We start from the raw sequence: 56364 nt of genomic DNA, 5'->3' as shown, positions 1-56364 counted from the left end.
ATGTCCGCGATCACCACCTTCATCCCTTCGGCGGTGAAGCGATGGGCGAGCGCGAGGCCGATACCGCTCGCGCCCCCGGTGACGACCGCCACGCGGTCGCGGAGTTCCTTCATCCCACTGTCCCTTCATCCGACCCGGGAGCGGCCCGCGACCAGGGCCTTCGCCACGACCGTGCGCAGGACGTCGTTGGTGCCCTCACCGATGCTCATCAGCGGTGCGTCGCGGTACAGGCGCTCGATCTCGTACTCGGTGGAGTAGCCGTAGGCCCCGTGCACCTTCATCGAGTCGATGGCGTTGTCCAGTGCCATCTCCGAGGCGAAGATCTTCGCCATCCCGGTCTGGGCGTCCGCCCGTCCGTCGCGTACGGCGGTGGCGGCCCAGTAGGTCATGAGGCGCGCGGCCTGGAGGTTGGTGGCCATGGTGGCGAGCTTGAGCTGGATGGCCTGGAAGTCGGCGATGGGACGGTCGAAGGCGACGCGCTGCTTGGCGTAGGCGAGGGCCTCCTCGTAGGCGCGCTGACCGACTCCGACGCCCCGGGCGGCGATGTTGACCCGGCCCCATTCCAGGGCGGAGAGGGTCTGCTGCATACCCCGGCCCTCGATGCCGCCGAGCAGGTTGGCCGCCGGTATCCGGGCATCGTCGAGGAGGACCTCGCTGGTCTCCGGGCCCTTGTAGCCGAGCTTGGGGATGTCCTTGAGGACCTCGAAGCCCGGGGTGTCCTTCTCGACCAGGAGGACGCTCATGCCGGCGTGCTTCGGTGAGGCGGACGGGTCGGTCTTGACGATCACGGGGAGCGGGTCGGCGTAACGGGCGTTGGTGATCCACAGCTTGGTGCCGTTGACGACGTAGTGGTCGCCGTCGCGCCGGGCGGTGGTGGCGATGCTCTGCATGTCGGTGCCGGCACCGGGCTCGGTGAGGCCGAGTCCCGTACGGCGCTCGCCGGTTGCCAGCCCCGGCAGGAACCGCCGCTTCTGCTCCTCCGTGCCGTGCACGGCGATCATGCGGCAGGACAGGGAGTGGCTGCCGAGGACACCGGCGATGCCCATCCAGCCGCGGGCCAGCTCCTCGAAGACCAGCGCGAAGGAGACCGGGTCGAGGTCGAGGCCGCCGTACTCCTCGGGGACGGTGATGCCGAAGAGGCCGAGTTCCTTGAGGCCGTCGACGATCTCGGTCGGGTAGCGGCCGGACTGCTCCCACTCGCGGGCGACCGGGATGATCTCCTTCTCGACGAAGGAGCGCAGTACGGCCTTGAAGTCCTTCTGATCCTGGGTGAGTTCGAAGTCCATGAGTCTGTGCTGTCCTCAGTCGGTGGGGAGTTCGCCGAAGGCGCCCTCGGCGGCCAGCGCCTCGACCTCGTCGGCGTCGTAGCCCGCGAGCTTGCGGGTGACGTGGGCGAGGTCCTCGTTGCGCAGGGGTGCGCGGCGGTAAGTCGGGCGTACGGGGCCGACCTTCACGGGCGAGGCCATCTGGCGCACGGTGCCGAAGCGGGGGTGCTCGGTCTCCACGATCAGGTCGCGGGCGAGGGTCTGCGGGTCCTGGAGTGCCTGGCTGACGCTGTTGATCGGCGAGCAGGGGATGCCGTCGGCGGTGAGCGCGTCGAGCCAGTCGACGGTGTCGCGGGTGGTGAACTCGGCCTCCAGGAGCGGGATCAGCTCGTCCCGGTACTGGTGGCGGTGGGCGAAGGAGTCGAAGCGCGGGTCGGTGGCCCAGTCGGGGTGGCCGAGGCGCCGCGCGAGCCTCACCCAGAACTTCTCCTTGGGACACGCCACGACCATCCAGCCGTCGCGTGTCTCGAACGCCTGGAACGGCACCAGGGAGGGGTGGGCCGAGTGGCGGGTGCGGGCGGGTTCGTAGCCCTCGTTGAGGTGCCAGGCCGCCGGGTAGTTGAGCAGCGTGACGGCGATGTCGTACAGGCTGACGTCGCAGTCCATGCCGATGCCGTCGTGCCGCGCGGCGTGCAGTCCGGCGAGCAGGGCGAGCGCGGCCACGTAGCCGCCGGTGAAGTCGACCAGCGAGACGCCGCTCTTGGCAGGCGGGCCGCCCGGTTCGCCGGTGAGGTCCATCCAGCCGGCGATGCCCTGGATGAGGTAGTCGTAGCCCGGCTGTTGGCTGCGCGGGCCGGTCATGCCGTAGCCGGTGAGCGAGCAGCACACGATGGCCGGGTTGAGGTGCTTGAGGTCGTCGTAGGTGATGCCGATCCGGGCCGGTACGTCGCCGCGCAGGTTGGAGTAGACGGCGTCGGACTCGCGGACCAGGCGCTCGAACACCTCGCGTCCGCGCGGGTTGGTGAGATCGAGGGAGATGCTGCGCTTGTTGCGGTTGAACGCCTCGAAGAACAGGGAGTCCTCGCCCTCGGCGTACGGCGGGACATAGCGGCCGACGTCGCCGCCGGAGCGGGGTTCCTCGATCTTGATGACCTCGGCGCCGAGGTCGGCGAGGTGCAGGCTGCCCCAGGGGCCGGCGCCGTACTGCTCGACGGCGAGGATGCGCACGTCCGCCAGCGGCCTCACCGCTCCTCCCCCGGTACCGTCAACGGCACTTCGCCCACCGGGAAGACGTCCTGGAGCTGCTCGGCGCCGCGCCTGTGCACCAGGAAGGTGCGCAGGAAGGAGCAGACTTCCTTGCCGTGCTGGTTGAGGGTCCGCGTCTTGACGGTGACGACGCCGGCGGTGGGGCGGCTGGCGCTCTCCCGCTTGCTCACGACGATCGACTCGCTCCACAGCGTGTCGCCCGCGTACACCGGGTGGGTCATGCGGATGTCGTCCCAGCCCAGGTTGGCGACGGCGTTCTGGGTGAGGTCGGTGACGCTCTGGCCGACCGCGATGGCCACGGTGAGGGTGGAGACCACCAGCGGGCGCTTGAACTCGGAACGGGCCGCGTACTGTTCGTTGAAGTGCAGCTGGTTCGTGTTCATGGTGAGCAGGGTGAACCAGGTGTTGTCGGCCTCGCTGACCGTCCGGCCGAGGGGGTGCTGGTACAGGTCGCCGACTTCGAAGTCCTCGAAGAAGCGTCCCTGCCAGCCGGGTTGCACACTCATCTCGTCCCTCCCCGCTCAGACGGTCGCGACCGGGCGGACCAGCAGCGGGGTCTCCAGCTGTTTGGTGAACATGAAGGCCGTCCGCTGTCCCTCCTCGTCGGCGGCGAGCGCCCGCAGTTTCGACAGCTCGGCTTCGAGCCGTGCCGGGTCGCTGGTGTGGAAGAGGAGCTGCTTGTTGGCGGTGGCGCGCGGTGAGGCCTTGTCGAGGAAGGTGCGCCTGCGTTCCTCCGCGTACTTGTCGAGTACGGCGTCGTCGGCGGTCTTCCTGATCACCGCGGCGAGGGCGTCGTAGAGCACGAAGGTGTCGAAGAGCCCGGAGGTCAGGCCGAGGCCGCCGATCGGGTTGGTGGCGTGCGCGGCGTCGCCGGCGAGGAGAACTCGCCCCGCACGCATGGTCGTTGCCGCCCGCTGGTGCATGCGGTAGGGGCGGTGGGCGTCGAGCTCGTATCCCTCGTCGCCCGGCAGGAGCTTGGAGTACCACTCGGGAATGCGCTCGCCGATCCGGTCCTCGGGGGTGTCGGGATGCTCGGCGTAAGTGAGCCTCCACAGGCCGGTGTTGTCGATCTTCGCGATGATGGCGCCGTAGGTCGGATCGATCTGGAGCGTGGAGCGGGCGTAGCCGTGCTTGTCGAAGTCGTAGCGGACGTTCGTCGCGACGAAGACCTCGGGCCAGGTGATGCCCTCGAATCCCAGGCCCAGACACTTGCGGACGGTGCTGCCCGCCCCGTCGGCCCCGATCAGCCAGGAGGCGCGCAGCTGTTCGCCCCCGACATCGACCGTCACTCCGTCTTCGTCCTGCGCGATGCCCGTGACCGACGCGTCGAACCGCACGGTGGCGTTGTCGAACCTGGCGAGTTCGTCCAACGCGATCTCGGCGAGCCGGTGTTGGCCCATGTGGAGGTTGTAGGGATGGGGGACGAGGCCTTCGAGGACGCCGACGCTCATGTCGATGCGCTCGCCGGTCGCGTAGACGTAATAGGTGTACTCCTGCTTGGTGAACCCGGCCTGCTTGGCCGCGTCCAGGAGGCCCAGCCGCTCGATTCCCTCGAGGACCGACCAGTGGTAGACCATCGCGCGCGGCGACTGGACGACGGCGGGTTCCGCCTCGATGACGGTGACCCTCAGGCCGGCCCGGGCCAGGCCCAGCGCGTTGAGGACGCCGACCGGTCCGGCCCCGACGACGATGACGTCGCTGTGGTGCATGGGGTGTCTCACTTTCGCGTGGTGGCTGCCGCGAGGGCGTCCAGGTAGGTGAGGTCGTGCAGTGAGGCGAGCCCGAGCGTCGAGTGCTCCAGCGCCTCCACCTGCTCGGGCGGGAGGCCGTACCCGGCGTTGATGCGGAACTTGTCCAGGACCTCTTCGGGGCTCATGGGGTTCTCGGCGCCCCCGCGCTGCCGGCGGAGTTCGTGTTCGAGGACACGGCCGTCGACGGTCTCGACGCGTACGCCGCCGCCGAACGTGTCCGGGTCGTAGCGGCGAAGTTCGTAGCCGATCCGCGGGGCCAGCGCCGCCACTTCGGGATCGGCGACGGCCTCCGCGGTGAACGACCCGACGTCGAGGCGGCCGGTGACGAGCCGGGTGGCGAGGCAGTAGGGGAGGCTGAACTTCGCGTCGTACGGCGTCCGGGGGTGGACCTTGTCGGCGGCCGGCTCGCTGACCAGCGCGACGCCGGTCTCGTCGGTGAAGCCGGTGATCGACTTGATGTCGTCGGCTTTCAGCGGCGTGGTGGCCAGGAGGTGCGCCAGCGCGTCGACCGGGGCGTGGGTGTAGTGGCAGGCCGGGTAGGGCTTGTAGGCGATCTCGTCGGTGACCCAGCGGGTGCCGAGGTCGGCCGTCTGGCCGTCGAGGTCGTACGACTCCCCGTGCAGGTAGGTGGCGAAGAAGCCCCGGGCGCCCTCCAGGACGGTCGCGGGCCCGGTCGCCCCGTGCGCGGCGAGGGCCACGGCCGAGAGCCCGGCGCGGGCGGCCCACCCGGGGTGCAGCCGCTTGGTCTCGGAGCCGTCGGCGAGGAACTCCAGAAGCCCCGACGCCATGCTTCCGGCGATACCGAGCGCGTGGGCGGTTCGTACGGCGTCCTGGCCCCTGGCGCGTGCGGCCGCCGCGGTGGCGCCGAAGACGCCGCACACGCCGGTGGGATGGAAGCCGCGGGCGTGGAAGCGTCCGCTCGCCGCGGTGCCGAGCCGGACGGAGACCTCGTTGCCGGCGACGATCGCCGCCAGGAGGTCCGCGCCGGTCGCGTCCGCCGCGCGGGCGGCGGTGATGGCGGCCGGTACGACGCCCGCGCTGACGTGCACGACCGAGGTGGGGTGGGTGTCGTCGAAGTCGAGGGCGTGGCACAAGGTGCCGTTCACGAAGGCCGCGTCCGCGGGGGAAAGGCCGTCGGCGCCGATCGCGGTGGCCGGACCGTGTCCGCCGTACTCCCGTACGGAACCCAGCGCGTACGCCGCCTCCCCGAACGCGTGCGCCGCGATGCCGCAGCCGAGGACGTCCAGCGTGTGCAGGAGGGCGTGTTCGGCGGTGGGCGTGGGGATCCGCTCGATCCTGAGCTGTGCGACGAACTCGCTCAGTCGCTCCGAAGAGGTGGCCACGATGCCACTCCGTTCGATAGGCGCTCACTTGTTCTGTGACCGTACATCGCTGCATATGACGAGTCAACGGTCCACCCAGGGGAGGTGAACCGCCGACATGCGGGTGCGGTCAGGCCAGGCCCTCCCGGGCGTCTCCCCGGGACAGGCCGGCCGAGATGGCGCGGGCCGTCTCCTGGAGGGCGGGCAGGCAGCGGTCCCGCAGGTCCTCCAGGGTCGTGCGGGCGGAGTTCGAGGAGACGCTGAGCGCGGCCACGACCTCCCCGGACTGGTCGTGCACCGGAACGGCGATACCGCGCAGGCCGATCTCCAGGGCCTGGTCGTTCAACGCCCAGCCCCGGACGCGGGCCGTCATGACGACCGCCTTCAGCTGCTCCGGATCTGTCGTGGTGTGCTGGGTGTACGTCTGGAGCGGTGCGGTGAGGTACTTGTCGAGCTCGTCGTCGTCGAGCGTGCCGAGCAGCACCAGGCCCGACGCGGTGGCGTGGGCGGGCAGGCGGGAGCCGATGCCGCCGCCGATGGTCATGACCCGCCGGGTGTGGACCCGGGCGATGTAGACGATGTCCGGGAGGTCGAGCGTGGCCATGGAGCAGGACTCGTCGACCTGGTCGACCAGGTCGCGCATCAGGGGCTTCGCGATCTCGTCGACGCCGAGGGAGGCGAAGTAGTTCCAGCCCAGTTCGAGGATGCGGGGGGTGAGCGAGAAGTGCCGGCCGTCCGAGCGCATGAAGCCGAGCGACTTGAACGTCAGCAGGATGCGGCGCGCCGAGGCCCGGGTGCTGTCGGTGAGCTGCGCGACCTCGCTGACCGTGAGCCGTGGATGCTCCGCGTCGAAGGCCCGCAGGACGGCGATGGCCCGCTCCAGCTGTTCCAGGCGAGGCTCGTCCAACTCGGTGTTCATGGCTGCAGAGTAGACGACCGGACGGGCCCACAGCGCCCAGGTGTGCGCCACGGGCCCGGCCACGGCCGTCCGCGGCAGGCCGGACCCTGCCGCGGACGCGGATCACCCTCGGCCGTCGGCGGGGGCTAGGACGATGTCGAAACGGACCTGCGTCCAAGGGCCGTCCACGTCCCGCCCGTCGGGCGTCGGCGTGCCGGCCGGGCGCTGCTCGAAGTCCTTGACCAGGGACTCCTTGACGCCGAAGACGGTGTCGGAGTCGAGCAGTTCGTCGCCCCGGACGAAGATGTGCGTCACCAGGGTCCGGCACTCGGGCGCCTCGACCATGAAGTGCAGGTGCGAGGCCCGCATCGGCGAGCGGCCGGTCGCCGCCAGCATCCTGCCCACGGGACCGTCGTGCGGAATGGGGTACGGCGTCGGGGTGATGGCCCAGAAGCGGTAGCTCCCGTCGGCCTCGGTGAACAGGTGGGCGCGGGCGGCGGTCCGGTCGTCGTCGTACTGGACGTCGTAGAAGCCGTCCTCGTCCGCCTCCCACACCTCGATCTTCGCCCCGGCGATCGGGGTGCCGTCGGCGTCGCGGACGGTGCCCTCGACCCAGCACGGCTCCCCCGCCGCCCCGAAGGACATGTCCCCGCCCGGCTCGATGCGCGGGGACCCCTCGACGAAGAAGGGGCCGAAGACGGTGGCCTCGGTGGCGTCGCCGTAGGCCTCGTTGTTGATGGCGATGGTCTGCATCGAGGCGCCGAGGGTGTCGGAGAGCAGGATGAACTCCTGGCGCTTGTCGTCGGTGAGATGGCCGACGGCGGTCAGGAACTCGATGCCCTTGGTCCACTCCTCCTCGGTGAGGCGGACGTCGCGCAGAAAGGCGTGGAGATGCTTGACGATGCCCTGCATCAGCTCCTTCAGGCGGGGGTTCTCGCAGGAGTCGAAGGAGCGTTGCACCCGTGCGATCAGGTCTTCCTCGCGGGCGGTCTGCTCCGCGGACACGTCGTTGGTCATGCGGGGTCACTTCCTTCCCAGGCCGCGCGGAGCAGCGCGGTCAGGTTCTGCTCGGTGACGGGGACGGGGTTGTCGGCGGGGATCGCGGCGAGGACGGGGGCCACCGCCCGGGCGATGCCGTCCTCGGGCATGCCGTAGTCGCGCAGGGCGCGGGGGGCGTGGAGTGCCGCGCGCAGGGCGGCGAGTCCCGCCACCGCGGTCGGCGCGCCGAATGCCTCGGCCATGCGCCGCTCGGTCTCCGGCACGGCCGGGGCGTTGAAGGCCAGGACGTGCGGCAGGACCACGGCGTGGGTCTGGGCGTGCGGGAGGTTGAACATGCCGCCCAGCACATGGCAGATCTTGTGGTGCATGCCCGAGCCGGCGGAGGCGAAGGCGACGGCCGCCAAGTAGGCGCCGTACAAAGTCCGTTCACGGCCTTCGAGGTCTCTCGGATCGGCGGCCACGGCAGGCAGGCCCTGCGCCAGGCCCCGGATGCCCTCCCCCGCCAGCGCCCGGTCGATCGGGTCGGCGCGCGGACCCCACATGGAGTCGACGCAGTGGGCCAGCGCGTTGAGGCCGCTGGCCACAGACATCTCGACCGGCAGGCCGAGCAGCAGGGAGGCGTCGTAGACGATCGAGCGGGGCAGGACCCGCGCGTCGACGCCGGTGGTCTTCACCTCGCCCTCGGTCAGGCCCCAGACGTTCGTCGCCTCCGAACCGGCGTACGTGGTGGGGACGGCGACGATCGGCAGGCCGGTGGTCAGCGCGACCGCCTTGGCGAGGCCTGTCGTGGAGCCGCCGCCGACGCACACCAGCGCGTCCACGGCGCCCTCGGTCGCGGCCTTGCGGGCGCGGTCGGCCACGTCGACGGGGACGTGCATGACGACCTCGTCGTGGCGGAGCGCGACGGGCAGGTCCGCGCCGACGCGGTCGGCGAGGGCGGCTTCGGCGGGCGCGGCGATCAGCATCACCTTCGTCGCCTTCAGCGCGGCCACTTCGGCGGCCACCGCGGCCGGCGCGTCACCGGGGGCGAAGACGACCCGCTGGGGCAGCGTCTCGTGGAGGAACCGCACCGGTCAGGCCTTTCCGAGGAGCTGGGCGAGGGCGCCGCGCAGGGCCGCCCCGGGGTCGTCGGCGAGGCTCATGGAACGCCAGGCGACGTGCTTGTCGGGGCGTACGAGGATCGCGCCGGCCTCCTCGACCTCGCGGAGCTTGGCCCAGTCGTAGTAGAGGTCCGTGACCTCGCGGCCGGGGCCGATGACGACCGTTTCCAGCGCGATCCCGAGGTCCCGCGCGACCTTCTCCGCGGCACCGGCCCAGTCCTCGCCGGCGATGCCGGTGAGGAGGGTCCAGCGGGTGTACGGCGCCAGGTCCATCAGGGCGAGCTTGGTGACGTTGTCGCCGACCCAGGCGTGCGGGAGGTGCGCGCCGGGGCTGGTGGACATCGTGTAGTAGAGGTCCTCGTCCCTGCTGGGGGCGGGGCGGGTGCCGTCGGAGACGACGGCGGCGGACTCGTAGAACTGGCCGAGTTCGACGCCGTGCGCGTTGAACTCGTAGTTCTTGGTCTCCATCGCGGCCACCAGGGCGGCCCGCTTGGCCGCGCCCTCGGGGGTGTTGGCCTTGCGCTCCTCGATCAGGTCCCGCATCTCGTCCTCGCTCTTGGCGTCGAGGACGCCGAGGGCCTGGAAGATGTCGACGAACTCGCGGCTGGACTTGTTGGCCCGGGTGACGATCCGCTTCGCGACCGGCGCGCGTTCCGTCGAGTACGTCTCCAGCAGCGACGGGTCCGCCTGCCCGCGCAGTACGGCGGCGAGTTTCCAGGCCAGGTTGTAGGAGTCCTGGACACTGGTGTTGGAGCCCAGACCGTTGCTCGGCGGGTGCCGGTGGACGGCGTCACCGGCGCAGAAGACGCGTCCCTTCTGGAGGTGGGTCGCGTACATCTCGTTGTTGCCCCAGAGGCTGGTGCCGGTGATCTCGACGTCGAGGTCCGGGATGCCCAGCAGCTGGCGCACGATGCGGACGGCCTCGGCCTCGTCGACGACAGGGGGTTCGCCCGCGATGTCGTAGCCCCACACGATCAGCCACTCGTTCCATGGGCGGACCATCCGGACCAGGCCCGCGCCGATGCCGCCGACGTTCGCACCCGGCTGGATCACCCAGTACAGGACCGAGGGCCGATGGCCGACGTAGGAGGCGATGTCGGCCTTGAAGGTGATGTTCATCGAGCCCGCGATGTCCATCGCGCCCTCGTAGGGCAGACCGATGTCCTCGGCGACCCGGGAGCGGGCCCCGTCGGCGCCGATCAGGTACTTGGCCCGGATGTCGTACTCCTGGCCGGTGAGCCGGTCGCGGACCCGGACCGTGACGCCGGTGTCGTCCTGGGTGTGCGAGAGGTACTCGGTGGAGAAGCGGGTCTGGGTGCCGCGCTGGGTGGCGTTCTTGACGAGGATCGGTTCGAGGTACGTCTGCGGGATGTCGACGGTGAGGCAGGGCGAGGCCAGTTGGTAGTCCGCCTCGCGGTCGGGGCGGGTGCCCCAGGTGTGGATACGGCCGATCTCCTCGCCCGCGATGGAGGTGCAGAAGACGGTGTCGCCGACGAGGCCGTGCTCGGTGGCGTCGGCCAGGACCTGGTCCTCGATCCCCATGTCGCGGAAGATCTCCATCGCCCGCTGGTTGGTGATGTGCGCCCGAGGGGTGTTCGCGGTCCACCGGTACTTGGTGATCACGATGTTGTCGACGCCCAGGGTCGACAGGAACAGGGCCGCCGAGGCGCCGGCCGGGCCGGAGCCGACGATCAGGACATCGGTCTCCACCTGTGACGATGCCGGGAGTTCGGTCTCTTGCTGACCGTCGTTGAAGTCGGGCATGGAGCCGCTCACCTTCTTCTCGCGGGGTTCTGAAGGCAGCGTGCGCCCCGTCCCGGTCGTATACGGCGGGTTGGGGTGGCGGACGGCCGAAATCCGTATGCCGCAGGCCCTCAGCCGCCCTGCGCGGCCGTACGGCGCAACTCGCCCGCGGTGACGCCGAAGCGGGCGTGGAAGGTCTGCGAGAAGTGGGCGACCGAGCTGAAACCGCAGGTGGTCGCCACCGTCGCGGTACGGGCCGCACCGGCGCCGGGGCCGGTCAGCAGGCCGTAGGCGAGTTCGAGGCGCCGTCCAAGCACGTAACGCGGGAAGGTCGTGCCCGCGTCCGCGAAGACGCGGGTGAGCTGACGGACGCTGATGCCGATCGCGTCGGCGACCTCGGAGGCCGACAGGCGCGGATCGTGCAGCCGGTCCTCGACATGGGCGCAGGCCAGCGCGCGGTGGACGACCGGTGGCCGGGTGGTGCCGTCGCCCACGAGTGCGGACGCGAGATCGACGATGGCCTGCTCGTCGGGCCGGGTGGGGGTCTCCACGCCGACGGCACGTCCGACGAGGCGGGCGATCGCGCGACCGTACGGGTTCCTCTCGTCCCGGCGGACGATGAGCGGCTGCCCGGCCCGCACACCGTCCGGCAGCGCACGCCGGTCCACCCGCACCGCCAGCTCGTCCAGCCCGTGCCCGAACCCGCGGACGAAACTGCCGTCCGCGTCGCAGACCAGGACGTCGCCGGGCCGGACGATCTGCCACCTGCCCGCCTGCTCGAACTGCGCCTCTCCGCGCAGGGAGACATAGATCGCGAGGGATCCCGTGGGCCGCCGCTCGATGAGATCGGCGGGGCGCTCGACGACATGGGCCGTCGTACGGACCCGGGCCAGATGGACCCGCCCGAGGTCGAGGTTGTCCTCGCGCGCCCGGAAGTCCTCGCCGCCCGGCGTACGGCACTTCAGGGCGATCAGGGCGTCGGCGTTGTGCTCCTCCCAGGCCCGCAGCCGCTCCGCCGACGGCACATGTGCCGTCGAGAAGGCTTGCGCCGGGCGGGGTGCTGCGGGTGCGGGGTGCATGACTCTCAGGGTAGGACCGGCTCGTCAGGCGTAGAAGGCGATGAAGCGGGCTTCGATGCTGCGCCGCGGCACGGCGTCCGGGCCGGCGTCGGGGTTGTGGACCGCGGTGTGCATCACGTCGCCGGTGCGGTCCGGGTCGGAGTCATGGCCCTTGAAGACCACGACCTCGTCCGGGCGCAGGTCGGGGAAGTAGTACCACCGGTGGTCGGGGTTGACCCGGGACAGCCGGGACTCGAAGAAGCAGGAGGGGAAGACCTCGGGCCCCATCACGGTGTCCATCACGAACAGGTCGGAGTCCGGGACGCTCCTCGGGTCGGCGAAGGCCAGCGTGCTGTCCTGCGGTGGCGGTGAGATCGCCCGCCAGGTCTGGTAGACGACGGCCCGGGAGTACGGCGGGATCGGGCCGTCGTCCCGCTCCGACAGCTTCACGAACTCCGCGTGCGACTTCGGTGTGAAGTCGAGGTGGGCGAAGGTCGCGGGAGGAAACCCGTCCATGGTCGGCTTCCACTCGGCGCTGCGGACGACGAGGCCGCTGCGGTGCGGGCGGACGTCGACCGCGCCGGTCAGCTCGCGCAGGAAGGCGCACATCTCCGGGAAGTAGTGCTCCTCCAGCTCCGCCTTCGTCCCGTGCTCCGCGACCGCGCTGCGGTGGTCGTAGAGCCGGAACCCGTTGACTTCGAGGTCGAGGGTGTCGTTGATCGAGCGCGCCTCACGCACGTCGACCGCGACGGGGGCGAACCTCACGTTCATCCGCTCCTGGTCGACGATGTCGAAGCGCGGGCGGCCGTCGACGTCCAGGGCGTAGTTGATGTCGGTAGTGATCATTGCGGTTGACCCTCCTCGATTGTTCGGTCAACGCCCATCTGTTCGGTGAACGTATGACTTGGATGTGCGGGTGTCAACGCAAGGAACACGGAAGGAACAAGGAACAGGGACCGGCCCGTCAGGGCCGGAGCATCCGGCGGATGACGTCGACGGTCCGGCGCAGGTGCGGCTCCGTCCGGTCGGTCCGGTGCGCCACGGCGAGCTCGACCGTGGCGGCCGGGCGGACCAGCGGCCGGTAGGTCACGCCCGCCAGGGCCAGTGCGGTCACCGGCTCGGGCACGACCGCGACCCCGAGGCCCCCGGCCACCAGCGTGACCAGCGTGGAGGTCTCGCCGACCTCGTGCCGGACGTGCGGGTCGAGGCCGGCGTCCCGCAGCAGCCCGAGCACCACGCCGTACATCACCGAGCGCCGGTCGGCGGAGTGGACGATGAGTTCGCTCCGCCCCAGGTCGGCCGCGCGGATCTGCCCCCGCCGGGCCAGCGGATGGTCGGCGGGCAGCGCGACCACCAGCCGGTCGCGGCGCAGCGGGGTGACCGTGAGCGCGGGGTCGTCGACCGGCGGACGCAGCAGGGCGATGTCGATCCCACCCGTCCGCAGGGCCTCGACCTGGTCGGGCGCGAGCATCTCGCCCCGGAAGGCGAAGTCCACGCCCGGCAGTTCGGTCGCGAGGTGCCGGGACAGAGCCGGGAGCAGGCTGTACGTCGCCGAGCCGACACAGCCGATCGCGAGGTGGCCGACGGCTCCGGCCGCGACCCTGCGGGCCTCGTGGGCGGCCTCGTCGACGTCGGCGAGGATCGCGCGGGAGCGGGCGAGGTAGGCGCGGCCCGCTTCGGTCAGGTCGACGCGGCGCGTGGTGCGGTGCAGCAGCTCGACGCCGAGTTCGGCCTCCAGCTGGCGGATCGCCTGGGACAGCGGCGGCTGGGCCATGTGCAGCCGGTCGGCGGCGCGGCCGAAGTGGCGCTCCTCGGCGACGGCGACGAAGTAGGTGAGGTGGCGCAGGTTCACCACTAAGACTCTCAGCATCTCAATTGGGCCGGATATCGGTCCTTCACCGTATCAAGGCCGACGCCTAGCGTGGTCGGCATGACAGCTTTCGTCTATGCCGCCGCCCGCACGCCGTTCGGGCGTTTCAACGGCGCTCTCGCGGACGTCCGTCCCGACGACCTCGCGGCGACCGCGATCGACGGCGTGCTCGCCAAGGCCCCCGGTCTCGACCCCGCCACGATCGGCGAGATCGTGTGGGGCTGCGCCAACCAGGCGGGCGAGGACAACCGCAACGTCGGCCGGATGGCCGCCCTGCTGGCCGGGGTCCCGGTCTCCGTGCCCGCCACCACCGTCAACCGGCTGTGCGGTTCCTCGCTGGACGCCGCGATCATCGGCTCGCGCACCATCGAGGTGGGCGACGCCGACGTCGTACTCGTCGGAGGCGTGGAGTCGATGACCCGGGCGCCCTGGGTGCTCCCCAAACCCGACCGCGCCTTCCCGGCCGGCAACGTCACCGCGGTCTCCACCACCCTGGGCTGGCGCCTGGTCAACTCCCGGATGCCCGAGGAGTGGACGGTCTCGCTGGGCGAGTGCAACGAGCAGCTGCGGGAGCGGTTCGGCATCTCGCGCGAGCGCCAGGACGAGTTCGCGGTCTGCTCCCACCGGCTGGCCGCCGCGGCCTGGGACGAGGGGTTCTACGACGATCTCGTCGTCCCCGTGGAGGGCGCCGACCTCACCCGCGACGAGGGCATCCGTGCGGACTCCTCGCCGGAGAGACTGGCCGCGCTGAAGCCGTCGTTCCGCAAGGACGGCACGATCACCGCGGGCAACGCCTCGCCGCTCAACGACGGTGCCTCGGCCGTGCTGCTGGGCTCGGAGTCGGCGGCGGACGCCATCGGGCGGGCGCCGCTGGCCAGGATCGCCGGTCGCGGTGCGCACGCGCTGGAGCCGCAGGCCTTCGGGTTCGCGCCGGTCGAGGCGGCCGAGCGGGCTCTCGCCCGGGCCGGGGTCAAGTGGGACCAGGTCGGTGCGGTGGAGCTGAACGAGGCGTTCGCGGTGCAGTCCCTGGCCTGCGTGGACGCCTGGGGCATCGACCCGGACATCGTGAACGTCAAGGGGGGCGCCATCGCGATCGGGCATCCGCTCGGCGCCTCCGGGGGCCGCCTGCTCGGCACGCTCGCGAAGGTGCTGGCGGAGCGCGGCGAGCGGTACGGCGTGGCGGCGATCTGCATCGGCGTCGGACAGGCGCTGGCCGTGGTGCTGGAGAACGTGGAGGTGGGCCGATGAGCCGGGCCGAGGTGCTGGAGAGCGTCGACGAGGCGGTGGCCGGGATCGAGGACGGCAGCACCGTACTGGTGGGCGGCTTCGGGATGGCCGGGATGCCCTTCGACCTGGTCGACGGGCTCATCCGGCAGGGCGCGACGGACCTGACGATCGTCAGCAACAACGCGGGCAACGGCGAGGTCGGGTTGGCCGCGCTGCTCAAGGCGGGGCGGGTGCGGAAGGTGATCTGCTCCTTTCCCCGGCAGAGCGACTCGTACGTCTTCGACGAGCTCTACCGCGCCGGGAAGGTCGAGCTGGAGGTGGTCCCGCAGGGCAACCTGGCCGAGCGGCTGCGCGCGGCCGGCGCGGGCATCGGCGCGTTCTTCTGCCCGACGGCGGTGGGCACCCCGCTCGCCGAGGGCAAGGAGGTCCGCACCATCGACGGGCGCGACTACGTGCTGGAGTACCCGATCAAGGGCGATGTCGCCCTCGTCGGCGCCCATCGCGCCGACGGCATGGGCAACCTCGTCTACCGCAGGACCGCCCGCAACTTCGGCCCGGTCATGGCCACCGCCGCCGCCCTCACGGTCGTCCAGGTCACCGAGGTGGTGCCGGTCGGCGCCCTCGACCCCGAGTCCGTCGTGACGCCCGGCATCTACGTCGACCGGATCGTGCCGGTCCGGCAGCGCCGGTACCTGACCCAAGGAGCCCGCTGATGGCACTCACCCCCGACGAGCTCGCCGCCGTCGTCGCCCGCGACATCCCGGCCGGCTCCTACGTCAACCTGGGCATCGGACACCCGACCAAGGTCGCCGACCACCTCCCGGCGGACTCCGGTGTCGTCCTGCACACCGAGAACGGCATGCTCAACATGGGCCGGGCCGCCGTCGGTGACGAGATCGACCCGGACCTGACCAACGCGGGCAAGGTGCCGGTGACCGAGCTGCCGGGCGCGTCGTACTTCCACCACGCCGACTCGTTCGCGATGATGCGCGGCGGTCACCTCGACGTGTGTGTGCTCGGCGCCTACCAGGTCGCCTTCAACGGGGACCTGGCCAACTGGCACACCGGCCGCCCCGACGACATCCCGGCCGTCGGGGGCGCCATGGACCTGGCCATCGGCGCCAAGGACGTCTACGTGATGATGACCCTCTTCGCCAAGAACGGCGCCCCCAAGCTGGTGCCGGCCTGCACCTACCCGCTCACCGGGCGGGCCTGCGTGAGCCGGGTCTACACCGACCACGGGATCTTCGACCTCGCCGGCGGCGAGGTGAAGATCCTGGAGGCCTACGGCACCACCGTCGCGGACCTGTCGGCGGGGCTCGGGCTCGACCGCGTCACCTGAGGCGGTCGGCTCCGCCGGGCCAGACGCCGTAACGGCCCGGCGAGAGCACGCCGTCCGGGTCCACCGCGTCCTTCAGCTTCGCCATGAACCGGTGGTAGGCGCCGTCGTTGAAGGACAGCAGCCCGGCCACGTCGTCCATCAGGTCGAGGTGGGCGCGGTAGGGGACGTACCCCATGCGGCCGAGTTCCCGGACGACCCGGTGCGCGGCGGCCACCGCGGCCTTCACGGCGTCCGCGTCGTTCTTGTCGAAGCCGATGGCCGTGACGACGGCCGCCGCGCGGGCGCTCACCGCCAGGACGCCGATCTGCGGGAGGAAGCCCGCGGCCACGAGGATCTCCTGGATGGCCGCGACGGCCTCGGTCACGGCCGTGCCCTGCATCGGCACCACCGGGGAGACCTCCATGTGGCCGACGAAGTCCGGCATGAGGTCCAGCAGTTCCAGGTGCGGGATGCCGATCTGGGTCTTCTCGGCGTGGTTGGTGATGGTGCCGTACTCGTCCGGGCCGTAGACCCGCCCCTCCTGGACGTACGCGCCGGGGATGCGGCTCCAGGTCTTGACGATCCTCGCGCGCTTGGCCTCCAGGACCTCGCGGTCGTCCCACAGGGCCGTGCGCACCGTCCAGCGGCCGAGCCCGGTCTCCCTGCCGTAGGCCTCCAGCTCCTCCTCGGTCCAGGCCGTGCCCGGTGGTATCGGCAGGCCCTTGATCTGCGAACCGTTCAGCGGGGCGGCGTAGAAGGAGGGCACTCCGCGCACCAGGCCGGCCAGCATCAGGTCACGCACGGCCTCCACGGCGGCGCCGAGGTCGGCGTCGTGCGCGACGCACAGGGAGAGGGACTGGTACGCGTCGGGGGTGGGCTGGAGCCAGACGCCCATCTTGGTGACGATGCCCAGGTTGGACTGGGTGAACAGGGGGTCGAGCGTGGGGCCGACGCCCCGCTTGTAGACGTGCCAGGTCCTGCTGCCGGGCACGGCACCGGTGCCGGTGCGCAGCAGCTCGCCGTCCGGGAGGACCACCTCCATGCCGGTCGGGGCGGCGAAGTCCTGGCCGTTGGCCATGTACGTCATGCCGTTGTCGAGGGAGTTGCCGACCACGCTGCCCCAGCCGATGTCCGGGACGGACAGGCGCAGTTGGTGACCGCCGGCCTCAAGCGCCGCGTGCAGGTCCAGCCAGCGCACACCGGGCTCGACGACGGCGTAGGCGAGTTCCTCGTCGATCTCCAGCACGCGGTTCATCCGCCGCATGCTGATCTGGAGCGAACCGCCCACGCGCGGGGAGGCGCCGCCGTAGCCGTTGTTGCGGCCCTGGGAGCTCGTCCACAACGGCACCCGGAACTCGCCCGCGAGCCTGACGACGGCCTGTACCTGTTCGGTGTTCTCGGGCAGGACGACCGCGGCGCCGTAGTAGGTGGAGTCACCCGGGATCCAGTAGGGGTCCCGGTACTCGCCGAGCTGCTCGTCGTCCAGCAACAGGCCTTCGGCTCCGAGGAGTTCCCCGAGGCGCGACAGGAGTTCCTTCGGCAGGGGGGCGACGGCGGATTCGGGTGCAGTCATCGTTGACCTCATTCCGGTGCGGTTGCCCTGCACGCTGGCATCCGCGGGTCAACGGCCGCCGCCGGTGGCGGAATCGGTCATCCCGGCGGCGTGATTGTTCAAGAACCGGCCGGCGCTCCCGAGCCGTTCAGCACATCGCGCGGCGACACGCCGAAGCGCTGGCGGAAGACGCGGGTGAAGTAGGAGTGGGAGCCGAATCCGCACTCCCGGACCACCTGGCCCACGGAGCGGTGTCCCGGCTCGGACAGCAGCGCGAGCGCGCGGTCGAGGCGTACGTCGGTCACCCAGCCGGCGACGCCGCCGTGGGCGCTGAAGATGCGGGACACCTGCCGCTCGCTGACGCCGAGACCGGCCGCGATCCGGGCCGCCGACAGCATCGGATCGCCGAGGTGCTGCCGGACGAACTCCTGGGCGGCCGCCAGCTGCGCGGACGGATCTCCGGCCCGGGGTCCGACGACCACGGCCCGCAGGGAGGCGAGCACGTCCCGCTCCAGGGCGTGCGGGTCGCCCACGTCGTCGCCCCGCACGGCGGCACCGATCAGCCGGACGAGGGCCGTCCCCTGCGCGGACCCGCCCGTGGCCGGGGACATCTCGAACACCCGGTACGGCTGCGGGATCTCGGCGTGCACGAGATCCTGGTACACCGTCTTGGGCACGGTGAGGTGGAGCTGGTCGACGCCGTGCGCGAAGCCCCGCATCGACGGCACGTCCGTGTCGGCGAGGATCGCCTGCCCCGGCTTGAGGGTGACCGCGCCGTCGCGGTAGTACGCGCAGGTCTCCCCCGCCAGGACCACGGTCAGCACCACCGTGCCGGTGGGATGGCGCTCGATCTCGCGGGCCGTGCGCTCGGCGATGTGCGGACCGGCGGTGATGTGGGCCAGCCGGAGACCGCGGGTGCGCACATTGCGCTCGGTCGCCTCCAGCGGCTCGTCCCCGAGGGTCCGGCAGGTCATCCGTACGAAGGCGCGGGCGTTGTACTGCTCCCACAGCTCCATGCGGCGGGAGACCGGGAGACCGGCCGTCGAGAAGGTCACCGGCGAGCCGGCCGCCTGAAGCACCATCGCCACTCCATCGTGGGACAATGAATCTTTAGATTTCAATCATACGGTCTTTCCGGTCATGCGGTCTTTCCGAGCCAGTCGAGGATGACCTGGAGGACCTCGCGGTTGTTGAGCTCGAACATCATTCCGTGGCCGTTCCCCAGGACCCCGAAGTCCTCAAGGCGCAGCGAGTCGGCCTGGCAGCCGGCCTGCCTGAGGAAGGCCTGCAGATGGTCGTCGAAGCCCCGGAAGTGCGAGTTCGGTGAGGTGACCACGCCGATGGGGACCTCGGCCAGGTGGGCGAGCCTGCGGGCCGGCTCCGCCTGGAGCGTGCGCGGCGGCCCCGCGGGCATGTCGACGGTCTCCAGGCTCAGCTCGGACGCGTCCGACGCCGGCGGATCGAAGGTCAGCGGCGCGCAGGCCAGACCCCAGGACAGCGGCCCGCCCGCCGGGTGCACCACGAACGGCGGGCCGACCGTCTCGATGGCGACCAGCGCCTTGACCAGGGCGGGGCGCGCGTCCGCGAGCAGATAACCGGCCGGGCCGCCGGCGGAGTGGCAGAACACGATCGCCGGTCCGATCCGGTCGAGCAGCGCGGCGAGCCGCCGCTGTTCCAGGGCGTGCATCTCCTCCCAGTCGGCGAGCATCGGCCCGAAACTCGCCGTGACCTGCTGCACGCCGGGGTCCTCGGGCGTACGGCCGATCGGCCACTGGTGATGCGTGTCCGCGAACTGCTCCGGCGCGAAGATCGACAGGAACAGCTCCGCCGACAGCGCCGGGATCGCCGGGCCGAGCACCGCCGGGTCGTGCGGCGAACGGCCGTGGCCCGGCCGGTCGACCACGTGGACGACGTAACCCTCCCGGGCCAGTTGCTGTGCCCAGCCCTCGCGTCCGTCGGGGGTGCCGAGGTAGTCGGTGGCCTGGCCGCCCCCGCCGTGGATGAGCACGACGGGGTAGGGCTGGGTGGGGTTCTCGGGGGTCAGGCGCTCGACGTACATCGAGCCGTAGATCGCGGTGCCGAACTCGGTCGCCGAGAGTTCCCCGGTGATCCAGAAACCGTCACGCTGCATGGTCGGTCCTCACTTGTCGCTGGACACGAGGGAAGCGCCGCCGAGCAGCGACGGCGTCCGGTAGGGCTGGCTGACGCGGAGCGCCTCGCGGGCGAGCCCGGGATCGGCCGCGGCCGTCCGGAGCGCCGCCAGGGTGCGGTCGAGTTCGGTCCGGTCGGTGGAGTTGAAGACGAGGGTCTTGAAGGCGCTGGCCCGCGGCGAGCCGTAGGTGAGGAAGGCGTCGCGCCGCTGGGTGGCGTACGCGTCGAGCACTCCGTCGTCGGCCGTCCCCGCCAGCACCGCGGCGAGCGCCTCGGACAGCACGTAGGAGTCGAAGAGCCCGCCGGTCAGGCCCAGGCCGCCGATCGGGTTGGTGACATGGGCGGCGTCGCCGGTCAGCAGCAGGCGGCCCGCGCGGAAGCTGCGCGCGGCGCGCTGGTGCATCGTGTACGGCGAGAACTGCGTCAGCTCGTACGACGCCCCCGCCGGGAGCAGCTCGGCGTAGAAGGCCGCGATGCGCGAGGCGACGGTCTCCGGGGGCAGGGCGCTGTCCTCGTGGTAGGTGACGCGCCACAGGTCGGAGTCGTCGATGCGGGCGATGATGCCGCCCATCACGGGGTGGACGACCATGGTGGAGTCGGCGTAGCCGAGGCTCGCGAAGTCGTAGCGGACGTTGGTCGCGATGAACCGCTCGGGCCAGGTCGTGCCCTCGAAGCCGAGGCCGGCGGCGGTGCGCAGCGCGCTGGAGGCGCCGTCGGTCGCGATGACGTAGTCGGCGCGGTAGTCGCGCAAGCGGCCCTGGACGAACGCCGAGACCGAGATCCCGTGCTCGTCCTGGCTGAAGTCGGCGGCCACGGCACCGAACACGACCCGAGCGTCCGGGTGCCCGCCCAGGTGGTCGAGGGCGATGTCCGCCAGGCGGTCCTGGCCCAGGTGGATGTTGTGGCTGTAGGGCTCGTGCCCGTCGAGCACCCCGAGGTCGAAGCGGACGGCGTCCCGGTTCTCGTGGTCCAGGAACGCCAGCTCGGTCCCCCGCACCCCGGTCCGCTCGACGTCGTCGAGGATGCCGAGTTCGGCGAGTCCGGGCAGCACTCCGTTGTGGTAGACCATGGCGCGCGGTGAGCGGACGATGCCCTGCTCGCGCTCCAGCACTGTGACGGCCACCCCGCGGCGGGCCAGTCCGAGTGCCGTGACGAGTCCCACGGGGCCGGCTCCTACGACGATCACGTGCGGCTGCTGCACGGCCGCCACCTCCTTGTGTTGTGCGCCGCTCCTGAGCGGTCCAGGGGCAGCGCGCGGCTCGGGGAAAAACTGCCTGCCGGACCGGGCGCGTCCGCCCCACTGGCGGAATCGGTCAACTGGCTGGCGGAAAGCGACGCCCTACGGGGCGGTGCGCCCGGTCGAGCAGTCGGCGGGCCCGCTCCACGACCGGCCTGTCGATCATGCGCCCGTCCAGCACGGCCACGGAGCCCTCCCCGGCCGCCGCCACGATCTCCTTCGCACGGCGCAGCTCCTCGTCGGAGGGCGCGAACTCGGCGTGCACGACGGCCACTTGACGGGGGTGGACGCACAGCTTGCCGGAGAAGCCGAGCGTGGCGGCGTGCCGGGTGTCGGCGCGCAGCGCCCGTTCGTCGTCGAGTGCGGTGGTCACCCCGTCGAGCGGCGGGGCGGTACCGGCCGCCGCGGACGCCAGGACGAGCAGCGAGCGGGCCGTGGCCAGGGCCGCCCGGTCGTCGGGGTCGACGCCGAGCCCGGCACCGAGGTCGACGCTGCCGAAGGCCGCGCGGACCACACCGGGTGCCGCGCAGATGGAGCGCGCCTCCAGGACCCCGGCCGCGGTCTCGATCAGCGGTACGACGGCCGAGCCGGCCGGCAGATCCGCCAGCAGCCGGCCGACCTGGTCCGGGTCGGCCGCCTTGGGCAGCATCACCGGGCACGGGCGCCCGCTCAGCGCGGCGACGTCGGCGTCGTACCACTCGGTGCCCGGCGCGTTGACGCGTACGACACCGCGTCCGCCGTCGGCGAGCCAGGCGCGGACGTGCTCACGGGCCGCGTCCTTGAGTTCCGGTCCGACGGCGTCCTCCAGGTCCAGGACGATCCCGTCGGCGCCGCTGCCGGCCGCCTTGGCGAACCGGTCGGGTCGATGCCCCGGCACGAACAGCAGCGTGCGTGCCGGGGCGAGGTCGTCGCCCATGTCAGGCCGGGGGCGCGACGGTGGCGAGCAGCCCGGCCATGTACGGGGTGTCCATGTACTCGCGCTGCGTCCTGATGCGGCCGTCGACCACCTCGTACACGTTCGCGTAGCGGTTGTCGTACGGGGTGCCGTCGTGGAAGGAGCCGTGGCCCGTCGCCTCGACGAAGACCCAGTCGCCCTCGGCGATGATGTGGGTGATCTCCAGCGTCGGACCGCCCTCGGCGAACAGGGCGATCATGCCGGGCACCATCTTCAGGGCGCCTTCCCGGTCCAGCGGGACGCCGCCGCCGGGCAGGTCACGGCCCTGGACGGTGTAGCTGAGATCCGGTGCCAGCAGCTCGGCCCAGCGGTCCCAGTCCTGGCGGTTGACCGCGTCCAGGAACTCGCGCACGGTGGCCTTCGGGTCGGTGCTCATGTCTCGTCTCCTTCATGGTCGGCTCGGACGATCTTGCGGCCGGCCGTGTCGCCGGTGAACAGGGCCGCGAAGGCGTTGGGCAGGCGTTCGAAGCCGTGCTCCACATCCTCGCGATACGTCAGTGCGCCGGCCGTCACCCAGTCGGTGAGCCGGCGCAACGCGTCGGGGAACTCGGGCGCGTGGTCGTGGACGAACAGGCCGCGCATGGTCAGCCGGTGGGTGACGAACCGGTTGGTGTTGCGGATGCCGGGGACGTCCGCGGGCGGGAGTCCGTAGTCGGCGATCTGGCCGCACACCACGATGCGGCCATGGGGGCGCATCCGGGGCAGCAGGTCGCTGATCATCTGGTTGACGACGTTGTCGAAGAGCACGTCGACGCCGTCCGGCGCCACTTCACGGACGGCCGCGGCGAGATCCTTCTGCGTGCGGTAGTTGAGCGCGGCGGCCAGACCGAGGTCGTCCCGCAGACGGCGGCACTTCTCGTCGCTGCCCGCGGTGCCGATCACCCGGCAGCCGCGGATCGCGGCGAGCTGCGCGGCGATCGAACCGACGCCGCCCGCGGCCGAGGTGACCAGCACGGTCTCCCCCGGCTGCGGGTCGCCGAGCTCCAGCCCGAAGTACGCGCTCAGGCCCGGCACCCCCAGCACGCCCAGGGCCGTGGACGGCGACAGCGGGCCGGCGGGCACCTTGCGGGCCTGGCCCGCGTCGACCACGCCGTACTCCTGCCACTTCAGCATCGCGGTCACCCACTCGCCCGGCGCGAAGTCCGGGTGGCGGGACTCGATCACCACGCCGACGTCGAAGTAGCCGACCAGCCCGCCGATGGGGATGGGTTCGAACTCGTCGTCGGTGACTCCGGGCGGGGTCTCGGCGAGTGCGGGGCGCAGTCCGGGGTCGACCCCGAAGTACACGTTGCGGACCAGGAGTTGGCCGTCGCCCGGGCTCGGCACGGGGCCTGCCTCGATCCGGAAGTCGTCCGGCTCGGGCACGCCCGTCGGCCGAGCGGCGAGGACGAAACGTCTGTTGCGCACTCGTACCGTCCTTGTTCGTTGACCGACCATCGGTTCGCTGAATGTACACACGGGCATTACCCGCGTCCAGCATTCAGACAGGTATTGTTCGCTGAACGCCCGGATGTACGCTGAACGCCTACGAGGACGAGGGAAGGACGCCATGGCCCGTCAGACCCCGGTCCACCCGGCCTCGGACGCGCCCGCTCGGGGCAACCGCTGGATCGCTCTCACCACGGGGACGCTCGCGATGACCGCGGGGTGCACGTTCCAGTACGGCGCCGTCTACCTGATCCCCGCCCTCCGCGCCGAGGGCATGACCCTGACCGAAGCCGGCACGCTGACCGCCGCGCCCACCGCCGGTCTGCTGCTCACCCTGGTCGCGTGGGGCGCGGCGGCCGACCGCTGGAGCGAGCGCTGGATCATCGCGACCGGCCTCGGCCTGGCCGGGACCCTGCTGGCCCTCGCCACCCAGGCGCACGGCACGGTCCCGCTGGGCCTGTGCCTGCTGCTGGCCGGCGCCGCGGGCGCGGCGGTGCACTCCGCCAGCGGGCGGCTGGTCCTGGGCTGGTTCGCCCCCGGCCGGCGCGGCATCGCCATGGGGCTGCGGCAGACCGCCCAGCCGGTCGGCGTCGCGGTGGGCGCGCTGGCCCTGCCGCCGCTGGCCGACGCGGGCCGCTCCCGGGCGCTGCTCTTCCTCTCCGTGTGCTGTCTGGCCGGCGCCGCGCTGGTCGCAGTCGCGGCACGCGACCCTCGGCGTACGGCGGCCGGCGCGGCACGCCGGCCGGGGTCGCCGTACCGGACCCCGACGTTGTGGCGGGTGCACGCCTCCAGTGCGCTGCTGATCGTTCCGCAGTTCACGGTCTCCGCCTTCTCGGTGGTCTTCCTGGTCGACGTCCACGGCTGGCAGGCCGCCGCCGCGGGGCGGGCCGTGGCCGCCGGGCAGCTCGGCGGGGCGGTCCTGCGGCTGGTGGCGGGCTGGTGGTCGGACCGGGCGGGCAGCCGGATGCGGCCGATGCGCGCGCTGACCGTGGCCATCGCGCTCGCCCTCGCCGCGCTGGCCGTCTGCGCCGCCGCCCGGAGCGGTACGGCCGTCGTCGTCGTAGTGGTGGCCGCGGTGGTCTCCGTCAGTACCAACGGACTGGCCTACACGACGGTCGCCGAGTACGCGGGGAGCGGTTGGGCGGGCAAGGCCCTGGGCATCCAGAACACCGCCCAGCACGTGGTGGCGACCGCCACCCCGCCGCTCATGGCGACGCTCATCTCGGCCACCGGCTACCCGGCCGCCTTCACCGTGGCCGCCGGGTCTTCCCTGGTCGCCGTCGCCACGATCCCGGTCCGCGGGGAACACCGCATCGACGACTCACCGCCGGCTCCCGGGGCAGTGGCGTCCGAGCAGGGGCGAGGGGTCGTGCCCACGAGCAAGTGAACGCGGCCGCAGGCGGTTTCAGACGGTTCAATTCCGAACAGTGCGACAGTGCGTATGGAGGAGTCATGGCGGGACAGCTGGACGGCAAGGTGCTGGTGGTGACCGGTGCCGGTCAGGGGCAGGGTCTTGAGGAGGCGCGGCAGCTGACCGCCGACGGCGCCACCGTGGTGGGCGTCGACGTGAAGACGACCCCGGAACTGGCCGATTCGGTCGCGCTCGCGTACGAGCTCGACGTCACGGACCCCAAGGGGTGGGCGGAGCTCGCCTCGACGCTGGAGGAGCGGTTCGGCCGTGTCGACGGGCTCGTCAACAACGCGGCGACCGCCGCTCGGGCTCCGCTGCTGGAGGTGTCGCCGGACGACTGGAACCGCACGCTGGCGGTCAACCTCACCGGCCCGCTGCTGGGCATGCAGGCGCTGGTGCCGCTGATGCGCGACGGCGGCTCGGTCGTCAACATCAGCTCGGTGGCGGGACTCACCGGCCACCGCCCCACCGCCTACACGGCGTCCAAGTGGGGGCTGCGCGGCCTCTCCCAGCTGGCCGCCAACGAGCTCGGCCATCGCGGCATCCGGGTCAACACCGTCCTCCCCGGCTACATCGACACGCCGCTCGTACGCCAGAACCCCGAGTCCTTCCGGACCACCTCGCTCCAGCTGATCCCGCTCGGCAGGGTCGGGGAGGTCACCGACGTGGCGCCACTGGTGGCGTTCCTGCTCAGCGACGCCGCAAGCTGGATCACCGGTGCGGAGATCGTCGTGGACGGCGGGCAGCTGTCCCATGGGGGCACACGGCTGTTGTCCGGGCCGTTCCCCGACCGCGACCAGGCTCGGTGAGACCGCGAGCGCCGATGAGGACGGCCGGCGTTCACAGGTCCAGGCGCAGGACCGGACCGTGCGACCGGGAGACGCAGATCATCATCACCTCGCCGGCCTGTCTCTCCTCATCGGTGAGGACCACGTCACGGTGGTCCGCCTCCCCTTCCAGGACGGCCGTCTCGCACGACCCGCAGGTGCCTTCCTCGCACGAGGAGAGCACCTCGATGCCGACCGATCTGGCGGCCTCCAGGATCGAGCGGCCGCGGGGGACGGTCACCGACCGGCCCGACCGTGCGAACACCACGTCGAACTCGGCCGGGCCCCGCTCGTCGCCGCCGACCGGTGCCACGGGTGCGAACCGCTCGGCGTGCAGGGAGCCCACGGGCCAGGCGCGGCACCGCTCCTCGACCGCGGAGAGGAGCGGTGCCGGACCGCAGCAGTACACGCGATGGCCCGGGACGGGGTCCGCGAGCACGGCGTCGAGGTCGATGAGCCCGCGTTCGTCCTGCGGCACCAGCTCCACCCGGTCGCCGTACCGCTCCAGTTCCCGGGTGAAGGCCATGCCCGCCCGCGTCCGGCCGCCGTAGACCAGTGTCCACTCCGCTCCGCTCTTCTCGGCCGCGCGGATCATGGGCAGGAGCGGGGTGATCCCGATGCCGCCCGCCACGAACCGGTAGCCGTCCGCCCGCACCAGCGGGAAGTGGTTGCGCGGGCCGCGGACCGGGATCCGCGAGCCGACGCCGACGCGCTCGTGCAGGAAGCGGGAACCACCGCGGCCCTCGTCCTCCCGCAGCACGGCGATCCGCCATGCGCCCGAATCGTCCGGGTCACCGCAGAGCGAGTACTGGCGGACCATGCCGTCGTCCAGCACCAGGTCGATGTGGGCGCCGGCCTCCCAGCGGGGCAGCGGGCCGTCGGACGCGGTGAGTGTGAAGGTCTTCACCCCGTCCGCCGCCGTCCCGACGGCGGAGACGGTCAGCTCGGTCTCGTACACGTACTGCTCCTACTCGGGGAACGTGAACTTCAGCGGCAGCGACGCGAAGCCGCTGGCCAGGTTCGCCTTGGTGCCTTCCACGGGTTCGCCGTCGAGTTCGATCGACGCGGTGCGGGCGAGGACCGCCTCCAGGGCCACGTGCAGTTCCATCCGGGCGACCGGCGCGCCGACGCACTGGTGGACGCCGAACCCGAAGGCCAGGTGCCGGTTCGGAGTGCGGTCGAGGACGCACGTCCCGGCGTCGGGGAAGACGGTCTCGTCGCGGTTGGCCGACGCGTAGTTGAGGGCGACCACGCTGTCCGCCGGTATGGTCCGCTCCCCCACGGTCACGTCCTTCGTGGTGCGGCGGGCCAGGTGGTGCAACGGCGTGTTCAGGCGCAGGAACTCCTCGACGGCGACCGGGATCAACGACGGTTCGGCGCGCAGCCGTTCCTGGTCCTCGGGGTGGGTGGCCAGGTGGTGCAGGGAGGTCGTGATGGCGGTCGTCGTGGTCTCGCCGCCGGCCGCGAACAGCATCACACCGATCGCCACGCAGCTCTCGTACGGGATGGGTTCACCGCCGATCTCGGCGGCCAGGACGCCGCTCATCAGGTCGGTGCGCGGATCGCGGGGGTGGGCCTTGCGGTCGTCCACCAGGGCGGCGACCTCGTCCGTCCACAGATGCGTCAGGAGCTTGCTCGTGGCCTCCGCGTCGCCCGCCAGCTCGAAGATCCGCCGGTGCTTCTCCAGGAACATGAGGTAGGTGTCGTCCGGCATGCCGAGCAGAGCGGCCAGGGTGCGCTCCGGGACCGGCTTGGCCAGCGTGATGGCGTCACCGCGCCCGCCGGACAGCAGTTCACCGAGGTGTTCGTCGACGTAGCCCCGCACCTTCTCCTCCAGCGGTGCCAGGAAGTCGGGGCGGAAGTACGTGTTGAGCAGCGTGCGGACCGCCGTGTGCTCGGGCGGGTTCAGGGTGATCGGGATCGCGCTGGTGAAGTCGGGGAACTCGACGAACGGCTGTCCGCTGCGGAAGGACTTCCAGTCCCTGGCCGCCTTCGACACGTCGGCGTGCCTCATCAGACTCCAGAAGCCGCCGTGCTTGTCGCTGTAGGCCACCGGGCACTGCCGGCGCAGGTTCTCGTAGTCGGTGTACGGGGCCGGGTGGGAGCGAGGCTCCCAGTCGGATCGCGGCTCTGTCTCCGTTGTGTCCGTCACGGTGTGCCCTCTTCCTTCGTCATTGAAGTTTCGCTGAGCGCCCATCTGTTCGTAGACAGTACAAGCGGGGCGACACCCGGTCCAGAGCAAGCATCAGCAGAACTCGTGCTCACCACGGCAGCCGGAGTCCTCGCCCGCTTTCCACCCCGTGGTCGGCTCGGAAACATGGCGCCCACGGCAGCAGTGCGACTACAGGGCGAGGAGAGCGATCCGTGTCCGACGACACCTTTGACCTCTTGGGTCGTGTGCGTGAGCGACCGCAAGTCCGGGATGCGCGGAGTCCTGGTCATCGACAACACCGCGCGCGGCATGGGCAAGGGCGGCACCCGGATGAGCCCGACGCCCACCGTCCGGGAAGTCGCAAGGAGAACATCCTCAGGGCCTTCGCCCGCGCGCTGCGCGACGAGGTCCCCGAGCAGTACGTCGTCGGTCTCGACATGGGCGGACTGCCGTACGCTACGGCGTCGCCGAGGCCGCGGACACCGCCGCCCAGGCGATCGGACTCCCGATCACCGGTGCCACCGTGGTCATCCAGGGCTTCGGTGCCGTCGGTCGGGCGACAGCTCAACGACTGGTTGGCCTGGGCGCGGTCGTCACCGCTGTCTCGACCGCCCGCGGCGCCGCGATCGACCCCCACGGCCTCGACATCGCACGGCTCGTCGAGCTGCGCGAGCGGACGAGCGACGACTGCGTCCGCGAGTACGGCGGTGCAGTCGACGCCGACGAAGCGCTCAGGACACCCGCGCAGATCCTCATCCCGGCCGCCCGCCAGGATGTCATCGACAAGGATCTCGCCGCACGGACCACGGCGAGACTGATCGTCGAGGGCGCCAGCCTTCCGACCACCCCGGCCGCCCGCGAGGTCCTCCACGAGCGCGGCGTCGTGGTCGTGCCCAGACTCCATCGCCAACGCCGGCGGCATCGTGGCCACGGCGCACTCGACGGACGCGCGGTACTCGCCGTTCCCGATGGATCCCGCCGACGTGTTCCCGATGATCTCGGCCAGGATGCGGGCGAACGCCCGGACGGTCGTCGAGACGAGCGGCAGGCTCGGAGTCACACCCCACGCCGCCGCCCAGCGGCTCGCCGAGGACCGGGCGCGTGACGCGATACGTCTGCGCGGCCGGATCCCGGCATGACCAGCGAGAGGAGCACCCCCCGATGCACACCGTCACGAACACGGTCGGCGCCACGGAGCTGCGCGCCAGGTTCGCCGCCCGTCTCTCCGACCTGTACGGCACCGAAGTCCCCGCGTACACCACGCTCGTCGAGGCCTCGGCCGAGGTCAACAGGCGTGTCCTGGAGCGGGAAGGGGTCGATGCCGAACGTCTAGGCAGCATCACCCGGGTCACCGCCGAGCGGCACGGTGCCATCCGGGTCGGCACCCCTGCCGAGCTGGCCCAAGTGGCCCGTGTCTTCGCCGCGCTGGGCATGTACCCGTGCGGCTTCTACGACTTGCGCGACGCGCACCCTCGGCCAATCCCCGTCGTCTCGACCGCCTTCCGTCCTCTCCAGCGCGACGAACTGGCCGCCAACCCGTTCCGTGTGTTCACCTCGATGCTCGTCCCCGAGGACCGACGCTTCTTCGACGAGGACCTGGAGCGCCGGCTCAAGGCGTTCCTCGACGCCCGCCGGCTGTTCCCCGAAGAGCTGTTGACCCTCGCGGACCGAGCCGTCGCGTACGGCGCGCTCGGCGCGGAGGACGCCGAACGCTTCCTGGCTCTGGCGGCCGCGTCGTTCGCGCTCTCGCCGGAGCCGGTCGACCGGGCCTGGTACGCCGAGCTCGCGGAGATCTCCGACGTGGCCGCCGACATCGGCGGCGTGACCAGCACGCACATCAACCACCTCACCCCGCGGGTCCTGGACATCGACGACCTGTACGTCTCCATGCAGGCGCGCGGGATCGAGATGATCGACCAGATCCAGGGCCCGCCGCGCTGGGACGGACCGGACGTCCTGCTCCGTCAGACGTCCTTCCGGGCGCTGGCCGAGCCGCGCCGCTTCCGCGAGCCGGACGGCAGCATCGGCGAGGGAGAGCTCCGGGTCCGCTTCGGTGAGGTCGAGGCCCGCGGGATCGCCCTCACCCCACGGGGGCGCGACCTCTACGAACAGTCGGTCGCCGAGGTCGACCGACGGCTCCGGGAGGCAGCCGGGGCGACGACGAGGCAGGAGATCGCCGTGCGGGTCTGGCAGGAGCGGATCCCGGCCACCGAGCGCGAACTCGCCCGGCGGCGACTGGCGTACTTCACGTATCGAGTCGTCGACGCCGACCGGGCCCGCGGCGCCGAGCCGAACCTGCACGCGTTGACCGAGGCCGGCGCGATCGCCGCCGAGCCGATCGTCTACGAGGATTTCCTCCCCCGATCCGCGGCCGGGATCTTCGCCTCCAACCTGTCCGGAGCGGGCAGCGTGGCCGCCGACCAGGGCGGTGCCGAGCGGGACATCTCCTGGATGTCAGGGGTGATCGGCAGCCGGGTCGCCGTCCCAGAGGAGGTGTACGCCGCAGAGTCGGCGGCGTCGATCGCCGAGGTGGGGAGGAGTCTCGATCTCGATCTCGGTCTCGATCTCGGTCTCGATCTCTCTTGAGCTCGCCTTCAGGCCAAGGCCGTGGTGATCCGGCGCGCCGTCTCGACGAACGCGTTCACCGGTACGGGGCGGTCCCCGCCGGGCACGACCAGGACCACGTCGCGCGTCATCGGATCGGCCATCGGGCGTACACACAGGTCGAGACCGGGGCTCAGCCGGCGCATCAGCGGAGTGATGACCGTGGCACCGAGTCCGGCGGCGGCCAGGTGGAGAGACGCCGCGGTGTCGGTGACCTCGTGGACCACACGGGACTCGATGCCGCGGCGCCTGAGACCGAGCGAGATGGCGCGCCCGTAGTGGCTGGAGGCGGGCGGCAGGATCCAGGGAAGTCCGTTCAGCTCGGCCGACTCGAAGGACGGACGCGCCACACTGCCGGGGCCGTTCGTCGCGACCGAGAAGGTCTCACGCTGGAGTTCGATGATCGTCACGTCGTGATGGCGCGCGTGCGGGCAGAGTCCAGGGCGAGCCGATGCCGTACGTCTTCCCGTCCCGGATGATGCTCGCCAGGGGAGCCCGCGTCCCGCCTCCCGAGAAGGCGCCGATCTCTTCCACGGGATGGCTTCAGCTGCAGCGCGAACTCCCGCTGACGCACATACGAGGCATCCGCTCCACGGCCCACGAGGAGCCGCCTCACCGCTCGCCCCTCCCCCGAGCTGTCGGACAAAAGCTCCCCTCGACAACAAGCTTGCCCGTCAAGAACCCCAGCTCAGACCGCCGTCCTTATGCCACGCGTCCCGCCGGGCGCCCATGCTCCGCCCTCCTTCGGGAGGGCGTTTCTGCTCTCAGACCAGCTTTCCTCAGGGACGACACGGCACGCCGGTCCGCAGGGAAAGCCGCCTGGGCGCGTCGTCGTCGGTGGGTGAGGGGCGGCCCTCGTGTGGCACTTGCTGGGGCATGGAGTGGATGTGTAGGGCGACACGGGCTGTTCGGCGTCGTATCCGGGCTGCCGTTTCCGCCATGCGGCGAGTGGGGGCAGGGCCCGGGCCCGAGCGGGATCTCGTGGTGCAGGCCGGGAAAGCGGCGCTTGCCGCCTGGGTGGCGTGGGCTCTTGCCGGCTGGTGGCTCGACGCTCCGATGGCGTTCGTGGCGCCGTGGGTCGCGGTCGTGCTGGTCGAGTCGACGGTCTATCGGTCACTCGCGCACGGCCTGCAGCAGCTCGCGGCGATCACCGTGGGCACGGTCGTCGCGACCCTCGTGGCGCTGCTGCTCGACAGCACCATGGTCACGATGGCCCTCGTCCTCCCGGCGGTACTTCTTCTCGGCAACTGGCGGCGGCTGGGCAGCCAGGGCGTCTACGCCGCCACCGGCGCCCTGTTCGTTCTGACCGGCGGCCCCGTGACCGTCACCTCCTCCGCGGCCCGCATCGCGGAGGCGGGCTTCGGCGCGGTGGTCGGCGTCGTGCTCAACGCGCTGATCCGGCCACCCGTGTATCTGCGCGACGCCCGTTCCGCGTTGCAATACGCGGCCCAAGAAGCGCAGGAACTCCTCGACGCGGTGGCCGACGGTCTGGCCGTCGGTGAGTGGAGCGGCGAGGCGGCCCGCGAGTGGCACGAACGGGCCCTGCGGCTGAGCCACCTCGTCGACCGGGCCCCTTCCGCGATCGGCTGGAGCCGCGAAAGCATGCGCGTCAACCCACGCAGGCCCCGCGAGCGGACTCCTCCCTCACGCAGCGAGGCGTACGACGACGTCTTGGCCGTACTCGACTACGTCACCGTCCACACGGCAGGCGTGACCCGGACCGTGTGGGAGACCACCAGCAGCGGGAAGGGTGCCAGGCCCCCTGCCGAGATCACCCGTGCCTACGCGGACTTCCTGCACCACACCTCGCATGCCATACGGCTGTACGGCCGGGCACGGCTCGCCCCGGGCGGGCGCGACGGCCGTGCCGAGGAGCAGGTGCGTGAAGCGGCCGAGGAGCTGCACCGTACTCTCGACGCGTTTCGTCGGCGGCTGCCGGACGCCATACATGACGACCCGGACGCGCTGGTGACCTATGGGACGTTGCTGGCCCAGGCACATCGCCTGACCGAACAGCTCGTCCACGACTGACGGACGCTGCGACTGAACAGCCGACCTTGGGTACTCGGCAGGCGCGAGCTGAGCCGGAGCTACGGGTTGAGTCCCCTGTCATGGACAGGGGCAGGAACAGGGTCCGGCTCACGCCTCGCGAGCGACTTATCCTCGCGGACATCGAGAGGGCGCTTCGGCGCGACCGTCGGCTGACGCGCCGTATGCGCGGCGGGTGGCAGCGCCGTTCCTTCTGGCTGCCGCTCGCCGTGGCGCTGTTCGGCGGGGCGCCGAACGACCGGCAGCCTCAGGCTCGCGCCCGGTCACGCGGACAGGAGGCGGCGCCGGACCTCCCCAGGCGCTGCGCCGCCTCCCTGCCGGCCGCTCCCGTCTACCCGCGTCGGCCCGACCTAGACATCGGCGGCTGTTTCGCCCACTTCGAGGTGGCCCTCGTGGATCCGGGTACTCGACCCACCGTCCGTGATCGGAGGACGGGCGCGGCCTCGCCCCGGGCCCGTCGACATCCTGGGAAGGCGTATCCATGAGCACAGTGAAGGAAGCGGTCGAGGTCGCCGTGCCGGTCCGTACCGCGTACAACCAGTGGACTCAGTTCGCGGAGTTCCCGCAGTTCATGGAGGGCGTCGAAGAGGTGACGCAGCTCGACGACACTCACAACCACTGGACCACCAAGATCGGCGGGGTGCGACGGGAGTTCGACACCGAGATCGTGGACCAGCTGGCGGACGAGCGGATCGCCTGGCGCACGATCGGCGGCGACACCAAGCAGATGGGCATGGTGCGCTTCCAGAGCCTCGACGACACGCACACGCGCGTGGAACTCGTCATGGACGTCGATTCGAGCGGCGCGGCGGAGAAGGCCGCGGATGTGCTCGGGATGATGGACCGGCGAGTCAAGGGCGACATGCGGCGCTTCAAGGATTTCATCGAGGCGCGCGGCGGAGAGTCCGGTTCGTGGCGCGGCCGCGTCACACCCGGCTGAGGCTGCTCGCCCCCTGGCTGAGGCTGCTCGCCCCCTGACTGAGCCTGCCCTCACTCCCGGCTGAGGCTGCTCGTCACCCCCGGCGGCAGCCGACCGCACGAACCACGGGTCCTCCATGTCCGCACCAGCAAGCAGCGACGGCACCGCGCTCATCGTGATCGACATGATCAACACGTACGACCACGAGGACGCGGAGCTGCTCCTCCCCGCCGCCGAACGCGCCGTGCCGGTCCTGGCCAAGCTGATCGGCCGGGCCCGTGCCGCGCGCGTGCCGGTGATCTACGTCAACGACAACTTCGGGCTGTGGCGCTCCCACCACGGCGAACTCGTCGAGACCGCGCTCTCCCGGCCGCACGCCGACCTGGTCGAGCCGATCCGGCCGGACGACGACTCCCTGTTCGTCGTGAAGACCCGGCACTCGATCTTCTACGACACGCCCTTGTCGTATCTCCTGTGGCAACTGGGCGTCGACACCCTGGTGTTGACCGGCCAGGTCACCGAGCAGTGCATCCTGTACTCCGCCCTCGACGCCCACATCCGCCATCTGCACGTCACGCTGCCGAAGGACGCGGTCGCCGCCATCCACCCGCACCTTGAGACCGCCGCGCTGGAAATGATGGAACGCAACATGGGCGCCCGGATCGTCCTGGCGGAGGACGTCGACTTCCAGAACAAGTCCGACTTCCAGAACAAGTCCGACTTCCAGAACAAGTCCGGCTTCCGGAACAAGGCCGGCTTCCAGGACGGGTCCGACTTCCAGGCCAAGGTCGGCTTCCGGCACACTCGGTGACCGAAATACGTCGGCGCCCCCGGCCTGGGAACCCGTTGCCCGGGCAAGCCGTCGACTGGGGCAAATCGGCATACAGGTTGAAGGAGGGACGGATATCGGATCATCCTTTCCGCCATGACTCTCGCCTCCGCCTCCTTCGACGTGCCCACCACGGGCGACTACGCCCACGACTGGGCCCTGGTCGACGTGGAGACATCGGGACTCGTCGCCCGGCGGGATCGCGTGCTGTCCGTCGCGGTGATCACGATCGGCCCGGACGGCGAACAGACCGGGGAGTTCTCGACGCTGCTCGATCCGGGGTGCGACCCGGGTCCGGTCGAGGTGCACGGGCTCACCGTCGAGCGGTTACGGGGCGCACCGACGTTCGACCAGGTCGCCGGGCGGATCGGGGCGATGCTCAAAGACCGCGTCCTGGTCGCCCACAACGCCCAGTTCGACTACGACTTCCTGGCCCACGAGTTCGCCCGCGCGCGCATGTGGCTGCCGGTGTCGCGGCGGCTGTGCACCCTGGCACTGAACCGCCAGGTGGATCCGCCGACGGCCGACATGAAGCTCGGCACCCTCGCCGCCCACTACGGGATCCCCCAGCGGCGCGCTCACGACGCCCTGGACGACACCCGGGTACTGGCCGGGATCCTGCGGGCGTCACTGCGCGAGGCGGCGCGGCTCGATCTGCCCCTGCCGCTCGTGACCTGCCCGCCCCGCGCGGAATCGCAGTTCACGCCGAAGCCGCCGAAGACTCCCTGCGCCTACCGCAATCCAGGACGGCTGACCCCCGGCGGGCCGCTCCGGCAGGGCATGAAGGTCGCGATCACCGGCGAGACCGACCATGCCCGGGCCGAGCTGATCGGGCGGGCGGTCGCCGCCGGGCTGAACATGATGACCTCCGTGAGCCGCCACACCAGCCTGTTGGTCACCAACGAACCGGCGTCCGACTCGGCGAAGGCCCGACGCGCACTCGCCGAGGGCGTACCGGTCGTCGACGAGCCCACCTTCCTGCGGCTGCTGGCCGACGTACGGCCGGGGACGGAGCACGAGACGACGGCCGTGACTGTCGCCCCGGTGGCCGAACCGGCGGTCGCGCAAAGGGAGTTGGTGCCCGCTCCGACCACCGCGGCCCCCGCCCCGGAACCAGCGGCCCGAGCGACGGCCGCGCCCCGCGGGCCGGTTCCCGCTCCGCGCCGACAGGCGCCCGCCGTCGGCACCCTGCACGGGCCACTGGCGGGGCATCGCGTGCTCGTGCTCGGCGGTCTCCACGCCGATGCCGCGGCGGCCCGTACCCGCGTCGTCGAGCTGGGCGGGTCCGCGGCGATCAACCTGTCCGCGAGCGTCACGGACGTCGTACTCCTGGAGGGCGGGCAGGGCGACCGGCGCATGAGCCGCATCACCGCCCTCGGACTCTCCGTGCACGACCGCCACTGGCTCACCGCGCCGGCCCCCACCGCCCCGCCCGACACGGCACCCCGGCCCCAGGCGCCGCACGTCCTGCCGAGAGGCGGTGTCATCGACCTGCCCGTGCCCCACGGCGGACCGGCGCCGGAGTGGTATGTCACCGCCGGCTGGGCCCCGCGGTCCGGTTACGAGATCGACGTCGTCGCCTTCCTGCTCGACGAGGACGAACAGGTCACCTTCGACGAGGACTTCGTCTTCTACGGGGCTCCGGAGAGCCCGGCCGGGACGGTACGGCTGCTGACCGGCGGCCCGGCCGAACAGACCGTCGCCCTCGACCTGGCCGCCCTGCCGCCCGCCACACGCAAGGTCGTCGTCGCCGCGGCGATCGACGGCACAGCCACCTTCGGGACGGCCGGCGCCATCCAGATCGGCGCGGCCCCCGGCAGCAACGGCGCCCCTTTCGCCCGGGCCACTTTGGACGCCGCCACCACCGAACGCACCATGCTCCTCGCGGAGATCTACCGCAGAGGCCCGCTCTGGCGCCTGCGCGCCGTCGGCCAGGGTTACGACCACGGCCTCGACGCCCTCGCCCGCGGATACGGCGTCGACATCGCCGACTGAACGGCACCGGCGGGCCGAGCGGCAAGGCAAGGACAGCGATGCCCCGGTCAGCCGCGTCGTCGCACGCCATAAACCCGGCGACACAAAGCCCGGCGCCATAAACCCGGCGACACAAAACCCGGCGACGTCGGCGATCACCCCCGGGATACTGGTCGCCCATGGATGAGGTCCAAGTCGTCGTCGCCCATTCCGAGCGCACGACTCTGCGCGTCGGTGACGTGTTCCTGAAGGTCGACGGCGACCAGGCACGCCTCGACGCCGAGCTCGCGGCGATGGCCCTCGCGCCGGTCCCCACCCCCCAGGTCCTGTGGCACAAGCCGCACGTGCTCGCGATCGCCGCGCTCCCGGGCACGACGCTCGGGCGCCTCGGCGGTCCGGCGACCGGTTCGCCGGCCGCGTGGGCCGCGGCGGGCGCCGCCATCCGCAAGCTGCACGACGCGCCCCTGCCACCCCGGCCGGGCCAGGCCGGCCGGAGCATCGCCGCGCTGACGGCGGAACTCGACAAGGAGTGCGAGCTGCTGGTGACGAACGGTGTCCTGCCCGCCGACCTGGTCACCCGCAACCGCCAGGTCGCCGAAGCCGCGCTGCGGCCGTGGACCCCGGCGTTCACGCACGGCGACCTGCAGCTCGCCCACATCTTCCTCGACGGCGAGGAGGTCACCGGCATCATCGACTGGTCCGAGGCGGGCCAGGGCGATGCCCTGTACGACCTCGCCACCTTCACCCTCGGACACGAGGAGCACCTCGACGACCTCATCGCCGGCTACGGCACCGACGTCGACCTCGACGTGGTCCACGCGTGGTGGTCGCTGCGCAGCCTGCTGATCGTCCGCTGGCTCAGCGAGCACGGCTTCGACCCCTTCGCGCCGGGCTGCGAGGTCGACGTGCTCAGAGCCCGGATGTGACCGGCCGCGGGTCGGCGGGGAGGCGTTCAGCGGCCCACTCCGTACGATCTCGGATTCCGATCGTCCACACCGCCCCCTGATGTCGGATTTCCCCGACGCCCCCGCTCCCCGCATCGGATTTCCCCGTCCTACGGCCCCCTGGCCCGCCTCTTCCCGCCGATCCAGCCGAAAGTGTCGGACGTATCAACCGTCCCCGGTGCCCGGCACCGCAAGGGAGAGTTCAGTGAACGTCACGACCTCGGCGGCCCCGCCGGTCGAGCGGCGGGCGGCGACGCTCGTCATGGCCTGCGTCGGTGTCTTCGTCGCCTATCTGCCGGTGACCTCCGTCTCGGTCAGCCTGCCCGCCGTCCAGCAGGCCCTGCACGCCTCGACCTCCCAGCTGTCCTGGGTGTCCGACGCGTTCGTCCTGCCGATGGCCGCCCTGATCCTGACCGCGGGCGTCTTCGGCGACGTCCACGGGCGGAAGAAGGTGTTCCAGGCGGGCCTGGCCAGCGCCGCCGTCGGCGCGACCGTCGCCCTGTGCGCCCAGTCCGTCCAGGTGCTGTGGATCGGTCAGGCCTTCGCCGGGCTCGGCGCCGCCGCCCTGCTGCCCACCACCCTCGCCCTGATCAGCCATGTCGTCCCGGACCATCGCGAGCGCGCCAAGTTCGTCGGCCTGTGGGCGTCCGCCCTGATGCTCGCCCTCGCCCTCGGCCCGCTGATGGCCGGCGTGCTCCTCGACCACTTCGCCTGGCGCTGGGTCTTCCTGCCGGCCATCCCCGTGTCGCTCGCCGCGATGGCGGTCGCTGCAACGAAGCTGACCGAGTCCCGTGCCCCCGGCGCCGCCTCCCGCCGCCTCGACTGGCCCGGCCAGCTCACCGCCGCGCTCGCCGTCACCGCGCTGGTCTACGGGGTCATCGAGGGCGGCGCCGACTCCTTCACGGACGTCAAGGTGCTGGTCGCCCTGTTCACCGCGGCCGCCGTCGGCGTCGCCTTCGTCCTCGTCGAGCGCCGCAGCAGCAGTCCGATGCTGGACCTGTCCCTGTTCCGCAGCCCCGGTTTCACCGCCACCACCCTGGTCGCGATGATCACCTTCCTCGGGCTGATCGGCTTCTTCTTCGTCCTGAGCCTCTACTTCGGCATGGTCCAGCGGCTGGACACCCTGGAGGCCGGCTACCGGCTGCTGATGGTCACCGCGGTGTGCCTGGTGGTGGGCCCGGTCGCCGGGCGCCTGATGCACCGCATCGCTCCCCGCTTCATGATCACCGGCGGTCTGCTCGTCACGGCCGGCGCCCTGTTCTCGCTCACCGGCATCGGCGCCGACACCTCCTTCGCCTCCCTGGCCTGGCGGCTGGCCCTCCTCGGTCTCGGCCTCGGCTTCGTCATCACGCCGATGACCGCCACCGCGGTCGCCTCCGTGCCGCACCACCTGGCCGGCATGGCCGCCGCCGGCAACAACGCCTTCCGCCAGGTCGGCGGCGCCCTCGGCCCCGCCGTCCTCGGCACCCTCCTCACCACGAAGGCCACCGACGCCCTCCCCGGCCACCTCACCGACGCCGGCCTCAAGCAGGCGACCGTCGACACGGTCACCTCGGCGGTGGACCACGGCGGCCTCGGCGCCGCGGCCGGCCTGGACCTCGGCCCCGAACAGGGCCGCGCCCTCGGCGCCCTCGGCGAGGCCTTCCTCGACGGCCTCCACCTGTGCCTCCTGGTCTCCGGCACCCTCGCCCTGGTCGCCGCCCTCGTCGCCGCGGCACTCCTGCGCGCCCCGCGCCGCCCGACCACCCGGGTGACCAGCGGCGAACCCCACCGCGAGGAGACACCGGCCGGCCTGGCGAAGAGCTAGCCACTGCTCCGGTACGACGACGGCGGTGCGTTCCTCCACAGGGCGCACCGCCGTCGTCGTACGCGACCATTGATGATCTGCACCGACACTCCTCGACGAGACAAGACGAGACGAAGGGACCCGCCGTGCGGCTGCGCTGTGCTGTGCTCGACGACTTCCAGCAGGTGGCGACGGAGGTCGCCGACTGGTCGCCCGTGGCCGACGAGGTGGAGACCGTCTCCTTCGCGGAGCACTTCGGCACCGAGGACGAACTGGCCGCCGCCCTCGCCGACTTCGACATCGTGGTGACCCTGCGCGAGCGCGTCCCCTTCCCGGCCTCCCTGTTCGCCCGCCTGCCCCGCCTGAAGCTCCTCGTCGCCTCCGGCATGCGCAACACCGTCATCGACTACGCCGCCGCCGAGGCGCACGGCGTCACCGTGTGCGGTACGGCGAGCACCTCGACCCCGCCCGTCGAGCTGACCTGGGCGCTGATCCTGGGCCTCGCCCGCGGCCTGGTCGCCGAGAACAACGCCCTGCGCTCCGGCGGCCCCTGGCAGCAGACGGTCGGCGCCGATCTGCACGGACGGCGCCTCGGCATCCTCGGCCTCGGAAAGATCGGCAGCCGGGTGGCGCACGTCGGCCTCGCCTTCGGCATGCACGTCAGCGCCTGGAGCCGGCACCTGACGAAGGAGTACGCCGACGAGGTGGGCGTCCAACTCGCCGCCTCCAAGGAGGAGTTGCTGGCGGACAGCGACTTCGTCTCGATCCACCTGGCGCTCAGCGACCGCACCCGCGGCCTGCTCGGGCCCGCCGAGCTCGCCCTCCTCAAGCCCACCGCCCACCTCGTCAACACCTCGCGCGCCGCGATCGTCGACCAGGACGCCCTGCTCGCCGCCCTGCACGAGGGCCGTATCGCCGGCGCGGCCGTGGACGTGTTCGACGTCGAGCCCCTCCCCGCCGGCCATCCGATGCGCACCGCGCCCCGGCTGCTCGCCACGCCCCACCTGGGCTATGTCTCGCGGGCGAACTACGAGACGTACTACGGACAGGCGGTGGAGGACATCCGCGCGTTCCTCGACGGAACACCCGTACGGCGGCTCGGCTGACCCGACCAGATGGTCATGGGGGCTTCAAAAAGGGTGATGCACCGATGAACGGCGTGACCCTCCGTCAGGCGGCGCGTTGAAGGGGGAGTGCGGCGGCGAGTGGTGCCGGCGCACTCCCCGAGTCAATAAGGAGAACGTGATGTCTCGCATCGCGAAGGTGGCCGCCGTCGCGCTCGGCACCGGCGCCGTGATCGTCAGCGGCACCGGCCTGGCCATGGCGGACGCGGGCGCCCAGGGCGAGGCCGTCGGCTCGCCCGGCGTGCTGTCGGGCAACGTCGTCCAGGTCCCGATCCACATCCCCGTCAACGTCTGCGGGAACACCGTCAGCGTGATCGGCCTGCTGAACCCGGCGTTCGGCAACCACTGCGCCAACGTCAGCGACCACCACGACAAGCACGGTGGCTACGGGTACGGCGGCTGACGCCACCCCACCCCGCGAAAGAGCCCCGGCACCTCGAGCGCCGGGGCTCTTCCCGTACCGGCAGGTTCAGGCGTACCGGTAGATCCGGCTCACGTCCTCCAGCGAGTCCGGTGTCACGTCCCACGGCGGCATCTTCTGGTGCCGGGCGACGATCCGCTCGTGCTGCTCGTCGCCGGGGCCCGGCGGGCCGGCCGGCAGGTAGCGGGCGCCGCGGTGCCGGCGCTGCCAGCGGTACCACTGCAGGTCGATGAAGGCGTGGTGCAGCCAGAACACCGGGTCGTTGACCGAGGCGCCGCCGAGCATGGCGCCGCCGACCCAGCGGTGGACGCGGTTGTGGTTGCGCCAGGCGGCGCTGCCCCGACCGGTCCCCCACCCCTCCAGCCGGTTGCGGAACCCCTTGGTGACCGTGGAGTCCCAGGGCCAGGCGTCGTAGACCGGCTCGGCGAGCGCCGACTCCAGCTCGGCCTTCGTCGGCAGCGCGATCGGGTCGCGGGCGCGCCCGAGGTCCCGGGTGAGGAACTCCCCGTCGGTGACGCCCTCCTTGATGGTCCAGTTGCCCTGCGCGTAGGCGAACGGCCCGGTCGTCACCTGGTGGTCCGAGGACCTCCCGTTGCCGCCGAGCAGATCCTTGGTCCAGGGCACGGCCGTCCTCGAACGCTCCCGGGTCCAGTCCCAGTACGGCACGGTCACCGACGAGTCGACCCGGCGCAGCGCCTTCTCCAGCTCCAGCAGGAAGCGCCGGTGCCAGGGCAGGAAGGAGGGCGCCATGTGCGCCGTACGCAGTCCGTCCTCGCCGTCCGCCGTGTAGTACTCGATGTGCATCCGCACGAACTCGTCGTACTGCCCCCGCCGTTTGACCTCCAGCATCGCCTTCACGAACCGCCGCTTCTCGGCGCTCGTCAGCGCGCTGACGTCCTTACGCGTGTACGCCATGGTCGCCCCCCATGTGGATGTGTCCCCCCATGTCCATCCGCTCGCCGCTCATCGGCCCCGGCGCCATGTCGCGCAGCTGCTCCCTCGGCCCCATCTCGTCGACGGCCGCGCGTGCCGCCTCCAGGGGCGTGGGATACGAGCGGTAGTGGTCGACCATGCTCAGCCAGGTGCCGTCGGCGCGGCGCATGAGGTGCAGCGGGCGCCCGTCCACGGTGACCTGCCACTGCTCGCCGTCGAAGACGTGTCCGTCGTCGGTGGCCAACGTCTTGAACCCCTGGATACGGCGGCCGTGGTACGTCTCGTCGAACGCGACCTCCTCGCCGGGGCTCGGCTCGCTGCGCGGGGGCCGGGAGGCGGCGACCACCGGGGCCAGGGCCACCACGACGGCGGGGGCGAGCAGCCCGCGCAGCACGTCCCGTCGCGTCCCCGGTCTCGTCGGCTCGTGCTCCGCACCCACCGGCACTCCGCCTGCGCTGACAACCATGGCTAGCTCCTCGTGCGCTTCGGTTCGATCCTCAGCAGCGCTAACCGGCCACGGGCCCGCACGGTCACCGTCGGTCGGCCAAGAGGGGCCGGACCAGGGACGGGAAAGCGGGCCCGGACCGTCGTACGGCCCGGACCCGCCAGGTGCTTTGTGCGATACGACGCCTACAGGCCGGGGCCCAGACCCAGGTTGGCTCCCGGGACCGTCTGGAGGACCGGCGCGAGGACGCCCACCTCGGGGAGCTTCGGCTCGGGGAGGCCGGTGGCGGGGTTGGGCGGGCTCAGGGGCGCGTCCAGGTTGAGGCCGGGGGCGAGGGTGCGCAGGTCGGAGGCGGGGGTGGCGACCCCGACGTGGTCGAACTGGTCGCCGAGGACGTGCGGCAGGGGCGCGCGCAGGCCCGCGCCGGGCAGCCCGCCGGTGACCGGCAGCTGCGGCAGGACGTGCTCCGGGATGAGGCGGCCCTCGACGTACCGGGGTCCGTCGGGCTTGCCCGGGGTCGGCAGCGGGATCTCGCCGCCGAGCTTGGGCAGTTCCATGCCGAGGGACTGCTCGGCGCCCTCCAGCGGCACGGGGACGGGCACCGTGCCGACCGCGGCGGCGGGGGTCGCGGCGGCGCCCATGGCGGCCGCGACGCCCGTGATGACGGCGGCGATGGTTCCTCGGGTGGTCGACTTCATCAGGGGTACGGTCCCTTTCGCGATTCGGCGGGCTCTGCGTGCGTACCGAGTAACGAGGCTGCCGACGCCTTCAGTTCAAGATTCCCCCGGGTGCAGCAGTTGTCAGCTTGTCCAGAAGTCCCACCAACGGGTCAGGACCAGCATCCCGACGACACCGATGTGCAACAGCGGGAGCACCCAGGTGAATTCACCGAGGAATTCCCTCAACCAGCCCGGCGCGGGCAGGAATTGACGCCGTACGGCATACGAGGTCACGTACCAGAACAGGAGGATCGTGGCGACCCACGCGAGGCAGCACCACAGACACAGCGCGTTGATCCGGTACAGCGACTGGAACTGGAGCCAGGACACGAACCCGACCCCGAACAGGCACCCGGCGTCGAAGACCAGCCAGTACCAGCCGGGGAACGCGGCGCCGGCCAGCAGGCTCACGCCGACGCAGATCACGACGGCGTAGGCGGCCAGGCCCAGCATCGGGTTGGGGAACCCGAAGGCCGAGGCCTGGTCGCTCTTCATCACGCTGCCGCAGGAGACGACGGGGTTGAGGCTGCAACCGGGGGTGAAGTCCGGGTCCTCGAGCAGCTTGAACTTGTCGAGGGTGATGACCCAGGAGGCCAGCAGCCCGGCCGCACCCGTGACCACCAGCAGCAGGGCGAACCCGGCACCGGCGCCCCCGGTCCGCGGCCCCTCCCCCGTGCGCGCTCCCGCGGACACGGCCGTCAGCCGCGCAGTTTCCGCGCGGGCAGGACGACGTGCGCGGCGGCGGTGAGGGTCTCCTCGGCGCCCGCGAAGGCGGCGAACTCGTCCGGGTCGACGGGCTTGCCCGGCTCGGCCTCGGGCCAGGGGCGGGTGGTGAACACCAGGTAGGCGTAACCGCGTTCGCCGACGGCGGCGAGCCACTCCGGCGGCGGGGTGCACTGGGCGTTGCAGCCCGGCAGGGTGACGACGGCCTGGCCGGCCTCGACGAGCATGCTCACCGGCAGGCTCGGCCTGGTTGCGGCGTCGACGAGTTCGCCGCCGATGGGCAGGCCGCTGCTCCTGAGCAGCGCGGTGACGGCGGCCGTCGCGGCCTCGGGGCCGTCGGGGGCGTCACCGAGGGGGTAGGCGAGGAGGTAGGGCATGTCGCCGTCGGGCGCCTCGCCACTCCACGCCATCACGACGAGAGTGCCCAGGTCGGCGGCGTTGAAGGGGCGGGTTTCGCTTGAGGTTGAGGTCACCGCGCGACCTTATCGACGCCCCGGAAGGCGGCCGGCCGCGTTCTCACCCGACCGGGCGACAGCCCCCGCCCTGTCCACACGAACGAGGGACGCGCGTCGAACAACACCGAGGGCCGATTCCCGGCGTATGGAATCGGCCCCGTACGAGCCCCGCGCGAGGCGGGAGTTCAGTGCTGCAGCGGAAGCCCGCCGAGCAGCCCGCCGCTGTTGTTCAGCGCGGCGGTCGCGCCCTTGACGGTGCTGAGCAGGGAGTCCTTGTTCTCGGTGTCGAGCGCGTTCGACTGGTGCTGCAGCGGCATGGCGCTGTCGACCGGGTCCAGGTGCCCACTGGTGAGCGTGTTGACGGCGCCGTTGAGGCTGGTGGGCGTCACGTCGGAGGCGTTGTACGCGAACGCGGGCGCGGCGGCGCCGGCGAGGGCAACGGTACCGGCCACGACGGCGGCAGCCTTCAGGGACTTCATCGCGTTCCTTTCTTCGGCAACTCAAGTCACCACAGCGAATTCTGACGACGTGCCCAACGATTCACCGACGGAGCGGAAACCCCGGTGCGCAGAAATTTTCTGCGGCCCACCCGAATGAACGGTGTGTCTAATCGGCGTTTCCCATCCTCATATGAAAGGCCCGATGAGGAGCCAAAGACAAAGGCCGCCGGGCCGACCCGGAAAGGATCGACCCGACGGCCGTACGGCATTCCGTTGTCACGTCACCCGGTCGGCAGCGGCACCGGGAGCGAGGGGGCCGGCACCGGCAGGCTCGGCAGGGCGGGCAGGCCGGCCAGGCTCGGGGCGGGCAGGCCGCCGCCGAGGAGGGTCGCGGCGAGGACGTTGACCAGGCCGGTCAGCACGCCGGTGACGGCCGGGACGACCTGGCTGACGTCGCCGGAGGTGACCGCCTTCAGCAGCGTGTCGACGGCCTTCTGCAGTGCGGCCAGCGCATCGGCCTTGAGGTCGGCGGCCGGCGCCTTGGCGTCGTCACCGCTGCGGGTGAGGGACGGCAGCGTGGGCAGGGCAGGGGTGCTGGGCAGCGCGGGGGTGCTCGGCAGGGCGGGAGTCGCCGGGGCCGCGGGAGTGGCGGGGGTGGCCGGAGTCGCGGGGGTCGCCGGGGCCGCGGCGGTGACCTTGGCGATGGCGTCGGTGACGGCCTTGCCGAGCGAGGCGGCGTCGGCGGCCGGGAGCTGGCCGTTGTCCGCCTTGAGCACGGCGTTGAGCAGGTCGGTGACCGGGGTGAGGACGGTGCCGAGGTCGCCCAGGCCCTTCACCTGGGCGAGGAGCGCGTCCGCGCCGGGGACGGGCGCCGCGGCCTTGGCGCGCTGCTCCGAGACCGAGGCGCGGTCGACCGCGACGGCGGCCGGTGCGGTGATCCCGACGAGGAGGGTGGCGCAGAGAGCGGAGGACGCGATACGCCGTGCGGGCAGAGCACGCATGGGTGTTCCTTTCGGTGGTGCTTGGGGACCTTGAGCCCACCGTGAAAGCGCGCACCGCGCCCTGCAACCGAGCGACCACCATTCGGGGCAACGCCGACCGGCCGCCCTCCCGTGGAAGGAACCCACGGGAGGGCGGCCGGCAAAGGGGTTGCGCGCCGAGGCGTCCGCGTCGGACGACGTCAGTCGTTGGCGCACTCGTTGCCGAACGCGGGGTTCAGCAGACCGATCACGTTGACGGTGTTGCCGCAGACGTTGACCGGCACGTGGACCGGAACCTGGACGACGTTGCCCGACAGCACGCCCGGGGAGTGGGCGGCAGCGCCGTGCGCGTCGGCGTCGGCAGAGGCGATACCGGCACCGCCGGCGACGGCCACGACGGCAGCGGAGGTAAGGACCAGGCCCTTCGCGATACGCGACATGGAGAGGTGCTCCTTGGGGTTGACACAAACATCCGGGCGGACGCCCGGCGCTGTGTCAACGCGTGACGCCCTCGCGGGTTGTGCCGCCAATGGGGTGATCCCGCGACATGCCGAGCTTCACCATTCCGACACACTTGCCCGATTTCCACTGATTAATACGGATAGCGACTAGAGTTGCGCACCTCCCGACCCACCCCTATAGCCAGCCAATCGCATTCATGAATTACCTCTGAAAGGGCAAGGCCGGTCATGCGCATTTCCCTGGGTCCCCTGTTGCGCGGTGCGACGGTGGGCGTGCTGGCCCTGGGAGTGCTGTGCGCTCCGGTCTGTGCGGCCGCCCCGGCCGCCCCCTCCCCCGAGGCGGAGCGCCTGCCGTTCGCCGAGCGCTATCACGCGCTGCAGCACGGCGGGTTCGCCCGCGCGGCCAACTCGGCGATCAGCTGCCGTACGAGCTCCACCCGGACGGCCGCACCCTCCTGCCTCTCCGCCCGCGAGGGCGCGTCCGCGGCCAACGGGGACTTCGACATGTTCTACGTCGACGTCGACCGCGACCCCAACACCTACAACTCCTCCCGCGCCGAACTCCGGCTCCCCGAGGGCGCGCAGGTGACGTACGCGCGCCTGTACTGGGGCGGGAACCTCCGGGTGGGTGAGCAGAAGCCGCCGAAGGACGACGGGCGGGTGCTGATCGCGGAGCCCGGCGGCGAGTACAAGGAGCTGCTCGCGGACTCGCTGGTCGGCCACCGGGTGGCGCAGGGCGCGGACGCCTTCCAGGCCTCGGCGGACGTCACCGGGTTGGTGCGGGCGAGCCGTTCGGGGCTGTACACGGTGGCACAGGTCAACGTGGCGATGGGCAAGTCGGCCGCCGGGGCGTGGGGCGGCTGGACGCTGGTGGTGGCGTACGAGGACCCCGCCGAGCCCCTGCGCCGGCTGGCCCTCTGGGACGGCTTCGACACCCTGAACTCCGGCCAGGAGCTGCGGCTGCGCGGAGTGCGCCTCCCGAAGGGCGCCGGCGGCCGGGTGGGCCTGGTGGCCTACGACGGCGACCGCGGCCGCGGCGGCGACTCGCTCACCGTGTCGGCCGGCGGCCGGGCGGCGACCGCGCTGTCCGACTCCGCCAACCCCCGTGCCGACGTGCTGAATTCCACGATCACCGAGCCCGGCGCCGCTCCGGCGCGCCGTGAGCCGTCGTACTCGAACACGCTCGGCTACGACTCCGATGTGTTCGATCTGGGCGGGGCTCTGGGACGGGGTGGTGACCAGCTGGCCGTCCGGCTCGTTTCCCAGCGGGACGCGGCGTGGGCCGGGGCGCTCTTCGTCGCCGTCGACGCACAGCAGTGAGGCGCGTTCCCGCCGGCAGTCCCGAGCGTCACCCGTGAGCGAGGAAACCGCGCAATGCACCAGTCACCACCCGGCCCCCGGCCCCGGGTCCTGCACGTCACCCAGCCGGTGGACGGCGGGGTCGCCCGTGTCGTGACGGACCTGGCGCGGGCCCAGCTCGCGGCCGGCCTGCACGTCACGGTGGCCTGTCCGGAGAGCCGACTCGCGGCCGGACTGCGGTCGCTGGGGGCCGACGTACGGCACTGGCGAGCGGCCCGCTCGCCGGGTCCGACACTCGTTCGAGAGGTACTCCGGCTCGCCCGTGTGGTCGACGAGGTGCGGCCCGATCTGGTGCACGCGCACAGCGCGAAGGCGGGGCTCGCCGGGCGGCTGGCGATCCGGGGGCGCGTCCCCACGGTGTTCCAGCCGCACGCCTGGTCGTTCGAGGCGGTCGACGGGCGCATGGCGGCACTGGCGCTGAAGTGGGAGCGGTGGGGGGCGCGTTGGGCCTCCCGGGTGGTGTGTGTGAGCGAGGCGGAGCGCGCGACCGGCGTGCGCGCCGGGATCGCCGGGCGGTGGGCGGTGGTGCCGAACGGCATCGACCCCGAGCGCTTCCACCCGGCCGCGGTGGACACCGTACGGGCGACTCTCCTCCCGGACGTCGATCCCGCGGCGCCGCTCGTGGTGTGCGTGGGGCGGCTGTGCCGGCAGAAGGGGCAGGACGTCCTGCTGGACGCCTGGTACGCCGTGCACGACAAGGTGCCGGACGCCCGGCTGGTGCTGGTCGGCGACGGCCCCGACCTGCCCGAACTGCGCTCCCGCGCCCCGGAGTCGGTGGTCTTCGCCGGCCCGGTCCCCGACGCGGCCCCCTGGTACCAGGCCGCCGACCTGGTGGTCCTCCCCTCCCGCTGGGAGGGCATGGCCCTGGCCCCGCTGGAGGCGATGGCCTGCGGCCGCCCGGTGGTGGTGACGGACGTGGACGGGGCACGCGAGAGCCTGCCGCCGGGAAACGCGTCACGTTGTCTGGTGCCGTCCGAGGAACCGGGCGCCCTCGCCTCCGCCCTCACCGAGTTGCTGCTCGATCCGCTGCTGCGCGAGTCGCTCGGTCATCTGGGGCGCCGTTACGTCCTGTCCACGCACGACGTGCGAAACGCGGCCGAGGCAGTGGCGGGTGTCTACCGCGACCTGCTCGGCGACGCGTCCGCGACGCCCGCCGTGCCCTCCGAGTGCAGGGAGTCCATCCACTCGTGACTGCGGAAAGTACGGTCCCCTCGCCCGGTGGGCAGCCACGGGATCCCGGATTCTCGCCCGTCTCGGTCATGCCCGCGCGCGGCACCGCCGCCGGTTTCCGGTTCCCCGCGCGCCGCCCGCAGGCCCGGCCCGCCTCCCCGGTGCCGCTGCTCGCCGCCGACCTCGTCGCCGCGCTGCTCGGCGCCGTCGCCTTCGCGGGCGCCGAGCACCGCCCGCTGCTGCTGGCCCTGCTGGTCGCCGCGACGATGCTGCTGCGCCCGCACCAGCCGCGCCCGGCCCCGGGCGTCCTCGACGAACTCCCCGCCGTCTGCGGCCGGATCGCGGTCGCCTGGCTGGCACTGGCCACGCTCGTCGCCGCGTACGCCCCCCACCACGCGCTGTCCGCCCACACCCTGGTCGTGGGCTTCCTGCTCCAGTCGGCGGCGGGCTGCGCGGGCCGCGGCCTGGTGCACTGGCGCCGCCGCGTCGCCCTGCTCGACCGCCCCCGCACCGCCCTGGTCATCGGCCCGGCCGCGACCGCCCAGCGCGTCGCCGCCGCCGTCCTGCGCCACCCGCGCTGCGGAGTGCTCCCGGTCGGCATCGTGGCCGCACACCCCGACGGCACCGACGGACTCCCCGTGCTGACGACCGGTCAGGAGGTGCAGCGGGCGCTCATCCAGAACGGCGTACGGGACGTACTGGCCGTACACCCGTCCGTACGGACCCGGCAGGGGCCGCTGCTGCGGGCGCTCGCCGAGTCGGGGTGCGCGGTGTGGGAGGTCGACGCGGAGTCCCCGTCGTACGCGTCCCGTGAGCAGCTCGCCGGGTTCGCCTGCCGGCGGCTCGACATGGGGTACGGGCGACGGCGCGGCAGCCTCGGCAAGCGGCTGCTGGACGTGACCGTCTCCGGGACCCTGTTGCTGCTGGTCAGCCCGGTGCTGCTGGTGTGCGCGGTGTGGCTGAGGATCACCGACGGGCCCGGCGTGGTCTTCCGGCAGGAGCGCATCGGCAAGAACGGGCGCCCCTTCACGCTCCTGAAGTTCCGCACCCACCGCCCGGTCGACGAGCACGAGTCGGCGACCCGCTGGAGCGTCGCCGACGAGCACCGCATGTCGTGGTTCTGCCGCTTCCTGCGCCGCACCTCGCTGGACGAGCTGCTCCAGCTGTGGAACGTCTTCTGGGGCGACATGAGCCTGGTCGGACCGCGGCCCGAACGCCCGTACTTCGTCGGCAAGTTCAGCCAGACCCACCCGGGTTACGCGGCCCGCCACCGCATGCAGACCGGCATCACCGGGCTCGCCCAGATCCACGGGCTGCGCGGCGACACCTCGATCGAGGACCGGGCCCGCTTCGACAACGCCTACATCGACAACTGGTCGCTGTGGCAGGACATCTGCATCCTGCTGCGCACCGCGGCCGCGCTCGTGCGTCCGACGGGGAGCTGACCGCCGATGAGCCAGGCACTGTCCCTGCCCCGGGTGCGCGAGTGGCCGCCGGTCCTGCCGGTGCTCGCCGTGCTCGTCCTGCTCGGCCTGCCGGTCTCGCCCGCCGGGGAGAGCGGGGCGGGTCCCGCCGACGCCGTGTCCGCGCTGGTGGTGCTGTACTGCGCGATCCGTCTGGTACGGGACCGCCGGCGCCCTCTGTCCCGTACGGCCGCCGTCGTCCTGGGCCTGCCGGTGCTGGGGCTCGCGGTGGCCGCGATGGGGGCGTCCTCGCCGGGCGCGGGGGTCACCGGCATGGGCCGCTACCTCCAGATCTTCGTGCTGGTCCCCGCGGCCGTGCTCCTCCTGATCCGCGGCCGGCGCGACTTCCGCCTGCTGGCCTGGTCGTTCGTCGCGCTCGCTCTCTGGCAGGGCGCGATCGGCGTGCACCAGTACGTCACCGGGACCGGCGCCTCGTACCAGGGCGAGGAGATCCGGGCGGTCGGCACCTTCGGGCCGACGGACGTGATGGGCATGGCGACGGTCGTCTCCTTCGGCCTGGTGTGCGCGCTGGGGCTGGCGCTGGGCCGAACGCCGGTACGGCACCGGCTGGTTGCCGCCGTCTGCGCCCTGACCCTGCTCCTCCCCCTCGCCCTCTCCTTCAGCCGCGGGGCGTGGATCGCGACCGCCGTCACTTGTGCCGTGCAGTTGATGTTGGCCGGGCTGCGGCGGGCGCTAAAGGTGGCGGCGGTAGCGGTCGCGGCGGGCGTGGTACTGGTCGGCGGATTCGGGGTCGGTACGGCGATGCTGCAGGAGCGGATCGACAGCATCACGCAGGTCACGGACGCGCCGGACCAGTCGGTGACGGACCGGTACACGATGTGGGCGGCGGCGGTGGGCATGTGGCGCGAACAGCCGCTGACCGGCGTGGGGTTGAAGGGCTTCCCGGAATACCGGGACGGGCACGCGTCGCTGGCGCTGTCCTCGGGCAGCGACACGGAGGGCGCGGGCGCGGCGTTCCGCAAACAGCCACTGCTGTCCCCACACAACATGTACCTCCTGGTCCTGGCCGAGCAGGGCGTGATCGGCCTGCTCGCCCTGGCGGGCAGCTGGCTGGCGCTGCTGGTGTGCGGGGTGCGGGGGTTGTGGCGGGAGCGGGGTGGTGCGAGGGCTGGGCTGGAAAGTGCGCGGGGCGCGGGGGCCGGGCTGGACTGTGCGTTGGTCGCCTGTGGGCTGCTGATCTGGCAGCTCGTCGACTTCGCGTACGCCGACATCGGCGGGCCGTCGACGGTGCTGACGGCGGTGGTGTTCGGGGTGGTGGCGTGGTGGGCGCTGGTCGGGGCGGACGGCCCGGCCGGGGCTCGGGGCGCGGCCGGGCGGGCGCCGACCGCGGCCGGGCACACCCGCGGCGGGGCCGAGGAGGCCGCGACACGATGACGGTGACGCCCCCGCGCACGCCTCGGACGGCCCGCGCCACTCGGCCCGCACCGGCCACCGGCACGTCCGCCGGCACGCCGGGTCCGGCGGACCCCCACACCGGCGCCGAGCGCATGCCGACCATCCCGCAGAGCCCCCACTCCGGTCCCGACAACGCCCAGGCCATCCCGTCGAGCCCCCACTCCAGCACCGACGACATCCCGGTCGTCCCGTCGAGCCCTCACGCCAGCCACGACAACACCCGGGCCATCCCGCCAAGCCCCCACCCCCGCCCCGACAACACCCCGGCCGCCCCACCAAACCCCCACCCCGGCCCCCACACCACCCAGCCCGCCCCACCAACCAGCGCCGCCGCACACACCCCCGATGCCCCCGACGCCGCCCCCGTCTCCCGTCGCTTCCTCGCCAAGGCCGCTCTCGTCACCGCCGTGTTGTCCGTCGCCGGGGCCTTGCTCGGGCTGGTGCGGGATCAGGCGTTGGCTCGGCTGTTCGGGGCCGGGAGTGACACCGATGCGTTTCTCGTGGCCTGGACCGTGCCGGAGTTCGCGGCCACGCTGCTCATCGAGGACGGGCTGGCCTTCGCGTTGATCCCGGCGTTCAGTCTCGCGCTCGCCCGGCGTGCGCAGGGCGCCTCCGGCGACCCCGTCCGCGCCCTCGTCGGCGCCACCCTGCCGCGTCTCTCGCTGGCCTTCGTCGCCGTCGGCGCCCTCCTCATCGGCATCGCCCCACAGCTGGTCGAGGCCCTCGCCCCCGGCCTGCCCGACCCCGCGCTCGCCGTCGACTGCACCCGCCTGACCGCGACCTGCGTCCTCAGCTTCGGCCTGGCCGGCTACTGCAGCGCCGCGCTCCGCGCCCACCGCCGCTTCCTCGCCCCCGCCGCGATCTACGTCGCCTACAACACCGGCATCATCACGGGCATGTTCGTCCTCGGCGGCCGCTGGGGCGTGCGCTCGGCCGCGGCCGGCGTCGCGGTCGGCGGGTGCCTGATGGTCGTCGTACAACTGCCGTCGCTTTGGCGGCAGTTGCGCAGGCGGCCTGCCGACGGGGCGGTGTCCGAGCCCGGTGGGTCGCGGCCCATGGACTTCGCGCTCGTCGCCACCGTCCTCCTCTTCGCGCTGTGCCGGCAGTCCCAGGTCCTCATCGAGCGGTTCCTCGCCTCCCACCTCCCGGCCGGCGCCATCTCGCACCTGAACTACGCGCAGAAGGTCGCCCAGATGCCGATGGTGCTGTCGCTGATGCTGTGCACCGTCACCTTCCCGGTGGTCGCCCGCGCACTGGCCGAGGGCGACACCGAGACTGCCCGTACCCGGGTGGAGCGGGACCTCGCGCTGGCCGCCTGTGTCGTGCTGCTGGGCGCCGCGACGGTCATCGCCTGCGCCCCGCAGATCATCGAACTCCTCTTCCAGCGGGGCGCGTTCACCGCGCGGGACACCGCGGCGACGGCGGGCGTCATGCGCGTGTACGCCCTCGGACTGCTCGGCCAGACCCTGGTCGGCGTCCTCGTGCGCTCGTACTTCTCGGCGGGCCGGCCCACCTGGTACCCGGTCGGCGCGATGGCCGCCGGCATCGTCGTGACCTCCTGGATCGGCGCCCTGACCGTGCACCCCTGGGGCGTCGACGGCATCGCGGTCGCCAACGCCACTGGCATCACCGTCACCGCCGCCCTGCTGCTGGCCGGCATGGGCCCGAACAGCGTCCCGATGCGCACCCGCCGGGTGCTGACGGAGCTGTCCAAGCCGGTGCGTGCCGCGGTGGTCGCGACGGTCGCCGGGGCGTTCGCCGCGCACGCCACCGCCCTGCGGACCGAGTCCCCGCTGCCCGCCCTCGCGGCCGGTACGGCCACCGTCCTCACCGTCTTCGTCCTGCTCGGCGTGGCTCTGCGCGCCGAGGGCTTCGCACCCGCACTCCGTTCCGTACGCACCGTCACACGAAGGCTCTCGCATGGCCGTTGACTCCGTAGACACCGGCAGACGTCTCGCCCCGGGCCCCGTCCCGTGGGTGGCGATGTACCACTCCGTGGGGGACTGCTCCGACGACCCGTACCGCATCACGGTGACGCCCGAGCGGCTGGAGAAGCAGCTGCGCTGGCTGCGGCGGCGCGGGCTGCGGGGCGTCTCCATGGCCGAGCTGCTCGCCGCCCGTGCCCGCGGCGAGGGGCGGGACCTGGTCGCGCTCACCTTCGACGACGGGTACACCGACTTCGTCGACAACGCCCTTCCGCTGCTCGGTCGTTACGGCCACGGCGCCACCCTCTTCGTACTGCCGGGCCGCCTCGGCGGCAGCAACTCCTGGGACCCGCTGGGCCCGCGCAAGCCGCTGCTCACCGCCGACGGCATCCGGCACGCCGCCGCCGAGGGCGTCGAGATCGGCTCGCACGGCCTCACCCACGTCGACCTCACCAAGGCGGACGACGCCACGCTGGAGGCCGAGGTCTACGAAAGCCGGGCTGTACTGGAAGAGTTGACGGGGGCTCAGGTCGCCGGGTTCTGCTACCCGTACGGCACGATCGACCGGCGGGCCGTGGACGTCGTCAGGGACGCCGGCTACACCTACGCCTGCGCCATCGACCCCGGCCCGCTGGGCGGCCCGTACGCCCTCCCCCGCGTGCACATCGGCCAGAACGACCACGCCGTGCGCCTCTTCCTGAAGCACCGGCTGCATCGCCTGCGCCGCCGCCCCGTCGAGGGGATCTGAGGTGAAGGCCCTCCACGTCATCACCGGCCTCGGCGTCGGCGGCGCCGAGCAGCAACTACGGCTGCTGCTAAGGCACTTGCCGGTCGACTGCGACGTCGTGACGCTCACCAACCCGGGCGCGGTCGCCGACGGTCTGGTCGCCGACGGGGTGCGCGTCACCCACCTCGGCATGGCCGGCAACCGCGACCTGGCCGCGCTGCCCCGGCTGACCCGGCTCATCCGCACCGGCGGCTACGACCTCGTGCACACCCACCTCTACCGCGCCTGCGTCTACGGCCGTCTCGCCGCGCGTCTCGCGGGCGTCCGCGCGATCGTCGCCACCGAACACTCCCTGGGCGACTCCCAGATGGAGGGCCGCAGGCTGTCGCGCGGGGTGCGCTCGCTGTATCTCGCCAGCGAGCGCCTGGGCCGCTCCACGGTCGCCGTCTCCCCCACGGTCGCCGACCGGCTGAGGCGCTGGGGCGTGCCGGCGCCCCGGATCGAGGTCGTCCCGAACGGCATCGACCTGACCCGCTTCGGCTTCGACCCGGTCCGCCGCCACACCACCCGCCGCCGCCTCGGACTGCCCGAGGGCGCGTACGTCATCGGCGGCATCGGCCGCCTGACCCCCGGCAAGCGCTTCGACGTCCTCATCCACGCTCTCGCCCAACTTCCGGACGACCACTGGCTGTTGCTGGTCGGCGGCGGCCCCGAGGAGAACGTCCTGCGCCGCACCGCGCACGAGGCCGGCGTCGCCGACCGGGTGCTCTTCGCGGGCGAGCGCCCCTACGTCCCGGACGGCACCCCCGGCCCCGACCTGCCCTCGCTCGCCGCCGCGATGGACCTGCTGGCCTCGCCCTCCCCCGAGGAGGCCTTCGGCCTGGCGATCGTCGAGGCGCTGGCCGCCGGACTGCCCGTGCTCTACGCCTCCTGCCCGGCGATCGAGGACCTGCCCGCGCACGCCGCCCGGTCCGCCCGCCAAGTCACCGGCGGGGCGGCCGAGTTCGCCGCCGCCATCGCCGCGTCCCGCGCCCGCGAGCCGGGCCCGCGGACCGCCCCCGACGCGGCCCGCCACTACTGCATCACCCGCAGCGCCGCCCAGCTCCTGGGCGTGTACACGGCCGCGGTGTCCCCTTCCTCGTCCCCCTCTCTCCAGGGAGCCAGTTCCTCATGACCGAGAACCCCACCGCACCACACCGCCCGGCCGCCCTCACCCGCGCCCGGGCCCTGCCCGCCTGGACCCTGATCGCGGCCGGCGTCCTCGCCGGCGGCCTGCTCGGCGGCGGCTACGGCCTCGCGAAGCCGGCCACCTACACGGCCACCAGCTACGTCGTCGCCGTACCGACCGAGAAGTCCGACCCGGCGTCCGCGCTCGGCTTCGCGCAGGCCTACGGCCGGGTCGCCACGCAGCTCGCGGTGCTCGGGGACGCGCAGGTGTGGGCGGGCGTGCCGGTGAAGACGCTGCAGTCGAGCGTGCAGACGGCGACCTCGCCGGACGCCCCGATGGTCGCGATCACCGCCACCTCCTCCCGCCCCGACCTGGCCGCCGACATGGCCAACGCCGTCTCCCGCGCGCTGACCCGGCACGCGAACGACACCAAGGACGACACCCACGTCGAGCTCCAGCAGTTCGCCCGCGCCACCAAGCCGACCGGCCCCTCCTCGGCCCCCCCGGCGGTGACCGGACTGGTCGGCGCGAGCGCGGGCGGGCTGCTCGGCGGGCTGGTGCTGCTGGTCCGGCCCCGGCGTACGGCGGAAGCGTCCGCGCGGCCGGCCGCGGTGCCGGGTCCGGCCGTCGCCGCCGAGGCGCACGGCCAGCTGTGACGTACACGACCGAACTCGTCACCGACGAGACCGCCTTCGCCGGGCTCGCCCCCGACTGGGCGCGGCTGCAAGGGAGTTGCGGTGCCGCGACCCCGTTCCAGAGCCACGCCTGGCTGCACTCCTGGTGGCTGTCGTACGGCAGACCGGGCCGGCTGCGGCTGCTCCTGGTGCGCGACGGCGGTGAACTCGTCGGCGCCGCGCCGCTGATGCTCGTACGGCGTCCGGTGCCCGCGCTCGTGCCGCTGGGCGGGGCGATCTCCGACTACGGGGACGTCCTGCTGGACGACGAGCACGGGGAGCCGGCCGTCGCCGCGCTCACCGACGGGCTCGCCGCGCTGGCCCGCACGGCCCTGGTCGACCTGCGCGAGGTGCGGCCCGGCGGGGCAGCCGAGCGGGTCTACGACCGCTGGCGCGGGCCGCGGCGCCGGGTACCCGGCTCGCTGTGCCTGGAGCTGCCCGCCGTACCGATGGACGAACTGCTCGCCCGGCTGCCGTCCGCGAAGGCCCAGCGGGTGCGGGCCAAGCTGCGCAAGCTGTCCGCGCTCGGCGTCGAGCGGCATGTGGTCGGGCCGGACGAGGTGGACAAGGCGCTGCGCCGGCTGCTGGAGCTGCATCAGCTGCAGTGGCAGGGGCGGAAGGTGACGTCCGAGCATCTGCGGGAGCGGTTCGGCGAGCATCTGGTGCGGGCGGTCGGGCCGATGGTTCGCGCCGGGGACGCGGTGGTCACCGAGTTCCGGCTCGACGAGGACGTGGTGGCCGTCGACCTGACCCTGCTGTCGCGGCGGCTGGCGGGCGGCTATCTGTACGGCGCCCATCCGTGCCTGCGCGAACGCAAGGCGGACGTGGCGGTGATGCTGCTTGACGCCTGCGCCCGGCACGCGCGCGGCACGCTGAGCCTGCTGCGCGGCAACGAGCCGTACAAGCACCACTGGCGGCCCGAACCCGTCGTCAACCAGCGGCTGCTGCTGGCCCGGCGGCGCACCGCCCCGCTCCTCGCGGCGGCCGTCTGTGACGTCGCCGCGCGCGGGCGGGGCAAGCAGCTCGTGCGGAAGTGGAGGGAGCGCGGGGGGGGGGGGGGGCGGGGGGGGGCCCCCCCCCCCCCCCCCCCCCCCCCGCCCGCCCCCCCCCCCCCCCCGCGCGG

At 72.2% G+C, this 56364-nt stretch carries 54 protein-coding genes and 2 pseudogenes (1 of these 56 only partly in view); 25 read left to right on the top strand and 31 right to left on the bottom strand.

The window, feature by feature from the left end; genetic code table 11:
* The 13 genes from ABZ848_RS35310 to ABZ848_RS35250 form a co-directional block, all read right to left on the bottom strand.
* Positions 1-113, bottom strand: the start of a protein-coding gene (locus ABZ848_RS35310; protein ID WP_360838574.1) for an SDR family NAD(P)-dependent oxidoreductase. The gene continues 739 nt to the left of window position 1, outside the view; 113 of the gene's 852 nt are visible here — the first part of the coding sequence; its start codon is at positions 111-113; its stop codon lies beyond the left edge, outside the window.
* 12 nt (positions 114-125) lie between these two features.
* Positions 126-1286: an acyl-CoA dehydrogenase family protein gene (locus ABZ848_RS35305; RefSeq protein ID WP_360838572.1), complete on the bottom strand. Its 1161-nt coding sequence runs from the start codon at positions 1284-1286 to the stop codon at positions 126-128.
* Positions 1287-1301: 15 nt separating this feature from the next.
* Positions 1302-2510 carry a CoA transferase gene (locus ABZ848_RS35300; protein WP_360838571.1) on the bottom strand — a complete coding sequence of 403 codons (1209 nt, stop codon included), beginning with the start codon at positions 2508-2510 and terminating at the stop codon, positions 1302-1304.
* The gene (locus tag ABZ848_RS35295; RefSeq protein ID WP_360838569.1) at positions 2507-3037 is read right to left on the bottom strand and encodes a MaoC family dehydratase; all 531 of its coding nucleotides are present in this window, start codon (positions 3035-3037) and stop codon (positions 2507-2509) included. The genes ABZ848_RS35300 and ABZ848_RS35295 overlap by 4 nt, the downstream gene beginning before the upstream one ends.
* Positions 3038-3052: 15 nt before the next feature.
* Complete coding sequence (locus tag ABZ848_RS35290; RefSeq protein ID WP_360838567.1) at positions 3053-4240, bottom strand: FAD-dependent monooxygenase; 1188 nt, start codon at positions 4238-4240, stop codon at positions 3053-3055.
* A gap of 8 nt (positions 4241-4248) precedes the next feature.
* On the bottom strand, positions 4249-5625 hold the full coding sequence (locus ABZ848_RS35285; protein ID WP_360838565.1) for an MmgE/PrpD family protein: 1377 nt from the start codon (positions 5623-5625) through the stop codon (positions 4249-4251).
* A 109-nt stretch (positions 5626-5734) separates the two neighbouring features.
* Positions 5735-6523 (bottom strand): IclR family transcriptional regulator C-terminal domain-containing protein, encoded by a 789-nt coding sequence (locus tag ABZ848_RS35280; RefSeq protein WP_360838563.1) that lies wholly within the window; start codon positions 6521-6523, stop codon positions 5735-5737.
* A gap of 102 nt (positions 6524-6625) precedes the next feature.
* Positions 6626-7519: an intradiol ring-cleavage dioxygenase gene (locus tag ABZ848_RS35275; RefSeq protein WP_360838561.1), complete on the bottom strand. Its 894-nt coding sequence runs from the start codon at positions 7517-7519 to the stop codon at positions 6626-6628.
* Entirely contained in the window at positions 7516-8571 is a 1056-nt protein-coding gene (locus tag ABZ848_RS35270; protein WP_360838560.1) for a maleylacetate reductase, read from the bottom strand. Before ABZ848_RS35270 ends, ABZ848_RS35275 begins: the two co-directional genes overlap by 4 nt.
* A gap of 3 nt (positions 8572-8574) precedes the next feature.
* Complete coding sequence (locus ABZ848_RS35265; RefSeq protein WP_360838558.1) at positions 8575-10365, bottom strand: FAD-dependent monooxygenase; 1791 nt, start codon at positions 10363-10365, stop codon at positions 8575-8577.
* A gap of 110 nt (positions 10366-10475) precedes the next feature.
* Complete coding sequence (locus ABZ848_RS35260; protein ID WP_360838556.1) at positions 10476-11423, bottom strand: helix-turn-helix domain-containing protein; 948 nt, start codon at positions 11421-11423, stop codon at positions 10476-10478.
* A 24-nt stretch (positions 11424-11447) separates the two neighbouring features.
* The gene (locus ABZ848_RS35255) at positions 11448-12248 is read right to left on the bottom strand and encodes a CmcJ/NvfI family oxidoreductase (RefSeq protein ID WP_360838554.1); all 801 of its coding nucleotides are present in this window, start codon (positions 12246-12248) and stop codon (positions 11448-11450) included.
* A 118-nt stretch (positions 12249-12366) separates the two neighbouring features.
* The gene (locus ABZ848_RS35250; RefSeq protein WP_360838553.1) at positions 12367-13254 is read right to left on the bottom strand and encodes a LysR substrate-binding domain-containing protein; all 888 of its coding nucleotides are present in this window, start codon (positions 13252-13254) and stop codon (positions 12367-12369) included.
* A 78-nt stretch (positions 13255-13332) separates the two neighbouring features.
* Between ABZ848_RS35250 and ABZ848_RS35245 the strand changes: the two genes are divergently transcribed.
* From ABZ848_RS35245 to ABZ848_RS35235, 3 genes are read left to right on the top strand one after another with little or no spacing between them, the layout of a single operon-like run.
* Entirely contained in the window at positions 13333-14520 is a 1188-nt protein-coding gene (locus tag ABZ848_RS35245) for a thiolase family protein (RefSeq protein ID WP_360838551.1), read from the top strand.
* Positions 14517-15212 (top strand): 3-oxoacid CoA-transferase subunit A, encoded by a 696-nt coding sequence (locus ABZ848_RS35240; protein WP_360838549.1) that lies wholly within the window; start codon positions 14517-14519, stop codon positions 15210-15212. The genes ABZ848_RS35245 and ABZ848_RS35240 overlap by 4 nt, the downstream gene beginning before the upstream one ends.
* A complete protein-coding gene (locus ABZ848_RS35235; protein ID WP_360838547.1) occupies positions 15212-15841 on the top strand; it encodes a 3-oxoacid CoA-transferase subunit B in 630 nt (209 codons plus the stop codon). The genes ABZ848_RS35240 and ABZ848_RS35235 overlap by 1 nt, the downstream gene beginning before the upstream one ends.
* Here the strand turns inward: ABZ848_RS35235 and ABZ848_RS35230 are convergent.
* From ABZ848_RS35230 to ABZ848_RS35200, 7 genes are all read right to left on the bottom strand, one after another.
* The gene (locus tag ABZ848_RS35230) at positions 15834-17393 is read right to left on the bottom strand and encodes an FAD-dependent oxidoreductase (protein ID WP_360838546.1); all 1560 of its coding nucleotides are present in this window, start codon (positions 17391-17393) and stop codon (positions 15834-15836) included. The genes ABZ848_RS35235 and ABZ848_RS35230 overlap by 8 nt on opposite strands.
* Before the next feature lie 98 nt (positions 17394-17491).
* Positions 17492-18454 (bottom strand): AraC family transcriptional regulator, encoded by a 963-nt coding sequence (locus tag ABZ848_RS35225; RefSeq protein WP_360838544.1) that lies wholly within the window; start codon positions 18452-18454, stop codon positions 17492-17494.
* A gap of 56 nt (positions 18455-18510) precedes the next feature.
* A complete protein-coding gene (locus tag ABZ848_RS35220; protein ID WP_360838542.1) occupies positions 18511-19503 on the bottom strand; it encodes an alpha/beta fold hydrolase in 993 nt (330 codons plus the stop codon).
* A 9-nt stretch (positions 19504-19512) separates the two neighbouring features.
* Entirely contained in the window at positions 19513-20724 is a 1212-nt protein-coding gene (locus ABZ848_RS35215; RefSeq protein ID WP_360838541.1) for an NAD(P)/FAD-dependent oxidoreductase, read from the bottom strand.
* Between the two features lie 112 nt (positions 20725-20836).
* Positions 20837-21676: a CoA ester lyase gene (locus tag ABZ848_RS35210; protein ID WP_360838540.1), complete on the bottom strand. Its 840-nt coding sequence runs from the start codon at positions 21674-21676 to the stop codon at positions 20837-20839.
* 1 nt (position 21677) lies between these two features.
* Positions 21678-22091, bottom strand: a complete 414-nt coding sequence (locus ABZ848_RS35205) for a nuclear transport factor 2 family protein (RefSeq protein WP_360838538.1) — start codon at positions 22089-22091, stop codon at positions 21678-21680.
* Complete coding sequence (locus ABZ848_RS35200; protein ID WP_360838537.1) at positions 22088-23122, bottom strand: NADP-dependent oxidoreductase; 1035 nt, start codon at positions 23120-23122, stop codon at positions 22088-22090. Before ABZ848_RS35200 ends, ABZ848_RS35205 begins: the two co-directional genes overlap by 4 nt.
* A 142-nt stretch (positions 23123-23264) precedes the next feature.
* On the opposite strand from ABZ848_RS35200, the gene ABZ848_RS35195 reads away from it, so the two are divergent.
* On the top strand, positions 23265-24530 hold the full coding sequence (locus ABZ848_RS35195) for an MFS transporter (protein WP_360838535.1): 1266 nt from the start codon (positions 23265-23267) through the stop codon (positions 24528-24530).
* A gap of 65 nt (positions 24531-24595) precedes the next feature.
* The gene (locus ABZ848_RS35190; protein ID WP_360838534.1) at positions 24596-25363 is read left to right on the top strand and encodes an SDR family NAD(P)-dependent oxidoreductase; all 768 of its coding nucleotides are present in this window, start codon (positions 24596-24598) and stop codon (positions 25361-25363) included.
* 31 nt (positions 25364-25394) lie between these two features.
* Here ABZ848_RS35190 and ABZ848_RS35185 read toward each other — a convergent pair whose 3' ends face one another.
* Together ABZ848_RS35185 and ABZ848_RS35180 are read right to left on the bottom strand one after the other, a co-directional pair.
* The gene (locus ABZ848_RS35185) at positions 25395-26288 is read right to left on the bottom strand and encodes a PDR/VanB family oxidoreductase (RefSeq protein WP_360838719.1); all 894 of its coding nucleotides are present in this window, start codon (positions 26286-26288) and stop codon (positions 25395-25397) included.
* Between the two features lie 60 nt (positions 26289-26348).
* Positions 26349-27533, bottom strand: coding sequence for a cytochrome P450 (locus ABZ848_RS35180; RefSeq protein WP_360838533.1), 1185 nt, complete (start codon positions 27531-27533; stop codon positions 26349-26351).
* Positions 27534-28017: 484 nt separating this feature from the next.
* Here ABZ848_RS35180 and ABZ848_RS35175 point away from each other — a divergent pair.
* From ABZ848_RS35175 to ABZ848_RS35165, 3 genes and pseudogenes are all read left to right on the top strand, one after another.
* Positions 28018-28368: pseudogene (locus tag ABZ848_RS35175) on the top strand (NAD(P)-dependent oxidoreductase); the annotation flags it as partial.
* An 88-nt stretch (positions 28369-28456) separates the two neighbouring features.
* Complete coding sequence (locus ABZ848_RS35170) at positions 28457-28672, top strand: hypothetical protein (protein WP_360838532.1); 216 nt, start codon at positions 28457-28459, stop codon at positions 28670-28672.
* Between the two features lie 22 nt (positions 28673-28694).
* Positions 28695-30119 (top strand): VOC family protein, encoded by a 1425-nt coding sequence (locus ABZ848_RS35165; protein WP_360838530.1) that lies wholly within the window; start codon positions 28695-28697, stop codon positions 30117-30119.
* 8 nt (positions 30120-30127) lie between these two features.
* Here ABZ848_RS35165 and ABZ848_RS35160 read toward each other — a convergent pair whose 3' ends face one another.
* Positions 30128-30547, bottom strand: coding sequence for a LysR substrate-binding domain-containing protein (locus ABZ848_RS35160; RefSeq protein WP_360838529.1), 420 nt, complete (start codon positions 30545-30547; stop codon positions 30128-30130).
* A 529-nt stretch (positions 30548-31076) separates the two neighbouring features.
* Here ABZ848_RS35160 and ABZ848_RS35155 point away from each other — a divergent pair.
* The 8 genes and pseudogenes from ABZ848_RS35155 (at position 31077) to ABZ848_RS35120 (ending at position 40165) form a co-directional block, all read left to right on the top strand.
* Positions 31077-32168 carry an aromatic acid exporter family protein gene (locus tag ABZ848_RS35155; protein ID WP_360838527.1) on the top strand — a complete coding sequence of 364 codons (1092 nt, stop codon included), beginning with the start codon at positions 31077-31079 and terminating at the stop codon, positions 32166-32168.
* 499 nt (positions 32169-32667) lie between these two features.
* Positions 32668-33126 carry an SRPBCC family protein gene (locus ABZ848_RS35150; RefSeq protein WP_360838525.1) on the top strand — a complete coding sequence of 153 codons (459 nt, stop codon included), beginning with the start codon at positions 32668-32670 and terminating at the stop codon, positions 33124-33126.
* Between the two features lie 115 nt (positions 33127-33241).
* Positions 33242-33790 (top strand): annotated as a pseudogene (locus tag ABZ848_RS35145) (isochorismatase family cysteine hydrolase); the annotation flags it as partial.
* A gap of 240 nt (positions 33791-34030) precedes the next feature.
* Positions 34031-35929 (top strand): TerD family protein, encoded by a 1899-nt coding sequence (locus tag ABZ848_RS35140; RefSeq protein WP_360838522.1) that lies wholly within the window; start codon positions 34031-34033, stop codon positions 35927-35929.
* Between the two features lie 158 nt (positions 35930-36087).
* Entirely contained in the window at positions 36088-36834 is a 747-nt protein-coding gene (locus ABZ848_RS35135) for a phosphotransferase (protein WP_360838521.1), read from the top strand.
* A 280-nt stretch (positions 36835-37114) separates the two neighbouring features.
* Positions 37115-38659, top strand: a complete 1545-nt coding sequence (locus tag ABZ848_RS35130; RefSeq protein WP_360838717.1) for an MFS transporter — start codon at positions 37115-37117, stop codon at positions 38657-38659.
* Between the two features lie 125 nt (positions 38660-38784).
* Positions 38785-39744 (top strand): D-2-hydroxyacid dehydrogenase family protein, encoded by a 960-nt coding sequence (locus ABZ848_RS35125; protein WP_360838519.1) that lies wholly within the window; start codon positions 38785-38787, stop codon positions 39742-39744.
* Positions 39745-39883: 139 nt separating this feature from the next.
* Entirely contained in the window at positions 39884-40165 is a 282-nt protein-coding gene (locus ABZ848_RS35120) for a chaplin (RefSeq protein WP_360838517.1), read from the top strand.
* Positions 40166-40231: 66 nt separating this feature from the next.
* On the opposite strand, the gene ABZ848_RS35115 is transcribed toward ABZ848_RS35120, so the two are convergent.
* The 8 genes from ABZ848_RS35115 to ABZ848_RS35080 form a co-directional block, all read right to left on the bottom strand.
* Positions 40232-41098: a tyrosinase family protein gene (locus ABZ848_RS35115; protein ID WP_360838515.1), complete on the bottom strand. Its 867-nt coding sequence runs from the start codon at positions 41096-41098 to the stop codon at positions 40232-40234.
* Positions 41082-41582, bottom strand: a complete 501-nt coding sequence (locus tag ABZ848_RS35110) for a tyrosinase cofactor (protein ID WP_360838513.1) — start codon at positions 41580-41582, stop codon at positions 41082-41084. Before ABZ848_RS35110 ends, ABZ848_RS35115 begins: the two co-directional genes overlap by 17 nt.
* Before the next feature lie 164 nt (positions 41583-41746).
* Positions 41747-42259, bottom strand: a complete 513-nt coding sequence (locus tag ABZ848_RS35105) for a hypothetical protein (RefSeq protein WP_360838511.1) — start codon at positions 42257-42259, stop codon at positions 41747-41749.
* 102 nt (positions 42260-42361) lie between these two features.
* Positions 42362-42973: a vitamin K epoxide reductase family protein gene (locus ABZ848_RS35100; protein WP_360838509.1), complete on the bottom strand. Its 612-nt coding sequence runs from the start codon at positions 42971-42973 to the stop codon at positions 42362-42364.
* Between the two features lie 5 nt (positions 42974-42978).
* On the bottom strand, positions 42979-43476 hold the full coding sequence (locus ABZ848_RS35095) for a DUF5949 family protein (RefSeq protein WP_360838507.1): 498 nt from the start codon (positions 43474-43476) through the stop codon (positions 42979-42981).
* A gap of 167 nt (positions 43477-43643) precedes the next feature.
* The gene (locus tag ABZ848_RS35090; protein ID WP_360838505.1) at positions 43644-43937 is read right to left on the bottom strand and encodes a hypothetical protein; all 294 of its coding nucleotides are present in this window, start codon (positions 43935-43937) and stop codon (positions 43644-43646) included.
* Positions 43938-44179: 242 nt separating this feature from the next.
* Positions 44180-44899 carry a hypothetical protein gene (locus tag ABZ848_RS35085; protein ID WP_360838503.1) on the bottom strand — a complete coding sequence of 240 codons (720 nt, stop codon included), beginning with the start codon at positions 44897-44899 and terminating at the stop codon, positions 44180-44182.
* Positions 44900-45078: 179 nt separating this feature from the next.
* Entirely contained in the window at positions 45079-45318 is a 240-nt protein-coding gene (locus tag ABZ848_RS35080) for a chaplin (RefSeq protein ID WP_242758926.1), read from the bottom strand.
* A gap of 249 nt (positions 45319-45567) precedes the next feature.
* On the opposite strand from ABZ848_RS35080, the gene ABZ848_RS35075 reads away from it, so the two are divergent.
* The 9 genes from ABZ848_RS35075 to ABZ848_RS35035 all read left to right on the top strand — a co-directional run.
* Entirely contained in the window at positions 45568-46659 is a 1092-nt protein-coding gene (locus tag ABZ848_RS35075) for a DUF3344 domain-containing protein (RefSeq protein WP_360838501.1), read from the top strand.
* Positions 46660-46713: 54 nt separating this feature from the next.
* Positions 46714-47889, top strand: a complete 1176-nt coding sequence (locus tag ABZ848_RS35070) for a glycosyltransferase (protein ID WP_360838499.1) — start codon at positions 46714-46716, stop codon at positions 47887-47889.
* Positions 47886-49313, top strand: coding sequence for an exopolysaccharide biosynthesis polyprenyl glycosylphosphotransferase (locus ABZ848_RS35065; RefSeq protein ID WP_360838497.1), 1428 nt, complete (start codon positions 47886-47888; stop codon positions 49311-49313). Before ABZ848_RS35070 ends, ABZ848_RS35065 begins: the two co-directional genes overlap by 4 nt.
* 6 nt (positions 49314-49319) lie before the next feature.
* Positions 49320-50726, top strand: a complete 1407-nt coding sequence (locus tag ABZ848_RS35060; RefSeq protein WP_360838496.1) for an O-antigen ligase family protein — start codon at positions 49320-49322, stop codon at positions 50724-50726.
* Positions 50723-52678 (top strand): lipid II flippase MurJ, encoded by a 1956-nt coding sequence (locus tag ABZ848_RS35055; protein ID WP_360838495.1) that lies wholly within the window; start codon positions 50723-50725, stop codon positions 52676-52678. Before ABZ848_RS35060 ends, ABZ848_RS35055 begins: the two co-directional genes overlap by 4 nt.
* Complete coding sequence (locus ABZ848_RS35050; protein WP_360838493.1) at positions 52668-53420, top strand: polysaccharide deacetylase family protein; 753 nt, start codon at positions 52668-52670, stop codon at positions 53418-53420. Before ABZ848_RS35055 ends, ABZ848_RS35050 begins: the two co-directional genes overlap by 11 nt.
* 1 nt (position 53421) lies before the next feature.
* A complete protein-coding gene (locus ABZ848_RS35045) occupies positions 53422-54573 on the top strand; it encodes a glycosyltransferase (RefSeq protein ID WP_360838492.1) in 1152 nt (383 codons plus the stop codon).
* A complete protein-coding gene (locus ABZ848_RS35040; RefSeq protein WP_360838491.1) occupies positions 54570-55223 on the top strand; it encodes a lipopolysaccharide biosynthesis protein in 654 nt (217 codons plus the stop codon). Before ABZ848_RS35045 ends, ABZ848_RS35040 begins: the two co-directional genes overlap by 4 nt.
* The coding region (locus ABZ848_RS35035; protein WP_360838489.1) for a GNAT family N-acetyltransferase at positions 55220-56364 on the top strand (1145 nt) is incomplete at its 3' end. The genes ABZ848_RS35040 and ABZ848_RS35035, both read left to right, overlap by 4 nt.

Origin of the sequence: Streptomyces sp. NPDC047081 (genome assembly GCF_040643775.1) — a bacterium.
GTDB lineage: Bacteria > Actinomycetota > Actinomycetes > Streptomycetales > Streptomycetaceae > Streptomyces.
Note: the sequence above shows the minus strand (reverse complement) of the source record. Positions and strands in the feature narration are given on the sequence as shown.

Bases quoted from the DNA above. Each gene is read 5' to 3' on its own strand.
- ABZ848_RS35165 (WP_360838530.1), top strand. From the start codon at position 28,695: ATGCACACCGTCACGAACACGGTCGGCGCCACGGAGCTGCGCGCCAGG.
- ABZ848_RS35140 (WP_360838522.1), top strand. From the start codon at position 34,031: ATGACTCTCGCCTCCGCCTCCTTCGACGTGCCCACCACGGGCGACTAC.
- ABZ848_RS35280 (WP_360838563.1), bottom strand. From the start codon at position 6,523: ATGAACACCGAGTTGGACGAGCCTCGCCTGGAACAGCTGGAGCGGGCC.
- ABZ848_RS35130 (WP_360838717.1), top strand. From the start codon at position 37,115: ATGGCCTGCGTCGGTGTCTTCGTCGCCTATCTGCCGGTGACCTCCGTC.
- ABZ848_RS35225 (WP_360838544.1), bottom strand. From the start codon at position 18,454: ATGGTGCTTCAGGCGGCCGGCTCGCCGGTGACCTTCTCGACGGCCGGT.
- ABZ848_RS35090 (WP_360838505.1), bottom strand. From the start codon at position 43,937: ATGAAGTCCCTGAAGGCTGCCGCCGTCGTGGCCGGTACCGTTGCCCTC.
- ABZ848_RS35290 (WP_360838567.1), bottom strand. From the start codon at position 4,240: ATGCACCACAGCGACGTCATCGTCGTCGGGGCCGGACCGGTCGGCGTC.
- ABZ848_RS35190 (WP_360838534.1), top strand. From the start codon at position 24,596: ATGGCGGGACAGCTGGACGGCAAGGTGCTGGTGGTGACCGGTGCCGGT.
- ABZ848_RS35240 (WP_360838549.1), top strand. From the start codon at position 14,517: ATGAGCCGGGCCGAGGTGCTGGAGAGCGTCGACGAGGCGGTGGCCGGG.
- ABZ848_RS35220 (WP_360838542.1), bottom strand. From the start codon at position 19,503: ATGCAGCGTGACGGTTTCTGGATCACCGGGGAACTCTCGGCGACCGAG.
- ABZ848_RS35040 (WP_360838491.1), top strand. From the start codon at position 54,570: ATGACCGAGAACCCCACCGCACCACACCGCCCGGCCGCCCTCACCCGC.
- ABZ848_RS35115 (WP_360838515.1), bottom strand. From the start codon at position 41,098: ATGGCGTACACGCGTAAGGACGTCAGCGCGCTGACGAGCGCCGAGAAG.
- ABZ848_RS35260 (WP_360838556.1), bottom strand. From the start codon at position 11,423: ATGCACCCCGCACCCGCAGCACCCCGCCCGGCGCAAGCCTTCTCGACG.
- ABZ848_RS35155 (WP_360838527.1), top strand. From the start codon at position 31,077: ATGCGGCGAGTGGGGGCAGGGCCCGGGCCCGAGCGGGATCTCGTGGTG.
- ABZ848_RS35235 (WP_360838547.1), top strand. From the start codon at position 15,212: ATGGCACTCACCCCCGACGAGCTCGCCGCCGTCGTCGCCCGCGACATC.
- ABZ848_RS35305 (WP_360838572.1), bottom strand. From the start codon at position 1,286: ATGGACTTCGAACTCACCCAGGATCAGAAGGACTTCAAGGCCGTACTG.
- ABZ848_RS35255 (WP_360838554.1), bottom strand. From the start codon at position 12,248: ATGATCACTACCGACATCAACTACGCCCTGGACGTCGACGGCCGCCCG.
- ABZ848_RS35050 (WP_360838493.1), top strand. From the start codon at position 52,668: ATGGCCGTTGACTCCGTAGACACCGGCAGACGTCTCGCCCCGGGCCCC.
- ABZ848_RS35275 (WP_360838561.1), bottom strand. From the start codon at position 7,519: ATGACCAACGACGTGTCCGCGGAGCAGACCGCCCGCGAGGAAGACCTG.
- ABZ848_RS35150 (WP_360838525.1), top strand. From the start codon at position 32,668: ATGAGCACAGTGAAGGAAGCGGTCGAGGTCGCCGTGCCGGTCCGTACC.
- ABZ848_RS35210 (WP_360838540.1), bottom strand. From the start codon at position 21,676: ATGGGCGACGACCTCGCCCCGGCACGCACGCTGCTGTTCGTGCCGGGG.
- ABZ848_RS35110 (WP_360838513.1), bottom strand. From the start codon at position 41,582: ATGGTTGTCAGCGCAGGCGGAGTGCCGGTGGGTGCGGAGCACGAGCCG.
- ABZ848_RS35230 (WP_360838546.1), bottom strand. From the start codon at position 17,393: ATGACTGCACCCGAATCCGCCGTCGCCCCCCTGCCGAAGGAACTCCTG.
- ABZ848_RS35205 (WP_360838538.1), bottom strand. From the start codon at position 22,091: ATGAGCACCGACCCGAAGGCCACCGTGCGCGAGTTCCTGGACGCGGTC.
- ABZ848_RS35265 (WP_360838558.1), bottom strand. From the start codon at position 10,365: ATGCCCGACTTCAACGACGGTCAGCAAGAGACCGAACTCCCGGCATCG.
- ABZ848_RS35295 (WP_360838569.1), bottom strand. From the start codon at position 3,037: ATGAGTGTGCAACCCGGCTGGCAGGGACGCTTCTTCGAGGACTTCGAA.
- ABZ848_RS35075 (WP_360838501.1), top strand. From the start codon at position 45,568: ATGCGCATTTCCCTGGGTCCCCTGTTGCGCGGTGCGACGGTGGGCGTG.
- ABZ848_RS35055 (WP_360838495.1), top strand. From the start codon at position 50,723: ATGACGGTGACGCCCCCGCGCACGCCTCGGACGGCCCGCGCCACTCGG.
- ABZ848_RS35105 (WP_360838511.1), bottom strand. From the start codon at position 42,259: ATGAAGTCGACCACCCGAGGAACCATCGCCGCCGTCATCACGGGCGTC.
- ABZ848_RS35245 (WP_360838551.1), top strand. From the start codon at position 13,333: ATGACAGCTTTCGTCTATGCCGCCGCCCGCACGCCGTTCGGGCGTTTC.
- ABZ848_RS35070 (WP_360838499.1), top strand. From the start codon at position 46,714: ATGCACCAGTCACCACCCGGCCCCCGGCCCCGGGTCCTGCACGTCACC.
- ABZ848_RS35080 (WP_242758926.1), bottom strand. From the start codon at position 45,318: ATGTCGCGTATCGCGAAGGGCCTGGTCCTTACCTCCGCTGCCGTCGTG.
- ABZ848_RS35085 (WP_360838503.1), bottom strand. From the start codon at position 44,899: ATGCGTGCTCTGCCCGCACGGCGTATCGCGTCCTCCGCTCTCTGCGCC.
- ABZ848_RS35195 (WP_360838535.1), top strand. From the start codon at position 23,265: ATGGCCCGTCAGACCCCGGTCCACCCGGCCTCGGACGCGCCCGCTCGG.
- ABZ848_RS35135 (WP_360838521.1), top strand. From the start codon at position 36,088: ATGGATGAGGTCCAAGTCGTCGTCGCCCATTCCGAGCGCACGACTCTG.
- ABZ848_RS35120 (WP_360838517.1), top strand. From the start codon at position 39,884: ATGTCTCGCATCGCGAAGGTGGCCGCCGTCGCGCTCGGCACCGGCGCC.
- ABZ848_RS35060 (WP_360838496.1), top strand. From the start codon at position 49,320: ATGAGCCAGGCACTGTCCCTGCCCCGGGTGCGCGAGTGGCCGCCGGTC.